This is a genomic window from Arcicella aurantiaca (assembly GCF_003148625.1).
Taxonomy (GTDB): Bacteria; Bacteroidota; Bacteroidia; order Cytophagales; family Spirosomataceae; genus Arcicella; species Arcicella aurantiaca.
The window spans coordinates 1-57,671 of record NZ_QGGO01000025.1 but is presented as its reverse complement, the minus strand read 5'-3'; the positions used below and the strand labels follow the sequence as shown (position 1 = coordinate 57,671).

Annotated in this window: 51 protein-coding genes and 1 tRNA gene (1 of these 52 running past the window's edge); 19 read left to right on the top strand and 33 right to left on the bottom strand. The window is 33.9% G+C overall.

Annotation, left to right across the window (positions count from 1 at the left end; translation table 11 throughout):
• A protein-coding gene (rlmD, locus tag LV89_RS18880; RefSeq protein ID WP_109744479.1) for a 23S rRNA (uracil(1939)-C(5))-methyltransferase RlmD crosses the window boundary here: on the bottom strand, positions 1-806 show its 5' portion. The gene continues 607 nt to the left of window position 1, outside the view; 806 of the gene's 1,413 nt are visible here — the first part of the coding sequence; its start codon is at positions 804-806; its stop codon lies off the left edge, out of view.
• 176 nt (positions 807-982) lie between these two features.
• Between rlmD and LV89_RS18875 the strand changes: the two genes are divergently transcribed.
• Positions 983-1,795 carry an SDR family oxidoreductase gene (locus tag LV89_RS18875; protein WP_109744478.1) on the top strand — a complete coding sequence of 271 codons (813 nt, stop codon included), beginning with the start codon at positions 983-985 and terminating at the stop codon, positions 1,793-1,795.
• A gap of 90 nt (positions 1,796-1,885) precedes the next feature.
• Here the strand turns inward: LV89_RS18875 and LV89_RS18870 are convergent, their stop codons facing one another.
• From LV89_RS18870 to LV89_RS18860, 3 genes are all read right to left on the bottom strand, one after another.
• The gene (locus LV89_RS18870) at positions 1,886-2,119 is read right to left on the bottom strand and encodes a hypothetical protein (RefSeq protein ID WP_229201553.1); all 234 of its coding nucleotides are present in this window, start codon (positions 2,117-2,119) and stop codon (positions 1,886-1,888) included.
• A 94-nt stretch (positions 2,120-2,213) separates the two neighbouring features.
• Positions 2,214-2,657: a peptidylprolyl isomerase gene (locus LV89_RS18865; RefSeq protein WP_109744477.1), complete on the bottom strand. Its 444-nt coding sequence runs from the start codon at positions 2,655-2,657 to the stop codon at positions 2,214-2,216.
• 67 nt (positions 2,658-2,724) lie between these two features.
• Positions 2,725-3,042 (bottom strand): Mpo1-like protein, encoded by a 318-nt coding sequence (locus tag LV89_RS18860; protein WP_109744476.1) that lies wholly within the window; start codon positions 3,040-3,042, stop codon positions 2,725-2,727.
• Between the two features lie 36 nt (positions 3,043-3,078).
• Between LV89_RS18860 and LV89_RS18855 the strand changes: the two genes are divergently transcribed.
• A complete protein-coding gene (locus LV89_RS18855; protein WP_109744475.1) occupies positions 3,079-3,966 on the top strand; it encodes a tetratricopeptide repeat protein in 888 nt (295 codons plus the stop codon).
• Between the two features lie 171 nt (positions 3,967-4,137).
• Positions 4,138-4,704 (top strand): YceI family protein, encoded by a 567-nt coding sequence (locus LV89_RS18850; protein ID WP_109744474.1) that lies wholly within the window; start codon positions 4,138-4,140, stop codon positions 4,702-4,704.
• Between the two features lie 110 nt (positions 4,705-4,814).
• On the opposite strand, the gene menD is transcribed toward LV89_RS18850, so the two are convergent.
• Together menD and LV89_RS18840 are read right to left on the bottom strand one after the other, a co-directional pair.
• Complete coding sequence (gene menD, locus LV89_RS18845; protein WP_109744473.1) at positions 4,815-6,518, bottom strand: 2-succinyl-5-enolpyruvyl-6-hydroxy-3-cyclohexene-1-carboxylic-acid synthase; 1,704 nt, start codon at positions 6,516-6,518, stop codon at positions 4,815-4,817.
• Positions 6,519-6,527: 9 nt separating this feature from the next.
• Positions 6,528-7,565, bottom strand: a complete 1,038-nt coding sequence (locus tag LV89_RS18840; protein WP_229201552.1) for a cation diffusion facilitator family transporter — start codon at positions 7,563-7,565, stop codon at positions 6,528-6,530.
• Between the two features lie 108 nt (positions 7,566-7,673).
• Between LV89_RS18840 and LV89_RS18835 the strand changes: the two genes are divergently transcribed.
• On the top strand, positions 7,674-8,222 hold the full coding sequence (locus tag LV89_RS18835) for an NUDIX domain-containing protein (RefSeq protein WP_109744516.1): 549 nt from the start codon (positions 7,674-7,676) through the stop codon (positions 8,220-8,222).
• A gap of 101 nt (positions 8,223-8,323) precedes the next feature.
• A complete protein-coding gene (locus LV89_RS18830; protein ID WP_109744472.1) occupies positions 8,324-8,935 on the top strand; it encodes a LysE family translocator in 612 nt (203 codons plus the stop codon).
• A 191-nt stretch (positions 8,936-9,126) separates the two neighbouring features.
• Here the strand turns inward: LV89_RS18830 and LV89_RS18825 are convergent, their stop codons facing one another.
• Both LV89_RS18825 and surE read right to left on the bottom strand, forming a co-directional pair.
• Positions 9,127-10,671 carry a GH3 family acyl-acid amido synthetase gene (locus LV89_RS18825; RefSeq protein ID WP_109744471.1) on the bottom strand — a complete coding sequence of 515 codons (1,545 nt, stop codon included), beginning with the start codon at positions 10,669-10,671 and terminating at the stop codon, positions 9,127-9,129.
• 51 nt (positions 10,672-10,722) lie between these two features.
• Positions 10,723-11,490 carry a 5'/3'-nucleotidase SurE gene (surE, locus tag LV89_RS18820; protein WP_109744470.1) on the bottom strand — a complete coding sequence of 256 codons (768 nt, stop codon included), beginning with the start codon at positions 11,488-11,490 and terminating at the stop codon, positions 10,723-10,725.
• An 87-nt stretch (positions 11,491-11,577) separates the two neighbouring features.
• Between surE and LV89_RS18815 the strand changes: the two genes are divergently transcribed.
• Positions 11,578-12,153 (top strand): 1-acyl-sn-glycerol-3-phosphate acyltransferase, encoded by a 576-nt coding sequence (locus tag LV89_RS18815; protein ID WP_109744469.1) that lies wholly within the window; start codon positions 11,578-11,580, stop codon positions 12,151-12,153.
• A gap of 1 nt (position 12,154) precedes the next feature.
• Here the strand turns inward: LV89_RS18815 and LV89_RS18810 are convergent, their stop codons facing one another.
• Together LV89_RS18810 and trhO are read right to left on the bottom strand one after the other, a co-directional pair.
• On the bottom strand, positions 12,155-13,012 hold the full coding sequence (locus LV89_RS18810) for a nucleoside phosphorylase (RefSeq protein WP_109744468.1): 858 nt from the start codon (positions 13,010-13,012) through the stop codon (positions 12,155-12,157).
• Between the two features lie 218 nt (positions 13,013-13,230).
• Positions 13,231-14,199: an oxygen-dependent tRNA uridine(34) hydroxylase TrhO gene (gene trhO, locus LV89_RS18805; RefSeq protein ID WP_109744467.1), complete on the bottom strand. Its 969-nt coding sequence runs from the start codon at positions 14,197-14,199 to the stop codon at positions 13,231-13,233.
• 231 nt (positions 14,200-14,430) lie between these two features.
• On the opposite strand from trhO, the gene LV89_RS18800 reads away from it, so the two are divergent.
• Positions 14,431-15,069 carry a deoxynucleoside kinase gene (locus tag LV89_RS18800; RefSeq protein ID WP_109744466.1) on the top strand — a complete coding sequence of 213 codons (639 nt, stop codon included), beginning with the start codon at positions 14,431-14,433 and terminating at the stop codon, positions 15,067-15,069.
• 46 nt (positions 15,070-15,115) lie between these two features.
• On the opposite strand, the gene LV89_RS18795 is transcribed toward LV89_RS18800, so the two are convergent.
• A tRNA-Leu gene (locus LV89_RS18795) sits at positions 15,116-15,199 on the bottom strand.
• Positions 15,200-15,327: 128 nt separating this feature from the next.
• On the opposite strand from LV89_RS18795, the gene LV89_RS18790 reads away from it, so the two are divergent.
• Positions 15,328-15,729, top strand: a complete 402-nt coding sequence (locus LV89_RS18790) for a DUF3127 domain-containing protein (protein WP_109744465.1) — start codon at positions 15,328-15,330, stop codon at positions 15,727-15,729.
• A gap of 68 nt (positions 15,730-15,797) precedes the next feature.
• Here LV89_RS18790 and LV89_RS18785 read toward each other — a convergent pair whose 3' ends face one another.
• The 4 genes from LV89_RS18785 to LV89_RS18770 all read right to left on the bottom strand — a co-directional run bounded on the left by LV89_RS18785 (position 15,798) and on the right by LV89_RS18770 (position 20,249).
• The gene (locus tag LV89_RS18785) at positions 15,798-17,117 is read right to left on the bottom strand and encodes an ABC1 kinase family protein (protein WP_109744464.1); all 1,320 of its coding nucleotides are present in this window, start codon (positions 17,115-17,117) and stop codon (positions 15,798-15,800) included.
• 83 nt (positions 17,118-17,200) lie between these two features.
• Entirely contained in the window at positions 17,201-17,833 is a 633-nt protein-coding gene (locus tag LV89_RS18780) for a TetR family transcriptional regulator C-terminal domain-containing protein (RefSeq protein WP_109744463.1), read from the bottom strand.
• Between the two features lie 124 nt (positions 17,834-17,957).
• On the bottom strand, positions 17,958-19,241 hold the full coding sequence (locus LV89_RS18775; protein WP_109744462.1) for a M43 family zinc metalloprotease: 1,284 nt from the start codon (positions 19,239-19,241) through the stop codon (positions 17,958-17,960).
• Positions 19,242-19,277: 36 nt separating this feature from the next.
• Positions 19,278-20,249 carry a PhoH family protein gene (locus LV89_RS18770; protein ID WP_109744515.1) on the bottom strand — a complete coding sequence of 324 codons (972 nt, stop codon included), beginning with the start codon at positions 20,247-20,249 and terminating at the stop codon, positions 19,278-19,280.
• Between the two features lie 290 nt (positions 20,250-20,539).
• Here LV89_RS18770 and dnaB point away from each other — a divergent pair, with 290 nt between their 5' ends.
• Positions 20,540-22,156, top strand: coding sequence for a replicative DNA helicase (dnaB, locus tag LV89_RS18765; protein ID WP_109744461.1), 1,617 nt, complete (start codon positions 20,540-20,542; stop codon positions 22,154-22,156).
• Positions 22,157-22,379: 223 nt separating this feature from the next.
• Here the strand turns inward: dnaB and LV89_RS18760 are convergent, their stop codons facing one another.
• The 4 genes from LV89_RS18760 to LV89_RS18745 form a co-directional block, all read right to left on the bottom strand.
• The gene (locus LV89_RS18760) at positions 22,380-23,345 is read right to left on the bottom strand and encodes a hypothetical protein (RefSeq protein WP_109744460.1); all 966 of its coding nucleotides are present in this window, start codon (positions 23,343-23,345) and stop codon (positions 22,380-22,382) included.
• A gap of 39 nt (positions 23,346-23,384) precedes the next feature.
• A complete protein-coding gene (locus LV89_RS18755) occupies positions 23,385-24,452 on the bottom strand; it encodes an HU domain-containing protein (protein ID WP_109744459.1) in 1,068 nt (355 codons plus the stop codon).
• Between the two features lie 41 nt (positions 24,453-24,493).
• Entirely contained in the window at positions 24,494-26,239 is a 1,746-nt protein-coding gene (locus LV89_RS18750; protein WP_109744458.1) for a TonB-dependent receptor, read from the bottom strand.
• Between the two features lie 62 nt (positions 26,240-26,301).
• Positions 26,302-29,322: a tetratricopeptide repeat protein gene (locus LV89_RS18745; protein ID WP_109744457.1), complete on the bottom strand. Its 3,021-nt coding sequence runs from the start codon at positions 29,320-29,322 to the stop codon at positions 26,302-26,304.
• A 251-nt stretch (positions 29,323-29,573) separates the two neighbouring features.
• Between LV89_RS18745 and LV89_RS18740 the strand changes: the two genes are divergently transcribed.
• Positions 29,574-31,370, top strand: coding sequence for a M61 family metallopeptidase (locus LV89_RS18740; RefSeq protein WP_229201551.1), 1,797 nt, complete (start codon positions 29,574-29,576; stop codon positions 31,368-31,370).
• A 63-nt stretch (positions 31,371-31,433) separates the two neighbouring features.
• Here LV89_RS18740 and LV89_RS18735 read toward each other — a convergent pair whose 3' ends face one another.
• Entirely contained in the window at positions 31,434-32,159 is a 726-nt protein-coding gene (locus tag LV89_RS18735; RefSeq protein WP_109744455.1) for a DUF4197 domain-containing protein, read from the bottom strand.
• A 237-nt stretch (positions 32,160-32,396) separates the two neighbouring features.
• On the opposite strand from LV89_RS18735, the gene LV89_RS18730 reads away from it, so the two are divergent.
• The gene (locus LV89_RS18730) at positions 32,397-33,635 is read left to right on the top strand and encodes a competence/damage-inducible protein A (RefSeq protein WP_109744514.1); all 1,239 of its coding nucleotides are present in this window, start codon (positions 32,397-32,399) and stop codon (positions 33,633-33,635) included.
• Entirely contained in the window at positions 33,626-34,912 is a 1,287-nt protein-coding gene (locus LV89_RS18725; protein ID WP_109744454.1) for a dihydrolipoamide acetyltransferase family protein, read from the top strand. Before LV89_RS18730 ends, LV89_RS18725 begins: the two co-directional genes overlap by 10 nt.
• A gap of 412 nt (positions 34,913-35,324) precedes the next feature.
• Here LV89_RS18725 and LV89_RS18720 read toward each other — a convergent pair whose 3' ends face one another.
• The 5 genes from LV89_RS18720 to LV89_RS18700 form a co-directional block, all read right to left on the bottom strand.
• On the bottom strand, positions 35,325-36,089 hold the full coding sequence (locus LV89_RS18720; RefSeq protein ID WP_109744453.1) for an acyl-CoA desaturase: 765 nt from the start codon (positions 36,087-36,089) through the stop codon (positions 35,325-35,327).
• A 91-nt stretch (positions 36,090-36,180) separates the two neighbouring features.
• Positions 36,181-36,924, bottom strand: a complete 744-nt coding sequence (locus tag LV89_RS18715) for a DUF4159 domain-containing protein (protein ID WP_109744452.1) — start codon at positions 36,922-36,924, stop codon at positions 36,181-36,183.
• Positions 36,921-37,625 carry a 16S rRNA (uracil(1498)-N(3))-methyltransferase gene (locus tag LV89_RS18710; RefSeq protein ID WP_109744451.1) on the bottom strand — a complete coding sequence of 235 codons (705 nt, stop codon included), beginning with the start codon at positions 37,623-37,625 and terminating at the stop codon, positions 36,921-36,923. The genes LV89_RS18715 and LV89_RS18710 overlap by 4 nt, the downstream gene beginning before the upstream one ends.
• A 118-nt stretch (positions 37,626-37,743) precedes the next feature.
• Positions 37,744-38,943 carry a vWA domain-containing protein gene (locus LV89_RS18705; protein WP_109744450.1) on the bottom strand — a complete coding sequence of 400 codons (1,200 nt, stop codon included), beginning with the start codon at positions 38,941-38,943 and terminating at the stop codon, positions 37,744-37,746.
• Positions 38,944-38,957: 14 nt separating this feature from the next.
• Positions 38,958-39,473 carry a hypothetical protein gene (locus tag LV89_RS18700; RefSeq protein WP_109744449.1) on the bottom strand — a complete coding sequence of 172 codons (516 nt, stop codon included), beginning with the start codon at positions 39,471-39,473 and terminating at the stop codon, positions 38,958-38,960.
• Between the two features lie 93 nt (positions 39,474-39,566).
• Between LV89_RS18700 and LV89_RS18695 the strand changes: the two genes are divergently transcribed.
• Entirely contained in the window at positions 39,567-40,472 is a 906-nt protein-coding gene (locus LV89_RS18695; RefSeq protein WP_146199208.1) for an Rpn family recombination-promoting nuclease/putative transposase, read from the top strand.
• Positions 40,473-40,513: 41 nt separating this feature from the next.
• Here LV89_RS18695 and LV89_RS18690 read toward each other — a convergent pair whose 3' ends face one another.
• The 3 genes from LV89_RS18690 to LV89_RS18680 form a co-directional block, all read right to left on the bottom strand.
• Positions 40,514-41,356, bottom strand: coding sequence for an AAA family ATPase (locus tag LV89_RS18690; protein ID WP_109744447.1), 843 nt, complete (start codon positions 41,354-41,356; stop codon positions 40,514-40,516).
• 85 nt (positions 41,357-41,441) lie between these two features.
• The gene (locus LV89_RS18685) at positions 41,442-42,005 is read right to left on the bottom strand and encodes a hypothetical protein (RefSeq protein WP_109744513.1); all 564 of its coding nucleotides are present in this window, start codon (positions 42,003-42,005) and stop codon (positions 41,442-41,444) included.
• An 82-nt stretch (positions 42,006-42,087) separates the two neighbouring features.
• Positions 42,088-44,292 (bottom strand): glutamine synthetase III family protein, encoded by a 2,205-nt coding sequence (locus LV89_RS18680; protein WP_109744446.1) that lies wholly within the window; start codon positions 44,290-44,292, stop codon positions 42,088-42,090.
• 459 nt (positions 44,293-44,751) lie between these two features.
• Between LV89_RS18680 and LV89_RS18675 the strand changes: the two genes are divergently transcribed.
• Entirely contained in the window at positions 44,752-45,777 is a 1,026-nt protein-coding gene (locus LV89_RS18675; protein ID WP_109744445.1) for a glutamine synthetase beta-grasp domain-containing protein, read from the top strand.
• Positions 45,778-45,860: 83 nt separating this feature from the next.
• Positions 45,861-47,186: a tRNA (N(6)-L-threonylcarbamoyladenosine(37)-C(2))-methylthiotransferase MtaB gene (mtaB, locus tag LV89_RS18670; protein WP_109744444.1), complete on the top strand. Its 1,326-nt coding sequence runs from the start codon at positions 45,861-45,863 to the stop codon at positions 47,184-47,186.
• A gap of 235 nt (positions 47,187-47,421) precedes the next feature.
• Here the strand turns inward: mtaB and dnaE are convergent, their stop codons facing one another.
• The 4 genes from dnaE to LV89_RS18650 all read right to left on the bottom strand — a co-directional run bounded on the left by dnaE (position 47,422) and on the right by LV89_RS18650 (position 53,666).
• Complete coding sequence (dnaE, locus tag LV89_RS18665) at positions 47,422-51,009, bottom strand: DNA polymerase III subunit alpha (RefSeq protein ID WP_109744443.1); 3,588 nt, start codon at positions 51,007-51,009, stop codon at positions 47,422-47,424.
• A gap of 73 nt (positions 51,010-51,082) precedes the next feature.
• Positions 51,083-51,898 carry a hypothetical protein gene (locus LV89_RS18660; RefSeq protein WP_109744442.1) on the bottom strand — a complete coding sequence of 272 codons (816 nt, stop codon included), beginning with the start codon at positions 51,896-51,898 and terminating at the stop codon, positions 51,083-51,085.
• Between the two features lie 116 nt (positions 51,899-52,014).
• The gene (locus LV89_RS18655) at positions 52,015-52,950 is read right to left on the bottom strand and encodes an SGBP N-terminal domain-containing protein (RefSeq protein WP_109744441.1); all 936 of its coding nucleotides are present in this window, start codon (positions 52,948-52,950) and stop codon (positions 52,015-52,017) included.
• 32 nt (positions 52,951-52,982) lie between these two features.
• Entirely contained in the window at positions 52,983-53,666 is a 684-nt protein-coding gene (locus tag LV89_RS18650; protein WP_109744440.1) for a DUF2461 domain-containing protein, read from the bottom strand.
• Positions 53,667-53,837: 171 nt separating this feature from the next.
• Between LV89_RS18650 and trpS the strand changes: the two genes are divergently transcribed.
• From trpS to LV89_RS18635, 3 genes are read left to right on the top strand one after another with little or no spacing between them, the layout of a single operon-like run.
• Positions 53,838-54,809 (top strand): tryptophan--tRNA ligase, encoded by a 972-nt coding sequence (trpS, locus tag LV89_RS18645; RefSeq protein WP_109744439.1) that lies wholly within the window; start codon positions 53,838-53,840, stop codon positions 54,807-54,809.
• Between the two features lie 53 nt (positions 54,810-54,862).
• Positions 54,863-55,423, top strand: coding sequence for a phosphatase PAP2 family protein (locus LV89_RS18640; RefSeq protein ID WP_109744438.1), 561 nt, complete (start codon positions 54,863-54,865; stop codon positions 55,421-55,423).
• Positions 55,424-55,452: 29 nt separating this feature from the next.
• Entirely contained in the window at positions 55,453-55,854 is a 402-nt protein-coding gene (locus LV89_RS18635; RefSeq protein WP_109744437.1) for a DUF2147 domain-containing protein, read from the top strand.
• Positions 55,855-55,912: 58 nt separating this feature from the next.
• Here the strand turns inward: LV89_RS18635 and LV89_RS18630 are convergent, their stop codons facing one another.
• The gene (locus LV89_RS18630) at positions 55,913-56,929 is read right to left on the bottom strand and encodes an acyl-CoA reductase (RefSeq protein ID WP_109744436.1); all 1,017 of its coding nucleotides are present in this window, start codon (positions 56,927-56,929) and stop codon (positions 55,913-55,915) included.
• 194 nt (positions 56,930-57,123) lie between these two features.
• Between LV89_RS18630 and LV89_RS18625 the strand changes: the two genes are divergently transcribed.
• The gene (locus LV89_RS18625; protein ID WP_109744435.1) at positions 57,124-57,471 is read left to right on the top strand and encodes a 4Fe-4S dicluster domain-containing protein; all 348 of its coding nucleotides are present in this window, start codon (positions 57,124-57,126) and stop codon (positions 57,469-57,471) included.
• Positions 57,472-57,671: the final 200 nt, after the last annotated feature.

Below are 57,671 nucleotides of genomic sequence, written 5' to 3'. Positions count from 1 at the left end.
GTGTCATTTCCTTTAGTATTCACAACATAGTTTAATGAAGTAATTTCTGGAAATTTTTCAGCCAAATAATTCATTACTAAGTCAATATCTTCTGGTTGACAATAAGCAAATTGTACAATTACCATTAAATCTCCTGTATTGGCAGTTCTGATAACGACGTTTCGCATTGCTCCCTTTTCTTGACGAATTTGCTCGTAATAATCAAGGTTGTTTGCTTGTGTAAAATCTCTCAGAGCCAACCTGATAGCATTTGAAGGGTCTGGTTGTAAATAACAATGGTCAATGTCTAAGATTTTGTCATAACGTCTTGGAATATGAAAACCCAAAGCATTTCTTGAAAAATCTTGACCTGAATCTATTTGTTCTTGCGTTAACCAACGATTTTGAGAAAAAGTATATTCTAATTTATTTCTGTAATAGAAAGTCTCGGCAGAAGGGAAAATTGGTTTAATTTCAGGCAAATCAACTTTGGCAATTCTTTCTAAAGCGTCTGTAACTTGCTTAGTTTTGAATTGCAATTGTACCTGATAGTCAATGTGTTGCCATTTACAACCTCCGCAAGTTCCGAAATGAGAACAAATCGTTTGTGTTCTAAATTTTGACTGTGGACGAATATTAAAAGCAACCGCCTCCATAAAACTTGATTTGGATTTCATCACTCGTAAATCCGCATAATCACCTGGGGCAACTGGACCTTCTATAAATACAACTTTGTCATTAATTCTGCTTAAACATTTTGCTTCTGAGGCAAAATCTTCAATTAAAATATTTTCAAAAATGATATTCTCTTTTCTTCTCTTTTTCATTCTATTGGGTAAAACGAACAGCTTTGTTCGATGAAATATAATAAATAAGCGGAACAAACCGCAGTAACATAAAAGCACAAAAGTACGTAGTAAGAAAATTATTATTGACAAAAAGGCATGAATTTTCGGAAAATGAAGGAATTTTGTAAAATATTCAACCACCATAAAACTCTTTTATGAAAGATAAAGTCGTAATTATCACGGGAGCATCCTCAGGTATCGGAAAAGCCTTAGCATTTTCATTTGGCAATGAAGGGGCAAAAATCGTAATCACAGGTAGAAAAGAAGCCCCTTTGTTAGAGGTAAGTCAAGAACTTTCAAAATTAGGTATCGAAAATTTAGCCATTGTTTCAGACGTAAGTATCGAATCTGACAACGCTGATATGGTTCAAAAAACGATTGATAAATTCGGAAAAATTGATATTCTGATAAATAATGCAGGTATTTCAATGCGTGCTATGTTTGAAGACTGTGACCTTAATGTTATCAAAACATTGATGGATATTAATTTCTACGGAACTGTTTACGCTACCAAATACGCCTTACCGTACATCAAAGCTACAAAAGGCTCGATTGTAGGCGTTTCTTCAATTGCGGGTTATAGAGGCTTGCCTGTACGTTCTGGCTATTCAGCGTCTAAATTTGCGATGAATGGCTTTTTAGAGGCTTTACGCACTGAACTTTTACATACAGGTGTTCATGTATTGACTGCTTGCCCCGGATTTACGGCATCAAATATTAGAGTTGCATCTTTGGGAGCAGACGGAAGTTCGAAAGGGGATTCGATGAGAGACGAAGGCAAAATGATGGCGTCGGAAGAAGTAGCTGATAGAATTTTGAAGGCAGTGAAAAATCGTGACAGAGGAATGATTTTGACTTTACAAGGAAAAATGGCAGTTTTAATCAATAAGCTATTCCCTAAATTAGCTGACAAATTAGTTTATAATGCTTTGGCGAAGGAAAAAGATTCTCCTTTGGCTAAACAGTAAAAATTTGAACTATGATTTTTACGATTTAAAGTTGTTGGATAAACGGTATTCCTTAAATCTTGCAATCGTAAAAATCATAGTTTAGACAAATTACAATAACTCCCCAATATCCTCATACATTTCGTGAAAACGTTTTATTACTTTTTTAATAAATACGTCGTCAATTATTTCTTTAACAGTATCTTCTGAAGCGTCCATTTCTGAAATTTTGTAAACTTGCTCTAAATCAGCCGTTTCAAATTTCACAAAAAACTTTGCGTTCCATTTGTATAAAGAAATCTTCATGTCAGGACTTGAGCCTGTCAGTTCACCGATAAAATACATGCTTTTAGAAATTGGGGGTTAGGATTTAGGGGTTCAAATCTCAAAAGAAAGTATGTATTAATTTCTTTTGAGATTTGAACCCCTGACAATTATTTTACGCAACTTCTTCAATAATCGTAATTTTCTGAATATGGTCACCTTCACGGATAGCATCAATTACTTCCAAACCTTCAACAACTTTTCCGAAACAAGTATGACGACGGTCAAGGTGAGCTGTTTGAGTACGGCTATGACAAATAAAGAATTGAGAACCACCAGTGTTTGGTCCACGATGAGCCATTGACAATACACCACGGTCGTGGTATTGATTATTTCCAGTTAATTCACAAGGAATTGAATAACCCGGACCACCAGCACCAGTCCCAGTTGGGTCACCACCTTGAATTACGAAATTTGGAATAACTCTGTGAAAAGTCAAACCATCATAATATCCTTTTTTAGATAAATCTACAAAGTTTTTTACGTGAATTGGAGCATCTTGCTCATAAAATTCAATCACCATTAGACCTCTATCGGTCAGCATTTCAGCTTTAATCATTTTTGTATTGTATTTAAAATCTCAATATTTTCTACAAAATTAGGAACAAAAGCCCTCTTGTCATAGTTCAAATTTTGACTTTCCCTCTCAGAATATCAAAAAACATGATAAAATCACTGGCAAGACTATAAAAAGGATGCTTGAAAGTAGCAGGTTTATTTTTCTCAAAAAAGAAATGTCCAACCCAAGCAAAACCGTACCCAACCAATGGAATAAACCATAAATATTGAAACGTGGAAGTCGTTAACGCAAAAATCAAAATGAGAATTATGAAACCTGTTCCAATAAAATGGAGTAATTTTGATGTCGAATTTTGATGTTCTGTTAAGTAATATGGATAAAACTCCTTTAAACTCTCAAAATTTGTAGTTTTGAAATCTTTCATTTTTATAATTATTTAAAGATTAAACTTGTATATTTCGTGAAAATAGCAAAATATTTATTCATTTTCAATATTGTAGTTTTTCTTGGCTCGTGCGGGACAGATAAAACAGAAGAATCTATAAAATTCTTTAAAAGAGGTAATTATAAACTCAAGGATAAAGAATACCAAGAAGCAATTCATTGGTTTGATGAGTCAATTAAGCAAAATCCCAAATTTGCAGATGCCTATAACAACAGAGGATTAGCAAATCAAAAATTTGATAAACTGGACGATGCTTTGAAAGATTTCGACAAAGCGATTGAGTTAGATAAAAAATATTGGGAAGCATACTATAACCGTTCTGAAGCACTTGCACAGAGAGGCGATTTTCAAAACGCATTGACTGATTTAGAAAAAATTGCTATTCCATTTAAAGATTCTTCGTTTTATTACGTTAGTAGAGGAAATATTAAAACACAATTGCAAAATTTGTCTGGTGCAACTGCGGATTTTGAAAAAGCAATTCAGCTAAATCCTAAAAATGCAGAGGCTTATACCAATCATGGCGTAATTTATTTTGAAAATAAAGAGTATAATTTAGCAAAAAAAGACTTTTTAAAAGCAATTGAGATAAATTCTGCACAAGATTTTGCTCTAAACAACGTTGCATATATTCTTGCTGAGGAAAAAAAGTTTGAAGAGGCTCTAAAATATGTTGATGCAGCTTTAAAAATAAACCCTACACAACCCTACTACATTAATAACAAAGGAATGATTTTGTTAAATTTAGGGAAATTAGATATTGCCAAAGAATTAATCGAAAAATCAATTCGACTTGATGATAAAAACTATTTAGCATATCAGAATTTAGGACATTATTTTGAATTGAAAGGAGACAAATCAAAAGCAAACGAGAATTTTGAGAAAGCAAAAAACTTAGAGTAAAAGTGAAATGGCGATTAGTGGGAATCATTGAAAAATTAGCCGAGTTGTCGAAAAGAAAGTCCAAATTGTCTATTAAGATTGTTCGATTCGACACATATCTACTTAATTTGTAGGGTAATTCATAAAAATGAATTTTAAACTCTTATTCTCACAATCAAACCAAATCCGGAAATGAAAAAAATCGCTATTTTATCATTGGTAATGTTGGCTTCATTATCATCTTTTGCTCAAAAATGGAATGTAGATAAATCACATTCAAAAATCGGTTTTACCGTTACCCATTTGCTTATTTCAGAAGTTGATGGTAATTTTAAGAAATTTGATGCAACAATCACTTCATCGAAAGATGATTTTTCTGATGCAGTATTTGACCTTACAGCAGACATTAGCAGTATTTCTACAGATAATGAAATGCGTGATGGTCATTTGAAAAAGCCAGATATGTTTGATGCTGAAAAGTTTCCTACTTTCACTTTCAAAAGTACTTCTATTAAGAAAATTGACGCTAAAAAATTCAAATTAGATGGAAATTTAACTTTGAAAGGCGTTACAAAACCCGTTTCATTTGATTTAACATTAAGTGGTATCGGTAAAAATATGAGAACTCAAAAGCCTATCGCTGGCTTTAAATTGACAGGAACAATCAAACGTACAGACTTTGGCGTTGGTGGAATGCCAGATTCAGTTGTAAGTGAAAATATCGAGGTTAGAGCAGTTGGTGAATTCGGTAAAGAATAACTAAAACTTCATCCATACAAACAAGTAGAAACACAGCTTTAAATTGTGTTTTTAATTGAAGAAATGAGAAAGACCTGCTGTTTTACGGCAGGTCTCTTCTTTTGTCTTAACTAAAAATTGGTCTTAAACTCTTTGAATACTTCTGTATTAATCTTCGAATTAGTTTCTATTTCTAAGATTTTCGATTTCCCTTCAATGTCTAAAAACAAAACTGATTGATTTATTAACTCACTGTAATTAATCACTTTAAGATATTCTACCTCAGCATCAAGTGCAGTATTTTGAGCATTCATCGTTTGGAGAGTTTCAAAATAATCGTTCAATTCTGGTTGCTTACTTGGCCCATCAATCATTCTGAAAATACCTCCACCATGATTATTCAATAAAATTATTCTCAGATTTTTAGGTAAATATCGATTCCAAAGACCATTTCTATCATAGAAAAACGCCACATCGCCCACTAATAAAAATACCAATTTATCGGTACTCAAAGCTGCACCAACAGCTGTACTCACACAACCATCAATGCCACTTGTACCACGATTAGCAAAAACTTCTATATTCTTTTTAGGATTAACTCCTATGTAATTGGCATATCGAACAGACATTGAGTTTGCTAAATGTAATTGACAATTAGCAGGTAAAGCATCCATTAAATATTTTATAGCAAAGAATTCATTAAAATTTTGAGGTTCATTTTGAAAGAAACGTTCAAGATAAATATTTGCTTTCTGTTCAAGATTAAACCATTCTTTTTTAAAACTTTCATTTCTTTCTTCTTCACCATTTCTAAATTGTTCGAAATCTAAATCTTCGTAAAGTTTTGTAAAAAAATCGATTGGTTGTAGAGGAATAATTTTTGTAACAGATTGAAACGTATCAATTAAATGGTCGCCAATCTGTAAATGCCAATGTTCAATTGCCTTATTTTTTCTCAAAAATGTCTTTAATCCTTTCGAAATAAATGATTTCCCATAAGTAATTAATAAATCAGGTTTAAGGTTTTCAGCATCAACTTTTAGAAATAAATCATGTTTTGAAATTGCCTCAAACCCCATGTTTGAAATAGAATCACCAATACAAACTATTTGAAATTCGTCCTGAAGTTTATTTAAAACTGATGCTAAATTATCATTTTTGTCGGACTGCCCTCCTGCAATTAGAATATTATCATAGTCTTGAAATTGCGTTAAAAGTTGATGCCAACTTTCTTTAGATAAAGTTCTTTCACTCCTAACAATTTCAATTACTCTTGAATTTACATTAAAACTAATCTCCTCATTTTCAGCAGGATAGAATGGCTCACGTAAAGGAATATTAATGTGAACAGGGCCACAAGGTTCTATATTAGCAAGATTTACGGCATCATTAATTGTTCTTTCTATTTGCCAAACTGCATCAGAATGTGAATAATCCGCACCAATTTCAAAGCTTTTTTTAACGTGTTTTCCAAAAATATCCGTTTGATAAATCGTTTGCCCATCATTTTGATGAATCCATTCTTTGGGACGGTCGGCAGTTAAAATAATCAATGGTATTTCTTGAAAAAAAGCCTCAGCAACGGCTGGTGCATAATTGTAAGCCGCAGAACCAGAAGTACAACATATTGCCACAGGTTCTTTAAGGTTTTGAGCCATACCTAAGGCAATAAATGCCGCAGAACGTTCGTCAGAAATAGATTTTGTTTCAATATCGGGATGACGTACCAAGGCAATCGTTAGCGGTGCATTTCTCGAACCCGGAGAAATAATCGCATTTTTAACGCCTTTTTTAGCTAAAATATTGATGAAATTGACAATGGGTTGAAGTAGCATAAGTAAGGTTTATACATTTTCAAGAAAATGTTTTTGATTTAACGACAAATTAACCTTATTCCAGTCAATATCAACTGTTTTAGGTACTTGTCGGATTGGGCAATTTTCAATTTTACAATAATGACAACATTCTGGCAAACATGGGTCGGTATGAATGAAAATTTCAACGGCGGAATTAAAACTTTCGCCAATAATATCTTCAAATTCATGAACTACATCATGCACCTTTTCAAGATTCCAATAACGTGGCAATGTCAAATGTGCATCAATATGAATATCAGCACCATATTCTTGAATTCTTAGATTGTGCATATCAATCCAATCATTTTTTTGATTAGATTTTAATATATCGACCACTTTTTCTAAGACTTCCTCATTGGTTTCATCCATCAAACCTCCAATTGATTTTCTAATGATTTTTATGCCATTCCAAGCCATAAAAACGGCAAAGATGATAGAGGCAACACCATCAATCCAAACAATATTTGTGAGGTAAACCAAAATTACGGCAGCCACTAAAATTAAGCCACTCACAGCGTCCAATTTCAAATGTTTTCCATCTGCAATAAGCGTTGGGGATTTTTTCACAACACCCTCTATTTCAATAAAATACCCTAAAATATAATTTATAACTGTGCCTAATGAAATTATGGACAATCCAATTTTCAAATCTTTAAAAAGCGTTGGATGAATAAGACTTTCAGTGGCATGAAAAACAATAAAAACACTGGCTAATACGATTAAAACACCCTCCAAACCTGCCGAGAAAAATTCAATTTTCCCATGCCCATACGGATGATTCAAATCTTTGGGTTGTGATGCTAAATAAATGGCATAAAACGCAAATGCACTTGCCACAACATTAATAATAGATTCCAAAGCATCTGTTAAAATTGCACTTGAATAGGTGGCATAATACGCTATAAATTTGGCAATCATTAATAGGGTACTCACTACAAATGACAAAAAAATCCATTTGTATTTTAGGTAAGTATTTATCAATGGGTTTGCGTTTGAAACTTCAACCATATTTCCAATTTTAAACATTTGTATAAATTTTGTGTAAAATCAATAGATGAGGCGTACTTCAAAAGTGAAGCACAAAGTTACGAAATTCAAATTTTAATATTCATACCTTCTGTTTACCTTTGCAAAATGAATATTTACGAAAATCCGTGGAAAAAAGTTTCTTCTCGTGAGGTTTATGACAACCCGTGGGTAAATGTAAGACATGAGGAGGTGATTAAACCAAATGGTCAGGCAGGAATTTATGGGGTTGCTCATTTCAAAACAAAGGCAGCCGCAGTTCTTCCTTTAGATGAAAATAATAATACTTGGCTTGTAGGGCAATATCGCTATACTCTGGAGGAATATTCTTGGGAAATTCCAATGGGAGGCGGAAAATTGGATGGCGATAGCTTAGATGCAGCCAAAAGAGAGTTGAAAGAAGAAACAGGAATGACTGCCCAAAAATGGACAGATTTGGGTAAATTACATACTTCTAATTCCGTTACAGACGAATTTGGTTTTATGTACTTAGCCGAAGAATTAACTTTTGGAGAAGCTGAACCTGATGATACTGAAATATTAGTTCTCAAAAAAGTAAGTTTACAAGAAGCCGTTAGAATGGTTATGGATTCAGAGATTACTGATTCTTTGAGCATAGCGACAATTCTAAAAGTTGCTCGTTTAAAAGGTATATAAATTTACGAAGGATTTAAGATTTAGTCGAAAAACACTACTTTTCAACAAGTCTGATTTTCGATTTTAAGAAATGCCTAAATCCCAACCCCTAATCTCTACTTATGTTTCAAGCAATATTTTTTGGATTTCTTTACGGTTTCATTTTATGCTTCACGTTTGGCCCTGCATTTTTCAGATTAATACAAACCAGTATTGACAATGGCTTCAAAAGGGGAGTTTTAATTGCTTTGGGCGTAACCATAGCGGATTCGATATTAATGTTCTTTGCCGTTTTTGGAACAAGTTTACTACCTGATTTAAAGCATTTTGATGATGTAATTTCGATTGTCGGAGCGAGTTTATTATTTATTCTTGGTTTTATTAGTTTGTTCAAACAACAATCTCAATTAGTGTATCCAACCTCAAAATTTGGGTCATTTCTTTATTATTTCACTTCTGGATTATTTTTAAATCTGCTCAATCCTTCCAATTATGTGGCTGTTTTTGCCACTTCAGCCTATTTAGTTGCCAAAGGTTTAACATTAAATGAACGAATCGCTTTTTTTCTTTTCAGTTTAATTGCAACGATGATTGCCGAATCATTAATTGCTTTTTATGCACAAAAAATGAAACGATTATTAACCAAAAAAGTCCTGAGACGAATCAATCAAGTTGCTGGCTTAATTTTCATCGGTTCAGGACTTATGATACTTTGGAAACAATTCGGGAATTAATTATCGAAACTATAATTGGTTTGTCACATGACAAACGATAGCCCACAGATGAAACGGATTGTACTGATTTTCGCTGATTTTTCTTTATTTTATCTGACTGTGAGTCCCAGACTGTGTCCCCCAGTGTAAATCTGTAAAATCAGCTCAATCTGTGGTCTAAATTTATCTGCGACAAATAGTTGACAATTCCGTTAATTATTTGCTAAATAATTTTCCCACTCTTGTATTTGTACTGTATTTTTCAGAACTCTTGGAAATTTGTTTTGTCCGCCAGTTTTTCCTTTCGATTCCATAAATTGGTAAAAGGTTTTTGTTTTCAAAACCTCCATTTTTACTTCTCTGAGAGCGTGTTTTCTCTCTACGGGATAATCGTCGTTGATTTCACAAAGCGTTTCATCAATAAAACTCATTAAGCCATTTGTGTCAACAACATCGTCAGTACCAACATACCAATGATGCCCAAATGTGCCATCCATTTTCTTTCCAACCACTGTAAATTCTCTAATATCAATATCGAATTTTTTACAAGCCAACTCGATTGCTTTATTCATATTATCAACTGAAAGATGTTCTCCGCAAAGACTTAAAAAGTGTTTTGTTCTTCCTGTTATTACAATTTCGGCTTTCTTTTTATTGGTAAATTTGATAGTGTCACCAATTAAATAACGCCACGCACCCGATACCGTAGAAATTAAAAGAGCATACTCCACTCCTTCTTCCACTTCGTCAATCATCAGTGTTTCTGGTTTTTCAATCATTACACCATCATCATCGAAATTATCCTCATTAAAAGGTATAAATTCAAAGAAAATGCCATTGTTTAACACCAAAGCCATGTCTGTATCGGGTGCAGTTTGATACGCCATGAAACCTTCTGATGCCAAATAGGTTTCAATATAGATGATTGGGCGACCCAAAAGTTTTTCAAAACCTTGTTTATAAGGTTCAAAACTTACTCCTCCGTGACAAAAAATCTCTAAATTTGGCCAAACTTCATGGATATTTTTAACATTATATTCCTTGATAATTTTTTCCATTAAAATCTGAATCCACGCAGGAACACCAACGATAAATCCAATATCCCAATCTTTAGCTTTTTTGGTAATTTTATCTAATTTTTCACTCCAGTCTTTTGTTTCGGCAATTTTTTTTCCCGGTTTATAAAATCTTTCAAACCAAAAAGGGATTTTACCAGCCGTAATCCCACTTAAATCACCTTCAAAATAATCTCCTTTATCTTGCAATTTGGTACTTCCACCCAACATCAAATATCCTTTTTCAAATAGTTTTGAAGGAAGGTTTTTGTACGCAGAAAGAGCCAAAATTTGGCGAATTGAAGTTCTGTGAATTGCCTTTACCATATCTTTGGTAACAGGAATATGTTTGGAAGCAGCCTCCGATGTGCCTGAACTTAGGGCAAAATACTTGATACTACCAACCCACGAAACATTCTTTTCACCTTCAAGGGTTTTATGCCACCAATCTTTATACATCTTATTGTAGTCATAAACGGGGACTTGCTTTTTGTATTTCGTATAAAATTCTTTATCGCTCGAATACAAGGCTGCATTCATAATATCTTCAAAACCAAAGGCTTCTCCGAATTGTGTAAAACGTCCTTTATTTAATAACTTGACCAACGTTTTTCGTTGAATTTTTGCCAAATTTGACTTCGGTCGTTTCATTAAGCCCGAAAGTCCAATTCCTCTTTTTACAATATTTCCAACTATTGCCATGGCGTGGTTTAATAATTTAATATTCTTTTCACTAATCTTTTATAAATGATTCTAAAACCAAGATTTCATTTTTTCAACTGCCTGATAATCAGTCAAGTCAAATTTCACAGGAACAATTGCTACATAATTTTCTTTCAAAGCATCTTCGTCAGTTCCTCCGCCGTTATCTTCATTTTGCAAGAAACCGTCCATCCAATAATAAGCTCTTCCGTAAGGGTCTTTACGTTCTTCAAATGATTCACGGAAAAGAGCATCCGTTTGACGGCAAATCTTAACACCTTTGATGGGTTCTTCAGACAACTTTGGAAAATTAACGTTCAAGGCAACGCCCTGAGGAAGTCCATTTTCAAGGACTTTCAAGGATATATTTTTGACATACTCCTTCGTATGAGAGAAATCAGCTTCTGCACCAAAATCACACAAAGAAAAACCGACAGCGGGAATACCTTCAATGGCTGCTTCAATAGCTGCGGACATTGTTCCACTATAAATTACCGCTATGGAAGAATTTGAACCATGATTTATACCCGAAACGACTAAATCAATTTTTCTTCCTTTTAAAACGAAATGTTTACCAAATTTTACGCAATCAGCGGGCGTACCACTACATTTGTAGGCTTCGACGTTTGGTAAAAAATCTTTGACTTTTGAAACTCGTAAAGGACGGTCGAGCGTGATGGCGTGTCCCATACCTGACTGGTGTGTATCTGGGGCAATTACAACAACTTCACCAATCTCAGACATCACTTCTGCTAATGTTTTGATACCTTTTGCAGCAATCGAATCGTCGTTGGCAATAAGGATTAAGGGTTTTTGCATTATATTTTAGATAAATAAATGGTTTAACTTGAAACCGAAATCAAATATAGGTAGATTTGTTTTTGAGACCAATTAACCATCCTTTTTATGTTAAAAATCATTAGTCGTTTCTTATTAACAATTTCTGGTTGGAAAATAGTAGATTCAACGCCCAAAGGTGTGATAAACTACCATAAGGCTGTCATGATTGCTGCTCCTCACACCTCTAATTGGGACTACTTCTATTGCATGATTATTTTACTAAGGGTTGGACTTCCATTCAAATACTTAGCCAAAGATTCTCTTTTCAAATTTCCTTTAGGTTTAATCATTCGTGGTTTGGGAGGTATTCCTGTTATTCGTTCTCAAAAAAATAATTTGGTCAACGATATGGGAGAAATGATAAAAAATAATCCCAAACCAATTCAACTTATCGTACCAGCAGAAGGAACTCGCTCTTATTCAAAAGAATGGAAATCTGGGTTTTATCATATTGCTGTCGCTGCCAATGTTCCAATAATCTTAGGTTTTTTAGATTTCAAGAAAAAAGAAGGAGGTTTCTTAAATGTCTTTTATCCCACAGGAAATTATGAGCAAGATTTATTAGAAATTCAAAAACAATACGCTAATGTCACTCCTAAGTTTCCGAATGATAACTCATTAAAAGATATGACGTTTCAATAGTCTATCGCAACCTTTGTAATACTTGTTTAATCAACGTATCAACTTGTTTTTCTGGATTTGCAGAAAATTCATGCGTTTTTCTACTCGCTAAAATAGCACTGATTGATAAAACTTGATGACCTAATAATTTCCCCATTAAATAATAACCCGCAGTTTCCATTTCGAGGTTTGTCAATTTAATTCCATCTATATCAAAAGCACTCATTTTTTCCATCAGATTTTTAATTTTGGCTTTGTAGCGTAAAACTCTGCCTTGTGGAGCATAAAATCCGGGGCAAGTAACTGTCGTTCCTTGAAGCCAATTTTCAGGAGCATCATCCATAAAATAATTGAACAAATCTGCTCCTGCAGGGTTACAATAAGGCGAAAAATCCAAGCCGAAACTACTTTTCATTTTATCGGTTATATTATTGCCAGACGTTTCATAAAAAAAGCCTAATGCGTCCATTCCGATTCCTAAAGCAGACACAACTACACTATCAATTGGAATGTTGGATTGCAAACTGCCCGAAGTGCCAATTCGTATAATATTGAGTGTTTTATGATAAAAATTTACTTCACGAGTTCTAAAATCTACATTGGCAAGTGCGTCCAATTCATTCATTAAAATCTCTACATTGTCTGTACCGATTCCGCTTGAAATTACCGAAAGTCTTTTTCCAGCAAGATAGCCCGTATGGGTTACAAATTCTCTTTTGTTGACTTTAAGCTCAACTTTGTCAAAATACTTAGAAACCATCGGGACACGCTCTGGGTCACCTACGGTAATAATGGTATCAGCAATTTGTTCTGGACGTAAATTAAGATGGTAAATACTGCCATCAGGGTTGATAATTAGGTCTGTTGGGGAAAGCCTCATGATTTTCTTGTTTATTGATGAGATTAAATTTATTAATGTTTAGTAGAAAGAAAATAAAGTCATAAGTTAAACATTTGATGCACAACTTATGACTTCTCTAATTATAAGTAATAGTTAAAATTAAAAAAATATTTAAGATTCCATAAACCATTGATAATCAATCTCATGGCAATGCTAAATCCTAACACCTAAATCCCAACACCTACTTATTATCAAAATTAATACACAACTTTTGTTCTTTGGCGACTCTTAAATCCAAATTCAGCGGTATAATTATCTGATTGTTTTGAATAATATCCCTCTGGATTATATGGACGCTTTCTTGGATGTTCTTTACATTCATTAGAACAGGCTCCGTCCATCTCCTTCAAACAACTTGGGCAAATCGCTAAATGCTCGTTACACTCAGGATTAGCACAATTTATCATGTGGTCAGAATTGGTATCACAAATATGACATTTTGAAATCACTTCAGGATTCACCGAATTTACTTCTGTGGTTACTCTATTATCAAAAACATAACATTTCCCTTCAAAATCTTCTCCACCTTCTTCAAGTCCATATTTAATAATTCCACCATGCAATTGATAAACATTTTCGAAGCCTTGGTCAAGCAAATAAGCAGAAGCCTTTTCACATTTGATTCCACCTGTACAGTACGTAATGATTTTCTTTTTCTTCAAATGCTCAATCTCACTTATATGCTCTGGCAATTCTCTCAATGTCTCCATATCAAATGTAATTGCCCCCTTAAAACGACCGACTGAATGTTCATAATTAGACCTCATATCTACCAAAACAACGTCTGGGTCGTTTTTATACATATTTTTGAAATCAGCAGGTTCAAGATGCGTACCTGTTCTTTCTAAAGGATTTACGGGTAAATCAGAGTTAACAATTTCCTCTTTTACTCTTACATGAAGTTTATTGAAGGCGTGTTTCTGGTGAGATTCAACCTTAAAATCAAAGTTTGTACCAGCAAAAATTGGGTCGTTCTCAAGCCAATTCATGTACTTGTCGCAATCTTCTTTCAGACCAGAAACGGTGCCGTTTAGTCCTTCAGAAGCTACAATAATCCTACCCAAAAGATTATTTTCTAAACAAAATAAGTGGTGTTTTTCACGGTACGCCTCCGCATCAGGAATGGGCGTGTAATTATAATAAAGAATTACACTATACTGATTCATCTTCAACATGAGTTACAGTTTTTTTAGTGAAACAAAAACAATCGGAGTATTTCAAATTGTTTTGTAAAGTTACGAAAGCATTGATTCATTTAAAACAATATGATTCTTCTTCTGCGTTAATTGCTTGAAAATCATACAATTCAAAAATTAATTATTTGCTTTGTAATTTCTTAGCTAATTTTTAATGAAATTTGCAAAATAGAAACCCTAATTATCATCACAAAATAAATCATGCACATTGCAATTACGGGAAATATTGGAGCTGGCAAAACAACTTTAGCTGCCAAATTAGCTGAACATTTTGGCTGGGAAGTTTTATACGAAGCGGTTGAAGGAAATCCATATCTTCCACCCTTCTATGATGATATGCCTCGCTGGGCTTTTCATTTGCAAATGTACTTTTTAAAAAGTCGTTACGAACAGGTTTTACAGATACAAAAATCTAATAGAAGAATTATCCAAGACAGAACTATTTATGAAGATGCTTACATTTTTGCGATGAATCTGTATAAATCTGGAATTATGTCTGCTAATGATTATACAACCTATCGTGGAATTTTTGATTTAATGATGAAGTCGGTTAAAGCTCCTGACCTAACGATTTATTTAAAAGCAAGTTTGCCAAAATTGGTTTCACAAATCAAAAAAAGAGGTAGAGATTTTGAAGCTAATATTTCAGAAAAATATCTTGAAGATTTGAATGAACATTATTCAGAATTTACGGAAAATTATAAGGAAGGTAAAATTTTAGTGGTAGAAGTAGATAGTCTTGATTTTGTAAATAATCCCAAAGACTTAGCTTTTATCATTAGTAAAGTTGACAAAGCACTTTTATACGAAAAGCCTCCTCAGCTAAATTTTACAGAATAGAATACAAACAAAAAAGTCCCTTCAAAATTAATTGAAAGGACTTTCGTGACGACGGGGAGACTCGAACTCCCATAGGATTACTCCCACTACCACCTCAAAGTAGCGTGTCTACCAATTCCACCACGTCGCCATTTGATAGCACAAAATTAGATAAAATTTAGTTATTTGCAAAGGTTTTAAGTATGCGGAAACGTTATTAAATCATTTTATGTTTTAAGAGTCTGATAATCAATATAATTATAAAAAATAAAAATAAAAATGGCTTTAGAATTCGAAGGAAATTTGATTAAAGTATTACCCGAAGTAACGGGTCAAGGGAAAAATGGGGTTTGGGTTAAGCAAGATTTCGTATTAGAAACAGAAGAACAATATCCTAAAAAAGCTTGTTTTACAGCTTGGGGAGATAAAGCATCGGACTTGAAAACTTATTCTTTAGGAGAAAAATTAAGAATTTCATTCAGTGTAGAATCACGTGAATATAACGAACGTTGGTACACAGACTTGAAAGCATATAGAATTGAAAGTGCGAGTGGAGCTTCAAGTTCTCCTGCGGCAGCATCTGCTTCTCAGGGTTTTAGTGCAGCACCAGCACCAAGAACAGCTCCTCCTGTGGCAGATTTGCCATCTTTTAGCTCTGACGACCAAGATTTACCTTTTTAAAATAGGTTTTAAGACTTAGTAAACAATAACGTCGGCGAAATTTTGAATCACGCCGACGTTATTGTTTTTTATGCTCCAACGGCACAAAGCCATTCTGGGCGAGTTGTTACAACTTTTGCTCTCAATTCATTTAAAATTGAATATAAACCAAAATATGTTCTATTGATATAAAGCCCATGCTGAGAACCTCTGGCTACTTTAGCATTTTTCAGTTCATCTAAATTCTGTAATTTTTCTGCGTACTGATAAACACTTTCAAAATAATTATCATCGGCAAAATCAAATTCGTCAGTTGCGAAAGGTTTGCCTAACAAATAAATCATTTCTTTGAAAAGTTTTGTAAAAAATTCAGCTTCTTGTTCAGAATCAACGGCAGTGATAAAATCTAAGGTTTTGAAAATCTCAACGGTTCTTTCGTGGTCTTCTAAAGTATCAAAATTGATTAAGGCAAAATAATTATCGTAAAAAAATGCTGGAATTACTTTTATACATCCAAAATCAATAACGCCTAACGTCCCATCTTGACGCATCAAGAAATTGCCTGGGTGTGGGTCTGCATGAACTTGTTTGAGCGTATGAATTTGAAAATCATAAAAGTCCCATAGCAACTGACCAATACTGTTTCGTACCTCCTGCGAAGGATTTGTATTTAAGAACTCGTTTAGATGTAGTCCTTCCAACCAGTCCATCGTTAGAATTTTATCGCAAGAAAATTCGGGATAATATTTAGGGAAAAACAAACCTTTAATATGAGAGCAAGCTTCTGAGATTTCGACAGAACGCTTCAATTCAAGATTATAATCCGTTTCTTCAATCAATTTCTCTGCCACTTCTCCCATGTATCTATCCACATCTTTGTCATTTAGCCCAAACATAGCAATGGCAATCGGACGAATCATTTTTAAATCACTTCCAATACTTTCTGACACTCCCGGATATTGAACTTTAACGGCAAATTCTTTTCCATCTTTTGTGGCTTTATGAACCTGTCCGATTGAAGCAGCATTAGCGGCATTCATACCAAAAGTATCAAACATTTCTTGGGGCGATTTTCCAAAATACTTTTTAAAAGTCTTAACAACCAAAGGTCCAGAAAGTGGAGGAGCAGAATATTGAGACATCGCAAATTTTTCACGATAGGCTCTTGGTAACATTCCTTTATCCATGCTCAACATCTGAGTAACTTTCAAGGCCGAACCTTTCATTTCACTTAATGAAGAATAAATATCGGAAGCATTGTCTTGGTGTAATTCATCTTTTGTAGTTTCTGAATCAATTATTTTTTTAACGTTATATTTCAAATAATTACCACCAATTTTGACTCCAGTTTTAACAAATTGAGTAGCTCTGGCTACTTTTGAAGTAGGTATCGAGTTTTGTTCTTTCATTACTTTATTTGAAAAAGGTGTTAGTTTTAGAGTATTGGCGTATGGAAAAATAAATTCTAATACCCAAAAACTAACAGCTACTTTTATCTATTTTGATACATAAATTTGGCAAAATCAATCACTGAATCAAGTGCTGACGAACTAATTAAATCAAATGAAGTATTTACAGATTTCTCAATCATGGCATCGGTCTGTTCAAAACCTTTTGATTTATCTTTAACCCAAAAATCAAGTACTATTAAAAATTGAAGCCAAAAGGCATCAGGATAACGTTCATCTAAATATTTACGTGGCTGAACTTCTCTGCTTTCTTTTCCTTCCATCACTAAATCACGAGTATATTCCTTGAAAGCAACTTTTAAATCTGTCATAAAAACAGGCGTTTTCAACTTTCTTTTATCAATAAGTTTCCATGTTTGCGAGACATAACTCCTATTTTCTTTCAAGACTTCAATCCAAGTATAATAAAAGGCTAAAAGTTTCTCACGAACGCTATAAGTTCCATAAACAGAATCAGCTTCAATTTTGGATATTGTCTCCTTAAAAAAACCAAGCCAAATATCACTTTCTAAAAGCTCAAATGAATTAAAATAGTCATAAAACTCTATTTCTTTCATTTTCAGCTTTTTTGTAAATGAAAAAATTGAGGCAGGTGCAGTTCCGTTTTCCAAAAAGAACTCAATGTAGGAATGTTTAATTTTATCTACTTTTTCCATGTTTGTAAAAGGATTTGTTGTAATAAGATAACACGTGTCAGAAAAACTTTGTTTCTCAAAAGAGACATTATTATCAAATTAGACATAAAAAAACTGCTTCCATTTATTAGAAGCAGTTTGAATTTTATTTTTGAACGACAATTTTTTGAGTAGCTATTTCCGAACCTGCTAATACTTTAACAATGTACTCGCCACTTTTTAGATAATCATTTTTAATTGAGAAGAAATTACTTTTTTGATTAGCAAAACTCTCTTGATAAATCAGCGTTCCTAAAAAATCATAAACGACTATACTAACATCTTTTTGCCCTGTGAATTGTGTTTTTATAAATGAGTTATTTTTGGAAGGATTCGGCTCAACATTTATCGTTAAGTTATTTGTTTCGGCGAGTGTTTCTAAACTTGCTAATAATCTTTTTCTTTTTAAACTTAACTCTAAGGCTAATCTTGTACGAGTTTTTTGGTCATTAGTAAAAATATTCATGCAACGGTCTGGAGAATAATCCATATAGTTTTCAATCATATTGGTACGTTTTACACCGTTACAAGTTGAACTAACAGACACACAGGTCGTATTCAAATTCAAGGCTTCAATCTGTGGCGTGTCATCGCAAAAATCATTTCCACAAGGTTCATCGGCGGTTGTATGCAATAAACCTAACCAATGCCCAACTTCATGGGTAGTTGTTCTTCCTAAATTATAAGTCTGACTTAATGTACCACAACAAGTTCCAAAATTTCGATAATCAATAATAACACCGTCAAAAATATTCTGACCTGCAATATCACTGGCAGTAGCTTCTAAACCTTGTAATTGACTATCATAAGGAAAAGCTGAATAACCAATTGTTCTGCCGTTGCTTCTCACCACCCAAATATTCAGATAACGTTCATAATTCCAATGAATTAAATTTGCTATACTCTGATTTTCAGTAAATAAATCAAAACTTTGCTGAGTAGTATAAGTTCGTGTTATACCCGTTGAAGGATTTCCATTAGGGTCGGTTGTAGCCAAAACAAACTCAATTTCCATATCAGCACCAACGGGATTTGTATTATATCCATTTGTGCCTGACTTTCTTCTATAATCATCATTTAGCACTTGAATCTGAGAATTGATTTGTTGGTCTGAAATATTAACATTATTTGCTCCACCAATTACAGATGCTGAGTTGTTATGAATAACATGAACAACCACAGGAATTTTATAAACCTTTGCCTGAATACGTGAATTAGCGTTTTTTTCTTCTTTCTGACGTTCTCTTAACTGAAATTCAAATTCAGCTTTTTGTCTTAACCAAACTGGATTTTTAGCCTTATTTTTTTCATTCAAGCCGAATCCACAACGTTCTTGAGCAAAACTAAATGTTGCGACAAAAAGAAAAATCAGTACAAATATTTTTTTCATAATTCCAATATACTCCGAAGTTTAAAAATCAATTAATCAATGAGCAGCTTTTTCAGCTTCTGATTTTTCATAAGCCATAATAATATCCCGTACTAAACGGTGACGAACCACATCTTTTCCATCTAATTCAACAAATGCAATTCCTTTAATACCGTCTAAAATACGGTTTGCCTCTGCCAAGCCCGATTTAACCTTCGTCGGTAAATCTATTTGCGTTTTATCACCCGTAATAATTACTTTAGACTGAATTCCCATACGAGTCAAAAACATTTTCATCTGCATTGGCGTCGTATTTTGGGCTTCATCCAATAAAATAAACGCATTATTCAAAGTTCTACCACGCATATACGCTAAAGGAGCAATTTCAATAACACGATTTTCAATAAAATATTTAAGTTTTTCGGGTTGAATCATATCATCCAAAGCATCATAAATTGGACGTAAATACGGGTCAATTTTTTCCTTTAAATCTCCCGGTAAAAACCCTAAATTTTCGCCTGCTTCTACGGCTGGTCGGGTAATTATTATCTTCTTAACTTCCTTATTTTTAAGAGCTTTTACGGCAATGGCAACCGCTGTATAAGTTTTACCTGTTCCTGCTGGTCCGATTGCAAAAACAATATCGTTTTTGGCAGCCGCTTCAACCATTTTTTGTTGATTTGGCGTTTTAACTTTAATTACAACACCCTTTGTACCGTACAACAAAACATCTTCCTCTTCTTTTAAATGTACTTGAGGTTCTTCTTCTGGGTGTTTTTCGAGAGTTAAATAAGAACGTACTTGCTCAGTAGTTATTTTACCATATTTTTGAAAATGCTGAACTAAAGAATCAAGAATTTCATTTATTCTGACGATTTCTGGCAATGAGCCTCTAATCGTAATTTCGTTTCCTCTTGAAATAATTTTACTTTGTGGAAATGCGGCAGCAACTTCTTTAATATTGCTGTTTTCTACGCCAAGAAAGCCGACTAACTCAACGTCTTCTAAGGTTATAATTTTTTCTGTCAAAATTTGGTCTTTTAATAGTTGGAGCAATTGTATTTAATAGCAAACAATTGGTTTTTATTTAAAACGAATAAATCTATCATTTTATATCATTCAAAATGAATTTATTCAATTTATAAATCTACTAAAAAAAGAGTTGTATTGTTTTAGAAATACAAGATAAAAATATTCCTTATTGCTTTTGTTTTGAAATTCAGTGAATTAGCTTGAAATGAAAATTTGTCCAATCGGAAATCTGAATTTATTTTTGTAAAATTGTATAAAAAACTGCTTCTGAGTGTAAGCTATCTTCAATGGAACAAGCAAATCAAAATAATAATAACTTCAAAAAAAATGGTACTTATGCAGGTGGACGCATAACTGCTCAAAATCGTTGGCTTGACACAGGTTTAGGAAAAATTCCCCCTCAAGCAACTGATTTAGAGGAAGCAGTTTTGGGTGCATTGATGTTGGAACGTGATGCCTTAACTGATGTCATTGATATTCTTAAAGTTGAATCATTTTATAAAGAAGCCCACCAAAGAATCTATGGGGCTATTACTCAGCTTTTTGCTAATTCAGAACCAATTGACCTTTTAACAGTTAAAAATCAATTAGTTACAACAGGTGAGCTTGAGATGGCTGGCGGTATTCAATATTTAGCTGAACTTACACAAAGAGTGAATTCGGCTGCCAATATTGAGTTTCACGCACGTATTGTGGTTGAACACGCCCTAAAAAGACAACTTATTCATGTTTCTGCCGAAATCCAAAAAATGGCTTATGAAGACACTACTGATGTTTTCATGCTTTTGGATAAAATTGAACAAGAATTATTTAGAATTTCAGAAGCGAACATCCGTAAAAATTATGCCGACATGGGGCAAATTATGCGTGCGGCTTTAGTTGAATTAGAATCTAAGAAAAACCAAAAAGAAGGTCTAACAGGTGTTCCAACGGGTTTTACCGCTTTAGATAGAGTAACTTCAGGTTTCCAAAAAACAGAATTAATCATTATTGCGGCTCGTCCGGGTATGGGTAAAACTGCGATGATTCTTTCGGCTTGTAGAAATGCTGCCGTTGACCACGGACAAGCCGTAGCTTTCTTTTCTCTTGAGATGTCATCAGTTCAGTTGGTAAATCGTTTGATTTCTGCTGAAGCTGAATTGGAGTCTGAAAAATTAAGAAAAGGGAATTTACTACCGCACGAATGGGCTCAGTTGCACGCAAAAATCGGTAGATTGACCAATGCTCCTATCTTTATTGATGATACTCCTGCCCTTTCTATCTTAGAATTAAGAGCAAAAGCAAGACGTTTGAAAGCACAACACGATGTACAAATGATTGTGATTGACTATCTTCAATTGATGTCAGGAGATTCGGGCGGAAAAGGTTCTGGTAACCGTGAACAAGAAATTGCGAATATTTCACGTTCATTAAAGCAATTAGCGAAGGAATTAGATGTTCCTGTAATTGCACTTTCACAGTTGAGCCGTGCGGTTGAAACTCGTGGTGGAGATAAAAAACCTCAGCTTTCCGATTTACGTGAATCGGGGTCTATTGAGCAGGATGCCGATATGGTAATGTTTATTTACCGTCCAGAATATTATGGTATTACCCAAGACGAAGCAGGAAATTCAGTAACAGGTATGGGAGAGTTAATACTTGCCAAAAACCGTGCGGGGTCTTTAGATACTGTTCAATTAAGATTTATCGGTAAATACACAAAATATTGCGATTTAGATTCTACCGATTATAGTGGAGGTGGTTATGGTGGTGATGCTCTACAATCTTTTGCTCAGGTTGAAGATACTGCAAATACCTTTGAAAGTGGAGCAAAAACAATGGGAAGTAGAATTAATAATTTACCGCCTCCTCCTCAACAAAACCCATTTGGCAGTACAGCACCAAATCAAGATGTACCGTTTTAGTGATTGGTTAATACTAAGCGAAAAGCGAATGAAGATAATAAAAAAGGCAAATCTTTCGATTTGCCTTTTTTATTATCACTATTTGTCTCAGACAAATTTAGACCACAAATTGTACTGATTTTATAGATTTACACAGAGATGAAATAAAGAAAAATCAGCGAAAATCAGTATAATCCGTTTCATCTGTGGGCTATCGTTTGTCTTGTAACAAACCCTTTTTGTTTTATCTTGGGTTCAATCTAAAACTAACCGTTCCTGTTGAAATATCAGGTTTGTCTCCACCAGAAGTTGGTTTAAACTTTGTTCTTTGTACGGCTCTTTTATATTGTTGTGCTACCGCAGGACTGACTGTACTTTCTATTTGTTGAACATCAACTACATCTCCATCGGCATCAACTTTTATTCTAAATCTAATGATTCCTGTTTCGTCAGAATCATCATTAACAGCAGGCTTACTTGTCCAAGTCCAACCTGTCATACTCAATGAACTTCCTCCGCCATTTGTTCCACCTGTTCCACCATTTCCATCTCCAACAGGTCTTTTTTCATAAGTACCACCTTTTACTACATTTCCATCTGGTTGTCCTTGATTTCCTTTTCCTCCACCTGTTCCGTCAGCAGCACCACCGGGATTAGGATTTGAGCCTGTTGTTCCGTTTGAATTTGATTTGCCTTTTTTAGTAGGAAACAATCCATCTGAATTCACTTTGGGTTCTGGAGCAGGTTTTGCAACAGGAGGAGCTTCAACAGGTTTAGCCGATGGTTTTGGGGTAACTTTTGCAGGAGGAGTTTCTTTTACTACTACTGGACTTTTTACCTTACTTGCTACAACTGGTGTTTCTTTTACAGGCTTTGGTTTTACGGGTTTTGCTTTGACAACTTCTGGAACTACTACGGGTTTATTAACTACCTTTTTGATTTCCTTCGTTTCAGCAGCTTTTGAATCTACTTCATTTTTCAGAGGACTTGCATGGTTTTTTGTAAATACATTACCGCTTCCTTTTTTATCAGTTCCAAAATTCACGATAAAACCGCCACCTCCTACTAATTCTTCTTTTTTATTTTCAGTAGCTGTCCAAATCGTAATATACCAAAATAGGAACAACATGACTGCATTGAAAGTAAAGGTTGTAAAAAAGGCAATCTGTCTATTTTTACTTTCTTCGGCTTCTAAATTATGATGATTCATAGAAATAAGGATTTTCAATTAGAGTTGCCAACACAAAAGCTATTTCTTGTAAATCCAAGTTGATTGACTTGTAGCGTTGTTCACTTTAAGAGCTTCAGATTCAGCTTCGAATTCATTTGCAAAACCACCCGCAGAAACTTTTATTAATTTTTCACTATGTTTTGGGAAAATCAATTTTGCATCTTCAAAACCTTTATTTTTTAAAGCATTTAAAAGTTTTTGTGCATTTTTCTTACTTCCAAAACTTCCTGTAATAACAAAAAAACGTTTTTCAGATTCAATTATTGTTTTCTTAGTTTCGATAACTGGCTCTGGAGTAACTTCTGTTCCTTCAAAAGGTTTTGCTTTGATAGTCGCATCAATATTGGGAGCAACTACTTCTGTTTTCTGTACAACGGGTTTAGCCTCTACTTTTACAATACTTTGAGATTGAAAAGGATTTAATGAGCTCAAATTTGCCTTTGGATTATCATACAGATAAAGAGCAGAAACTAAAATTGCCGTTCCAAATAAACCATAAATTGCAGGCAAAACTCTACTAAATTTACCTTTTCTCTTGGCATTCACCGCTTCATCTTCCATGACTTCAGCCATTGGTTCTCTGTCTTTCGAGGCAAAAACTTGCTGAATTGTTGTATTTGAAGCAACTGGTGGCGTATGAACAACTTGTAATTCTTGATTTGAAGCATCTAACTTTTTCAAGAAAACGGTTTCCATTCCAAAACTTTCACTAAAAAAATTATTGGAAGTTTTTGGCTGAAATTGAATCTTACTTTCTTCGTTCTGACTGAAAGTCCCTAAACCTTCAATTGTGTAATTTTTATCGTAACTGATGTATCTTTTTGTCTCTTCTACAAAAGCTCTCACTTTTTGGGTAGCTTGCTCACGAGAAATTCCTTCTTGAGTAGCAATATAATTTGACAACAAACCATCGTCATTTTTCAATAACGAATTAAAAGCAAGCCATTTTTGAGGAGGTGTAAAAAAACGATTAGTAAGGTCAACTTTAGCACAATCAAAGTTGGTTACAAATCCACCAAAGTCTGGAATCACTACACAGTCTTGCTCAAAAAGAAGTTCTTTAATATGGTTCTGAACGGTTGTCATAATTTTAAGTATTTAATAAATAACCCTTATTTAACACGAATTTAGAAAGAATATGACAAACCTCCAAGAAAATTTACTCCCTGTGTTGGATAGTATAAATACCTTTGATAGTTTTTATTGAAGACATTGTTAGCTGAAATAAAAACATCAAAATGCTCGGTAATCAAGTAAGTAAATTTAAAGTTAAGGTCAATGATTGGGTCTAATTTTACTTCTTTGTTGGTCAAGAAATTATTGCCTTTCATTCCTGTCAAGAAATACAAATCAGAACTAACCAATAGCTTCTGCTTGATAGTGAAGGTGTTATTCCAAGTAGCGGTGAAACTTGGACGATGCCAAGCGTTTTTCAAATTTCCTAAACCACTAAAAATATTGACATCAAATTTCAAATTTGAACGGAACATTTCTGGAATTTGATAGCTTGCTTGTGCCGTAAAATTGGTCACTTTTACTGTGGTTGAATCATCTGAATAAAGAGCTTCAAATCTTGTACTATCAGTTCGAGAATTATTAAAAACATAAAAATCTTTATAATTCGCATAGCTTAATTTTGCTTCAACATCTAAACCATTTTGTAATGACGCTTTTCCTCCAACATAAAAATCATTTGTTTTACGAGTATTTCTTAATTCTGTAAAACGGTTTAACCATTGATTTTCGAGAAGAAATGATGTCAAGTTATTCGCATAAACATCGCCTTCATATCCTGCAAAAACTTTGATACCTTGCATTGGCTGAACATCAAGTTTTATGATTGGATAAACATAGCTATTGTTGAATGTATTTTTCTCACGGTCGTTAATAACATTTAAACCTGCCGTGACAGTAAACTTATCCGTTTTGTATTGAAAAGTAGGTTTCAATTTATACAAATTGCGGTACAACGTTAAAGAATCTTGACGTTGAGCTAAAACCAAAGTACCATCAACGATTGCCGATAATTGTTCTGTTACAGGAAAAACTGCACTTCCAGAGCCTTTCCAAACTAATTCGTTTGCTTTTAAATGTGTAAAAAGATAGGACAAATTAGATTTGAATTCGTAATCAACTTTTGAGTCTTTATTAGAATTACTGATTACACCGTTGAAATTAAATTTATTCCAAGAATTATAAATTTGAGATTCAGGAAAATCATAGTTTTTAGGGGTAAAACCATAAAAATCAAAACCTCTTCTCTCCCATCCTAAAGCTCCTTCCAATTTGACGGCATCAAAAGAGGTACGACTATGAACTTTTACGATATTTTGAGAAACGCCAGAGTAATTGGCTCCGACTGGTCCAAGACGAAAATTATTGTGCTTTATATAAATGCCATGATAATTATCTTCTCCCATCGGTATTCCTGCGTGAGCCTCCAAAAAGGTATGCCCATAATTGCCCATACCCACACGAATAATATTACTGTGCTTTGCCGCTTTAGTGTCTTCTTTAGATCCACCATCAGGCATATTTACAGTTGGACTAAACTCAGGAGTTTGTACGGGTAATTTGCGTTCTATAAACTCATAACGGATTGGTTTACGAGCGTTATCATCAGCACTGATTGGTACTTTATCGAAAATTCTATTGGCTTGTGGTAAAACCACTTTTGTATCTTTATAAATTTCAATATCGTCAGTTTTAACCTCGCCTTGTTGCTTTTGAGCAAAGGTTTGCGAAACAGTAAAAAAAGCACCTAATATTGAAAGGGCAAATATTTTATAAGAAGGATTCTGCATAATATGTTTATTTTTCAAAGAAGGATAAGTACATTGACGATTTAAGAATGTATGATTTACGATTGTCATGGATTTGATTATCTAACATTTATGAATTATCAAAATGACACTTTATTTTGTCTCAATACTTACTACTTTTTTTCAATTGCTTTTAATTTGATTTTGGCATCAGTAACGATATTTTTATCAGGGTGATTCTCAATAATTGAATTGAGCGTTGCACGAGCTTGAACCATGTTATCAAGTCCGATAAAGTCGTCTGCTAATAAAAGAAACGCACGTCCTACAATTTTATCGTCAGCATCAGCAAATTCATTTCTAAATTTTGCCATAATTAAATCAGAAGATTCTTTATATTTTTTCTGATTATACAAAATTTGAGTAATTAAAAACTGAGCTTCCGCCCCGAAATCATCTTTTGAAATGGCAATTGTTTGATTAAATGCTTCGATAGCTTTAGGATATTCATTTTTCGCCATGTGAATTTTACCCGTGTAAAGACTCGCTTTGCTTTTCGCTCCCAAAACTACATCGCCCGAATTGGCTACTTCTTTGGCAAAATAAAGCGTTGAATCGGTTTTAGTAGTCTGGTAATAAGATTCCATTAAGCCAATTAAGGCAGTTTGTTGGTCTTTTTTGTCGGAAGCACTTGCTAATAAATTTCTGTAATTGCCGATTGCCGATTTAAAGTTATTTCCCGCAAACTCGATTTCTGCGGCTTTTAAAATAGCTCTGTTAACAGATTTATATTTTCTATCACGAATCACTTGATAATAGTACGAAAGTGCTTGCGGTTTATCACCTAATTTAAAATACGATTCTGCTACCAAATATTTAGCTTCGTAGGCTTCTAAACTATTTGGATATTTACGGATATAGTTGTTCAAGGCAGGAATTGCTTTGTCAAATTTATCGCTGTAATAAAGTCCTTTTGCAGATTCATATTCAAGCCCAACAGTTTGAACATTTGGATTTACTTGTTGATAATCATTTAAGATTTGAGTAAACTCTTCTGGACGACCAACTTCGTTCAATTCTTCTTGAATACCTGCCAATGCGTCTTTACTTTGAGATTCAGTAGGATAGTTTTTAAGAATTGAGCGATAATCTGCAATAGCACCTTCGTGATTTGCCGTATTTTGAAAAGCACCTGCTCGTTTTAATAAAGCGGCTGGAATTAATCTACTTTGTGGTTTGTCGTTAATCAACTTTGTAAAACCTGTAATGGCAGGAATGTATCTTCCAGCAGAAAAGTCAATATTGGCTTCTTGGTAAATAGCATTATCAACATACAACGATTGAGGGAAATCTTTCTGTACCTTTTGAAAAGCACTTTTTGCTCCTGCTTCGTTGCCATTCAAAACCATTACCAAACCTTTTTGAAAAGTAGCATAATCTTTATCCGCTTTATTGGCTGCAATGGCTTGGTCGTAATATTTTAAAGCTTGTTCATAATTCTTGGCAGCAAAAAAAGTATCTCCTAAACGGATTACTGCATCTTGGTAAGCTTGTGAATCTCCCGAAGACTTCATTCTATCGGCATATTCACGGAATAATTGATTCGCTTTTGTGTAATCCTTCGTATTATAATAAGCATACGCCAAAGAATAACGACTTCTACTTTGTAAATCAAACAAATTAGGGGTTGTATTATCTACCGAAGAAATAATACTTTGGTAAATCGGCATGGCTTCGTTATACTTTTTGTCGGCAGATAGAGCTTCGGCTTTCCAAAAATTAGCAGCATATTTTGTTTCGGGATTAACAGGAATAGTTAAAGATTTATCAAAGTATGGAATTGCATCAATATATCTTTCATCGTTGTACATTTTCACGGCTTGATTGAAAGCAATTCTTTGATACGCAGAATTTGTTCGGGTAGAACGTCTTTTCAAGCCTTCTATATATGCAAGAGCAGCTTGATAATTATTTGACGACAAATACGCTTCACTTACTAACTCATTTGCCTCATCTTCGTATTTTGAATCAGGATATTTAGACAAAAATCCTTCAAATGCTTTAATTGCTTCATTTCCACGATTAAGGTCTAACAACACTTTGGCATGGTTAAAGTCTGAATCTTCCGTAACTGATTTGTTGTAATTACTTTTTCTGGCTTGGTCAAATGCACCTAAAGCATAATTGGGGTTATTCGCTTTCAAATAACAAACGCCCAAAATAAAAGCAGCATATTGTCCCAAAGTATCTTTTACAGCGGCAACATTTTTCAGTTGTTCGGTAGCAGGAGAAAATTGGTCTGTTTTGTACAAACTATAACCATAACGATACGCCACAGCAGGCAACATTCCTTGCGACTTATAATTCTTGTAAATGGTATAATAGCTTGCAGCTTTCTCATAATTGGCTTGTTGGAAATACACTTCGGCAGTCAAAAGAGCAACGTCTTCCAATTTTCGCCCTGAGTTTTTTTCACGTAATAAAGGCTCTGTATAAGCTAACATTTCGGCAAATTTGCCTTGTCTGTAATAACTATGAGCTAACCAACCCGGAATTTCACTTCTATAAGTTGCCGATTGTTCTGCTTTTTTGAAATCGGGAATGGCAACATCATACTTTCCTGCACGAAAATTAATTATTCCTGAATAATAAGAAGAAGAAACACCATAATCAGAACTACTACTTTTTATTTCATCAAAAATGGTAAGAGCTTCTGAATATTCTTGTAAAGAAAAATGAGAAATTGCCAAACGATATTGAGCAGCTTCGTCAGACTTTGGGCTTTTTTTCAAATAATCTACCGCACGTGCATAATCACCTTGCTCGAAGAAATAATTACCAATTTCTTTAAATAGATTTCCAGCTACGGGATGCTCAGGATAATTTCTAACGAAACGATTTGCCAATAATTCCGTTTCTGAATATTGTAGATATAAACTACACATGACTACGTAATATTCTGCCCAGACTTTATTGCCATCTTCTTTTTCAAGAATTGCTTTATCAGCATTTAGAAACAGATTAAATTCTGCACGGGCAGCTTCGTAATTTTTAGATTCAAAATGCTCTTGACCGTTTCTAAAATGGATAGAAACTTCCGTATTATTGAGGGTGCTTTGTGCAACAAGCGGCGTGTTGAAAGCAATAGCCAGAAAAAAGAAGCAAATTGATACTAACGACGAGATTTTGTTCATTAGAATTGAGATTTTTAGGGTATTTTTCTTGAGTAAAATTATTATGGGCAGTAGCTCAATCAGAAAAATATTTGTTAAACAAGTAAGGTAATATTAGTTTTGCTTTAACAGTTAGCTCGTGGCTTTCTGCAATTGGCGTTTGATTTTCTAACTCAAAAGCAAAAACAACAATTTTTAAATGAATTGGGCTTTTAGCAAAATAATTATTTAGCCGAAACCCAATGTAAAACGTTCATTACAAACATTAAATTATGAAAAAAATATCATTTTTCGCTATCTATCTGATTTTTAGCCACTTTGCATGGAGTCAAAATTCTTCAAGCCAACCCAAAATAGAGTATTTTCTTTCAATGGAACAACCTCAAACGCACTATTTTGACGTTGTTATTAAATTATCCAATTTTGATGCCAAAACAAAACAACAAGGTTTTGTAGATTTAAAGATGGCAGTTTGGACACCAGGTTCATATCTTGTTCGTGAATATGCGAAAAATGTTGAAAGTGTTTCCGTAACAAGTGGTACTGCAAATTTAAAGTCTGACAAAATTAATAAAAATACTTGGCGTGTCCGTCTTTTAGCGGCTGCAAATGAGGCAACCGTAAAATATAAAGTCTATGCCAATGAATTAACGGTAAGAACTTCGTTCCTTGATGATTCGCATGGATATTTGAATCCTGCCAGTGTATTTATGTACGTAAATGATTGGAGACAAGTTCCGTCAACCATCAATATAAAACCTTATAAAGATTGGAATTCTGTTTCAACTGGCTTAAAATCACTTGGTAACAATACCTTTGAGGCTGAGAATTTAGATATTTTAATCGACTCCCCAATCGAAATTGGAACTCAAAAAGTTCTTTCTTTTGATTTAAAAGGTATTCCTCACAAAATTGCGATGTATGGCGATGTCAAATTTGACGAAACAAAAGTAACTAATGACTTCAAGAAAGTTTGCGAATCTGCCCTGAGTGTGGTTGGCGAACATCCATGTAAAGATTATACATTTTTGATTCACAATGTTGGTCTTGGCGGAGGTGGTTTAGAACACCTAAATTCTACCACTTGCCAAACATCACGCATGACTTATGCAAGTGAAAAAATGTATCAAGGTTTTATGAGTTTAATTGCTCATGAATATTTTCACCTTTGGAATGTAAAGAGAATCAGACCAAAAGCACTTGGCCCATTTGACTATGAAAATGAAAATTATACTCATTTGCTCTGGTTTTCAGAAGGTTGCACAAGTTTTTATGAGAATTATATCTTGCGTAGAGCAAATATGATGACTCCCGACGAATACTTGAAGGCTTATGTTACTGAAATCAACGCTATTGAAAATCAACCGGGAAATAAAGTACAATCGGTAACGGAATCAAGCTGGGATGCCTGGATAAAATATTATCGTCCAAATGAAAATTCTAAAAATAGTACCGTTTCTTATTACGACAAAGGGGCAGTTTTGGGAGGAGTTTTAAACCTTTTAATTTTACAATCAACGAATGGTTCTAAAAATTTAGATGATGTTATGCGACTTTTGTATCAAGAATATTACAAAAAACAAGGACGTGGATTTTCTGATGATGAATTTCAAAAAGCTGTCGAAAATGTTGCAGGAAAATCAATGAATGATTTCTTCCAAAAATATATTTCGGGTACAGAAACAATTCCGTACAATACTTTTCTTGAAGCAGTTGGAATGAAATTAGTTGATAAAAACGCTGAAAATACAAGTCCTGCTTTGGGCGTAGAATGTAAAGTGGGTTTAAAAATATCATCGGTTTTGCGAGACTCTCCTGCTTACAACGATGGACTGAACGTTGGCGATGAAATCTTACAAATTGATGGCTCAAAACCTGAAGATTTAACGAAACTGATTGCTAACAAAAAAGTAGGTGATGTTGTTGAAGTTAAAATTAGAAGAGACGGTTTGGATAAAAAATATAACGTAACCTTACAAAGAAATCCAACTAAAAGCTTCTCAATTGAGCCAATCGAGAATGCGACCAAAGAACAAAAAGATTTATATAAAAAATGGATGTTCTTGTAAAAAAACACAAAATAAAACGGGCAGTGAAATGGTATTCACTGCCCGTTTTATTTTGTGTTTTTCCTATTGAGCACCAAAAACTCGCTTCAAAATATCAGAAACTCTTGCCGCTGGGTTTTCTCTAATTTTTTGTTCTTCCTGAGCAACTAATAAAAATAATCCGTCAACTGCTTTTTGGGTAGCATATTGTTGCAAATCTGGATTGATTTTTTGAGTGAAAGGAATTTTATTGTACGTATTGGCAATATCACCATACAATTTTGTTGCACCCGTTGTATTGATAGCCTCTTGCATAACAGGGGCAAAAGCATTGGTAAGAGCTTGCGATGAAGTTCTTTTCAAATAATTAGTTGCTGCATCTTTATCACCTTTCAAAATCCCTAAAGCATCTTGAATTGTCATTTTTGTGATAGCATCCACAAAAATCGGCACTGCTTTTTCCGCAGCTTTCTCTGCTCCACGATTCAAGGCAGTAATAAATTTATCACATTCTCCTCCGAGTCCAATATCACGCAATTTTTGCTCTACTTTTTGGGCTTCTGGCGGAAACAATAATTTAATAGTTTGATTTCCCAAATATCCATTTAACGCAGACGCTTGTGATGAACTATTTTTGATGCCAACTGTTAAAGCCTCTTTCAAACCACGACCAATTTCTTCTGTTGTTAAAGCTCCTGATGTAGTTCCACTCAAAACATCATTTGCTTGTTTTAAAATATTTCCAAAGTTTTGTGATTGACAACTACTAACGGTTGTCATGAAGGCTGCTGCTAAGATTAATTTTCTCATTTATAGTGATTGTTAAACATTATTTTAGTTGAGACGCAATAATTTAAAAAATGTCATTTGTCAATAAACGTTAAAACGCTTCAAATTGTGTAATTTTGGGCGAAAATAATGAATTTGTCTCATGAATAAAGTATTTGAGATGAAGTATTCTCGAAATTTAGCCGATAAAAGTAACACAGACTTTGGTCTGTAATAAATTTAAGATACAGGTTGAAGCCTGTGTTACCTTTCAAAAAAATGATAAAAGCAGAGATTATTACCATTGGAGATGAGATTCTTTATGGACAAATTACCGATACAAATACCCAATGGATTAGTGCCGAATTAGATAAAATTGGAATCAGAACAGTAAGAAAATCCTCAGTTGGAGATTCCGAAGAAGCTATTTTGGAAATTTTTGAGGAATCATCTAAAAGAGCCGATTTAGTAATTGTAACAGGAGGTTTAGGACCTACGAAAGACGATATTACCAAGAAAACTTTCTGTAAATATTTTAACTCTGAACTTGCCGTTCATCAAGAAGCGTTGGCAGATTTAACAGAATTTTTCAGGAAAAGAGGTCGTGAGGTGACGGGTTTAAATGTGGGTCAAGCAGAATTACCAACTAACGCTACTTTCATCAGAAACACCATGGGAACTGCCGCAGGAATGTGGTTTGAGCAAAATGGTATTGTTTATATTTCTATGCCAGGTGTTCCTTTTGAAATGAAAGGAATGATGACATTAACACTTTTACCTAAATTACAAGAGTATTTTAAAACGCCTGTAATTTTCCACAAGGTTATTAGAACAATTGGTATCGGTGAATCATTTTTAGCAGAAATAATTGAGCCTTGGGAAGATGCTTTACCCGAAAATATAAAGTTGGCGTACTTACCTTCGATGGGAAATGTAAAACTACGTCTGACAGGTTTCGGAGAAGATTTAGCCACAATTGAAGCAGATGTTGAAGAACAATTTCAGAAAGTTTTACCAACCATTCAAGAATTTGTTTACGGTTTTGGGAACGATGAAATTGAAGAAGTTTTAGGTAAAATCTTGACCGAGAAAAAACAGACAGTATCCGTTGCAGAAAGTTGTACAGGAGGCTATTTAGCACATCAATTTACTAAAGTTTCTGGAAGCTCAGCTTATTTTATGGGCGGTATTGTTTCTTATGATAATGCTGTAAAAATAAATCAATTAGGTGTAAATGCTGAAACTTTAAATACATTCGGTGCTGTTTCAGAAGAAACAATCGTAGAAATGGCTCAAAATGTAAGGCAATTATTAGGCACAACGTATGGATTAGCAACAAGTGGAATCGCTGGGCCAAATGGTGGTACGCCAGAAAAACCTGTGGGAACGGTATGGATTGCCATTGCTACGGAAAACGAGACAATTACTCGTAAATTGACATTAGGAGGTTTCCGAGAGCAAAATATTCACATGACAACAATCAACATCCTGAATTTATTAAGAAAATTATGTCTTTAATCGAAATCATTATGCCCAAAATGGGCGAAAGTATCATGGAAGCCACTGTTTTAAAGTGGTTGAAAAATGTAGGCGAAAAAATCGAAGCTGACGAATATTTATTGGAAGTGGCAACCGATAAAATTGACACTGAAGTACCCTCTTCACACACAGGTATTATAAAAGAAATTCTTGTTCCAGAAGGCGAAGTCGCAGAAATAGGTAAACCGATTTGCCTTATTGAAACCGAAGGAAACGCAACGCAAGATTTACCACAGCCTGCCCAAATTTCAACTAAATTAGAGCAAGAAATTGACGAAATAAAAACTCTGACAGGTATAAATATTGACCCAGTTCCAGTAATTGAAACCTCAAACGGTGGCTCAAGGTTTTATTCGCCTTTGGTTTTAAGTATTTGCAAAGAGGAAAATATTTCCACCGCTGAATTAGAAAGTATCAATGGAACAGGTTCAGATGGACGAGTTACCAAAAATGATATTTTCGCTTATTTAGAGAAACGAACTTCTCCAAAATCGGCAAGTCAACCAATTATAGAAACGAAGCCTCAGCCAGTTGTTGTTTCTGGAAATGATGAAATAATTCAGATGGACAGAATGCGTAGAATGATTGCCGACCGTATGGTTGAATCTAAACGTATTGCTCCGCACGTAACGTCATTTGTTGAAACAGATATGACTAATATTGCCATTTGGAGAAATGGTATTAAAGATTCGTTTAAAAAGGAATATGGAGAAAATATCACCTATACTCCTATTTTGGTTGAAGCTATTGTAAAAGCAATTAAAGACTTTCCGCAAATAAATGCTTCTGTTGATGGTGACAAGATTATCGTTAAGAAAAGTATTAATATTGGTATGGCGGTTGCCTTGCCAAGTGGTAATTTAATTGTTCCTGTAATTCACAATGCCGATTCATATAATTTGGTTGGACTTACAAAAAAGATAAACGATTTATCGAAAAGAGCGAGAGAAAATAAGTTAAAACCAGAAGATTTACAAGGCGGAACGTATTCATTCTCGAATATAGGAACTTTTGGAAATATCATGGGAACGCCAATTATTATGCAACCACAAGTAGCAATTATGGCATTCGGAGCTATTCAGAAGAAACCTGCGGTCATAGAAACCCCACAAGGTGATTTATTAGGCATTCGTCAAAAAATGTTTATTTCTCATTCTTACGACCATCGTGTAGTTGACGGTTCATTGGGCGGACAATTTGTCAAACGTGTTTCTGATTATTTAGAAGCCTTTGAAATTGATAGAAAACTTTTGTAGAAAAGCTCTGAAAATAAAAATCCCGAAAGATAACCTTTCGGGATTTTTTATATTAGACTTCCTGCGAAAGTGTTTTAAGTCGTAAAACAACATCTTTTCGGCTACAAATAACGAAAATTTTTCAAGATTGGGCATCCCCCCATTTCTCTGCTATGCTTTCAAAATTCCCGCTATTTTCACTCGAAAATGTACCATTTTTCAATCATAAAACACTTTCGCAGGAAATCTATTGAAACTATTTGGTTTTCATTACCAGTTTTCTAATTCTACTTTGGCACTCTAAATAAATGGGACAAATTTGACTTTGGAGAACTTCCCGAAAGTTCAAAACTTTCGGGAAGTTGAACGGTAAATGTCCAAATTTTTATCTTTTTTTAAAGTGTCAAAGTAGAACTAATCACCTGTAACAATCCTAAAACTCAGCGTTAGCAGGTTTACTCAAATTTGGTTTAATAATTTTTAACCAAGTAAGTAATTTGATAACTGGATAAGTTGGGTCAAATTCATACCATTTTGAAGCGAAATTCATACTGTTCGGCAACTTGTGATGATTGTTTTGGAATAATTCTCCCATCATCAAAAAATCAAAAACTAAAGAATTTTTTGACTTATCATTATTGTCATGATTTTGATAACCATACTTATGTCCAGACCAGTTTACAATTGCACCATGAACAGGTCCCATCAAAAAGTGAATTGGCAATAAAAAGAAAAATGCCCAGTGCATATCAAAATATATAAAAGCGATAACATACATTGTTACATAAGCAATTCCCCAACTCAATCTTGAAATCCAATGGTCTCCAATAATTTCAATCGTTTTTGAGAAAGGATAATTATGGTCAAAACGTTCTTCAATTTTTGTTTTGCTATTAACTAAAGCATTATAAATATCCTTTGTTTTCCACATCATTGTAAACACATTACTTGAAAAATGTGGAGAATGTGGGTCTTTTTCTGTATCACTAAAAGCATGGTGCATACGGTGCAAAATGGCGTAAGCACGTGGACTTAAATATGACGAACCTTGAGAAATGTAAGTAAGAAGATAAAAGAATTTTTCCCAAAATTTATTCATGGTAAACATCTTATGTGCCGAATACCGATGTAAAAAAAACGTTTGGCTAAATAAAGATAAATACCAATGAATAATGAAAGCGGGCAATACTAATTGCATGAGTTATGAATTGTTGTTTAATGTTTTGCAAAATTACACTTTGTCTGAGGAAAAGGTTTATGAATTCCATTAATTCTGACAAATGTCAGTTTTAATCAACCGTCAGAGCGTAAGATAATAGATTTGCTCCCATTTGAAGTGCTTTTTGACGAATAGAATCTGGGTCATTATGCACAGATTGGTCTTCCCAACCATTTCCCAAATCGCATTCAAAGCTATAAAAACAAACTAATCGACCTTGATAAATAAGTCCAAAGCCTTGTGGAGGCTTATTATCGTGTTCATGAATCTTCGGTAAACCACTTGTAAATTTATATTTTTGAGAATAAATCGGGTGATTAAATGGTAATTCTATGAAACTCAATTCTGGAAAAACCTTCTTCATTTCTCTACGAATAAATTTATCCAAACCATAATTGTCATCCACGTGTAAAAAACCACCACTGATTAAATATTTTCTCAAATTAGCAGCTTCTGATTCTGTAAAAACCACATTTCCATGACCAGTTAAATGTACAAATGGATACGTAAAAAGCTCAGGACTTGAAGGCTCCACAATGTCTTCTTCTGGAGAAATATTTGTTCTTAAATTACTGTTACAAAACTTGATAAGATTTCCCAAAGAGGTTTTATTACAATACCAATCTCCTCCACCTCCGTACTTCATTTTGGCTATTTTAAAAGAACTTTGAGCGTTTGTCAGTGAACAGTTAACAATTAACAGTAAACAGAATCCAAAACGCAAAGTTGACTGAGAAAGACCAACTATTTTCTCTAAAAACCAGTTTCTCACAACTGATAACTGATAACTAATTACTGATAACTGTATTTTCATATCTGATTAATAATATTTAATGTATGACAAGCCACTAATCCTGCGGTTTCAGTTCTCAAACGACTTTCTCCCAATGTGACAGGAGCAAAACCTTTTTCGATGGCTTGTTTAATTTCTTCTTCGTTAAAATCTCCTTCTGGTCCTATTAAAATGGCATATTTTCCTTTCGGCTGAGCAATTTGTTGGATTAATTTTCTATCGCCTTCTTCTAAGTGAGCAATCATTTTTTGATTTTCAGAAATGTCTTTTTTCAAAAATTCTTTCCAAGAAATCATTTCGTTGATTTTGGGTAAAAATGCCTTTAAAGATTGCTTCATCGCCCCAACCGCAATTTTTTCAATTCTAACCGTTTTAATTTCTTTTCGTTCAGAATAACGAGTTTGAATAAAAGAAATTTCATTGATGCCAATTTCCACACATTTCTCAACCATCCACTCAATTCTATCTAAGTTTTTGGTCGGAGCAATGATTAAATGGATATAGAAATCTCTAACACCAAAATTGAGTTTTTCTTCAACAATTTTTATCTCACATTTCTTTTCGTGAGGCGTTTTTATTTGACAAGTGAAAAAACCTCCTTTGCCATCAACTACATTGAGCAAATCTCCTGCCGAAAGTCGCAAAACCTTAATGGCATGACGAGATTCTTCTTCGTTAAGTTTGAGTGTTTGCTTTATATTTGGTTCGTAAAAAATATTCATAAATAATCTTTGTACTAAGATTCATTTGATTTTAAAATGTAAGGATTGTATTAAACTGAAGCTGTTAAGAATTACGGTTTTCAGGTCGAAATATCTTAAAATAATTAAATCATAAAAATCATAGTTCATACCTAATTTTACTATTTTTCAGACATTTCATTGCCTGCGTAATTCCCGAAATAGTCAATGGAAACATTCTATTTTCAGACCAATCTCTGATAATTTTAATGCTTTGTGTATATTGCCAATAACTTGAAGTAGTAGGATTTAGCCACACTAAATTGGGAAAATGGTCACTCAATTTTTGTAGCCAAGTCAAGCCCGATTCTTCGTTATAATGCTCAATACTACCACGTGGTGAAGTAATTTCATAGGTTGCCATTGAGGCATCTCCAACTATCACAACTTTCCAATCTTGGTTATATTTATGGAGAATTTCCCAAGTCGAAACTCGTTCTCCCCTCCTTTCATTATCTTTCCAAAGTGTCTCATAAATGCAATTATGAAAATACAAATGCTCCAAATTTTTGAATTGATATTTTGCAGCAGAAAACAATTCCGAACACAATTCAATATAATCATCCATTGAACCGCCGACATCCAAAAGCAACAAAACCTTTACTTTATTCTTTTTGGAGGCTTGCATTTTAATATCCAATAATCCTGCATTTCGTGAGGTTTCTTGAATTGTTCCCTCTAAATCCAGTTCATCTTCAACGCCTTCACGAGTAAGAATACGCAAACGACGCAAAGCCATTTTGATATTTCGAGTGTTTAGTTCAAGGTCATCGTCATAATTTTTAAATTCACGGTCTTCCCAAACTTTTACAGCACTCCTTTGTCCTCCCGATTTATTATTTCCAATTTTTATTCCTTCTGGATTATACCCATTATTACCAAAAGGCGACGTTCCGTTTGTGCCAATCCATTTATTTCCTCCTTCGTGACGCTCTTTTTGTTCTTCAAATAATTCCTTCAAACGCTCTAAAAGTTGCTCAAAACCTCCCATCGCTTCAATTTTAGCCTTTTCTTCTTCCGAAAACTCTCGACTCAAATTTTGTTTCAGCCAATCTTCTGGAATTAAAGCAAACAACTCTGCCCCAATTTTAGAAACATCTTTAAAATACTGTCCGAACAAGACATCAAAGCGGTCTAAAAATATCTCATTTTTCACAAAAACTGTTTTACTCAAGTAATAAAAATCAGTCGTATCATATTCCACAACGTCTTTATCCAACGCCTCCAAGAGCGTCAGATATTCTGTAATGGTGACAGGGAGTTTGTTATTTTTTAAGTATAAGAAGAAGTCGAGGAACATTTGTAATTGGGAACTTAGCTTTTTTTACTTTTGAAAACCCAATACCAAAGGGAATTAAAAAGCAAAATCATGAAAATTTGTTCGATTATTGATATTATTAAAAAACCATTTGTCTTCGTTTTTTGAGTCTGAAGAATAAGTTTATCATTTTCTTGCAAGTACCAAACTTTTACTGAATCATCGATAGAGAGTTTTTCATCTTTAAAATCATAAAAAGTTTGCGTAGGTAAAAAACCATTTTCATTGGAATTATTTTTCAGTAATACTCCATTGTATCCCAAAAATATTTTTCGACTCCCTTTCCTTTTTTCAGAAACTCTTTCTTTTAGGATAAACAAGCAATCTTGTCTTAAAGTAAATCTATTCAGTAATTCAAAATTCTGTTTTACTAAAAAAATAAAGCCAAGACTACACAATGTAAAAAGTATTGGAGTAGTTAATGCAGCCTTCTCTTTACTGTAATAATAACTAATGTGTAGCCCCACAACAATTAAGATTGAAAAAACTATTACAAAATAAAAAGCAAGCATTAGTATAGAATAATTAGGCTAAATTTTTAGAATTCATTTCTTCTTGCAAGATAAAAGATTTAATTGGAAATTTACCGCTTAAATTTCAACCCTATGAATGAAATAAATAAAGCACATGATAAATTTTTCAAGGAAACGTTCTCTCGTTTAGAAGTTGCCGAGAGTTTTATCAAAGAAGTTTTTCCCGAAGAACTCAAAGAAAGATTAAACTTCTCTACCCTAAAGCGAGTAACAGATTCTTACACTGATGAAGAATTAGACGAATATTTAGCCGATGTCGTTTATCAAACAGAATATGCAGGTCAAAAGACTTTAGTAACGCTTTTGTTTGAACATAAGTCATACGTTCAACAATTTCCACATCTTCAACTCTTACAATACATTCTGAATGTTTGGAAAGAAGAACGCAAGCAGAAAAAGAAATTATCGGTCGTGATTCCCATTATTATTCATCATGGTAGCGGAAAATGGAAGTACAAATCGATGAAAAGCTATTTCAAAGGATTGCATCCGACTTTGGAAAAGTTCGTTCCTGATTTTGATTATCTCTTGTTTACACTTGATAAAATTGAGGATTATCAAATCGCTAATTTTCAAAACATTTTATTGAGTATGACTACTATGTTATTGAAACACAGCCATGATACCGAAGAAGAGTTTTTAAAATTAAGTTCTTTCTGGGCAGAAAAATTGAATCGTTTGGATGCTGATAAACAAATTGAATTCATCAAAACAGTGTTTGTCTATATAGAAACCGCATTGAACTTGACAGAAGAAAATTTAACGCCTATATTTACAGAAGTTTCTGAAAATGTAAACATTATTGCTATGACTATTGCAGACAGAATTAGAACTGAAGAAAGAGAAAATAACTCGTTCAAGCATATCAAAGGTCTTTTTAAAAAAGGGTTTGATGCTGCATTTATTGCGGATACTTTTGAAATGCCTTTAAAAAAAGTAGAAGAAATCATTCAAAAAATTATGATTTCGTCCAAATAATATAAGAAGAGTCTCTTGAAGTTCAAGAGACTCTTCTTATATTAATAAGGGCGTTTAGTCTTATTTCTCAAAGCCTCATACAAACCTGAATCTTGCTCATTTTTCAATAAAGCTCCAATGAAAGGAGGAATTTCTGTATTCCTTTGAAAATCTTCTAACAAATCTGCTGAAACTTTACCCACTAAAAGTAATTTTATCCAATCAATTAATTCCGAAGTTGACGGTTTTTTCTTCAAGGCTTTTATATCTCTAATACCATAAAATATTGACATTGAATTGGTTATCAATTTTTCTTCTAAGTCTGGATAATGAACATCAACGATTTGTTTCATCGTCTCTCTGTCAGGAAAAGAAATATAATGGAAGAAACAACGACGAAGAAAGGCATCGGGCAATTCCTTTTCGTTATTGGAAGTGATAATAATAATTGGACGATGTTTGGCTTTAATAGTGCGTTTTAGTTCATAACAATAAAACTCCATTTTGTCCAATTCATTCAATAAGTCATTCGGGAATTCAATGTCAGCTTTATCAATTTCATCAATCAATAAAACAACTTGTTCTTCTGAATCAAAAGCCTCCCAAAGTTTACCTTTTTTGATATAATGTTCAATATCATTGATGTTACCATCACCCAATTGAGAATCTCTCAGACGGGCAACGGCGTCATATTCATACAAACCTTGCTGAGCCGTTGTGGTAGATTTTACATTCCAAGTGAAAAGTGATTTTCCTAAGGCAGCAGCCACTTCATAAGCCAAAAGTGTTTTGCCTGTTCCAGGTTCGCCTTTAATTAATAGCGGTTTTTGTAAAGTTACTGCTGCATTTACAGCTACTTGCAAAGCACGAGTTGCAATATAATTTTCTGTTCCTTGGAAAGACATTGAGAAGGTATTTGGGGTTAGGATTTAGGGGTTAGATGGTTCACAGAAATCTAATTCCTAAAACCTAAATTCTAACCCCTAAAAATTAGTCTTCAAAATCCGTTTTGAAAGAATATAAAGTTGGGTCTAATTTTAGTGTCCCTGCTAAATAATCATTTACAAATTTGGCAACTACAGCATCATCCACTTCTTCAACATTTAAGCAAACATCTAAGCCGATTCCATATTCAAAATTTTCATCAATTTCTAAATGTTCAGCCAACTTCACTTCTTCGTTTTCCTCAATTTCTTCAATCAATTCTGTGATGTATAATTCTACTTCTTCATCCATTTCGTCATTGGCTTCGTAAGTCTCATCACGATTCTCCATCGGCACATACAAAGGATATGTTTTCAATGCTTTTCTTTCAGCAGTTTCGTAAACGATACTGTTAAAATGTAAACGCAAAGAATAAATAACTGCATCAAAAATGGCTTCTTGACCTTTGTAGTTTCCAACAAATTGAACATGGACAAACTCTTCTACGTGGTCGGGTTCATCGTTGAGTTCTTCTTCAAAATATACAAATTTTGCTCCTGCCTCAAGGCACTCTTTTTTTAGTTGTTCGATTTCCTTTGGGTCAAGTCCAGGATTATTTTTTAATGACATCTTATATAAAGTTGATTTAGCTTCAAAGATATAAAAAATTGACGAAAAAGCCCCCATTGGTTAATGGAGGCTTAAAGTTTGACTATCTAATCAATAACATTTCACGATATTTTGGTAAAGGCCACTCATCATCATCAACGATGAGTTCTAATTTGTCAACACAGTAACGTATTTCTTCAAAATACTCTTTTACTTTAGTGCTGTACAATCTTGCTCTTTCTACTGAATCATCAATGTTATTTGCCTCTTTTCTTGCTTCGGTCATTTCATCAACTAAATTGGTAATTTTTGACGTATAAATTGAAATTTTCTTAATGATTTCAACGGTTGGAGCAAAATATTGTGGGTCAATACCAATCTCTTGTTGACCACGCACGTTATCAACCAATTGAGTTTGATATTTTAAAGAGGTTGAAACAATATGATTAATTGCTAAATCTCCAATTACACGAGATTCAATTTGAATTTTTTTGATATAGTTTTCAATTTCAATTTCAAAACGAGCGTGCATTTCTACTTCATTAAAAATACCATGTTTCGAAAACAATTCAATAGCAGACGGGTCTAAATATTTGGCTAAAGCCTCTGGCGTTGTTTTCAAGTTTGATAAACCACGAGATTCTGCTTCAGCAACCCATTCGTCAGAATATCCATTTCCTTCAAAAAGGATTTTCTTAGATTGTTTTACATATTTTTTAAGCACTTCAACAATTGCCAATTCTTTTTTAACACCTTTTTCAAGATATACATCAACTTCTTCTCTAAACTTAAATAATTGATTGGCAACAATTGTATTCAAAATCGTCATTGGCGTTGCAGAATTTGCAGATGAACCAACAGCACGGAATTCAAATTTATTTCCTGTAAATGCAAAAGGAGAAGTTCTGTTTCTATCTGTATTATCCAAAAGAAGTGCTGGAATTTTATTAATTCCTAAACGTAAATAAACGTTATCTCCCTTTTCTAATTTAATATCATTCATTTCTGAAAGATTCTCCAAATCATTCAAAACTCTTGCCATTTCAGTACCGATAAAAATAGATACAATAGCAGGAGGAGCTTCGTTTGCTCCTAAACGGTGTTCGTTACCCGCAGATGCAATTGATGCTCTTAATAAATCTGCATGGTCATGAACCGCCTTGATAGTATTAACAAAGAATGTTAAGAAACGTAAATTTTCTTTTGGTTTTGTTGAAGGACCTAAAAGGTTTATTCCAGTATCAGTAGCTAAAGCCCAGTTATTGTGTTTTCCAGAACCGTTAATACCTGCAAATGGTTTTTCATGGAATAAAACTCGCATTTTATGTTTTGCGGCTACTTTATTCATCAAATCCATCAATAAAGCATTATGGTCGCAAGCTAAATTTGCTTCTTCAAATGTTGGAGCAACTTCAAATTGTGCTGGAGCTACTTCATTATGGCGAGTACGAACTGGCATTCCTAATTTTAAGGCTTCCAATTCAAAATCTACCATAAAAGCATTTACTCTTGAAGGAATCGAACCAAAATAATGGTCTTCTAATTGTTGTCCTTTGGCTGGTGAATGTCCAAAAACTGTTCTACCCGACATCAATAAATCTGGACGAGCATTATATAATGCTTCATCAATCAAAAAATATTCTTGTTCTGCTCCTAAAGTTGCGGTAACTTTTGAAACCTCTCTACTGAAGTATTCATTCATTACTTTCGTAGCAGCCTTATCAATTAATTCTCCTGATTTCAATAAAGGAGTTTTATAATCTAAAGCCTCGCCTGTGTATGAAACAAAAACCGATGGAATACATAAAGTAGCAGTTCCCGCCAAGTTTTCCATAATAAAAGCAGGAGACGACGGGTCCCAAGCAGTATATCCACGTGCTTCAAAAGTAGAACGAATTCCTCCGTTTGGAAAAGAAGAAGCATCTGGCTCTTGTTGTACTAAAGCTGAACCTTTAAATTTCTCCATTGCTTTTCCTTTATTAGTAATATCAAAAAAGGCATCGTGTTTTTCAGCGGTTGTACCAGTAAGCGGTTGAAACCAGTGTGTATAATGAGTAGCACCTTTTGTTAATGCCCATGACTTCATTGCTGCGGCAACTTCGTCAGCTGCCTCTCTATCTATCTTTTTCCCATCTTCAATAGCATTCGTGATTTTCAAATAGGCTTCAGGACTTAACAGTGAACGCATCACTTCATCGTTAAATGTATTACTTCCGTAATAATCTGTAACTTTTTCGGTTGGCACTTTCACGACGATAGGTTGTCGTGTCTGAGCCAATTCAAGGGCTTTAAATCTTGCAATAGCCATACTTTATTTATTTTGTTATTTATAGTTTTCAAACTTGATGATAAAAGTAAAAGAAAAATCTATTTATCGTAATTGGAATGCAATTTTTTATTAAAAAATATAATTTTCACACTTTTTTATGTCTCCTTGCTCAGACTTCAAATATTACAATTTTGATTTTAATTTAACATAGCAAGAAATAATTTAACTATTTCAAGAATAGTATATTTTATTCTGCATTTTACTTGTTTTACAATATAATCTATTGTAAATTTGAGTATAGCAAAATTTAATTACTGTCTAATTAAAAAGATTAAACATTGATTAATTAGAATAATTCAAAATCACTATAAAAAGAGTCATTCGTTGAAAAATTTGATAAAAATTTAATATTTCTTGTGTTTTTTCAATTTTCACGTTTACTTTTGTATCAGAAATTCAAAAAAATAACCGAATAAATAAAAATCCAATTACAAAATCATGTCAAAAGCTAAACTTGAATACATTTGGCTCGATGGTTATAAACCAACACAAAGCCTTCGTAGTAAAACTAAAATCGAAAACAATTTTAGTGGAAAATTAGAAGACTGTGATATCTGGTCTTTCGATGGTTCTTCAACTCAACAAGCTCCAGGTGGCTCTTCTGACTGTCAATTGAAACCAGTTTACATTTGTAAGGATCCAGAACGTTCTTTATTAGGAACACCTTCTTACCTTGTAATGTGTGAAGTTTTAGATTCAGATGGTAATCCACACGAATCAAACGGACGTGCTACAATTGAAGATGATGATAACGATTTCTGGTTTGGATTTGAACAAGAGTATTTCTTGTATGATTTGAAAACTAATCTTCCATTAGGCTTCCCTGCAAACGGATATCCAGCACCACAAGGACAATACTATTGTTCAGTTGGAGCGAAAAACGCTTATGGTCGTCATATCATCGAAGAACACTTAGAATACTGTTTACAAGCTGGCTTGAACGTTGAAGGTATCAACGCTGAAGTTGCTGCTGGTCAGTGGGAATTCCAATGTTTTGCTAAAGGTGCAAAACAAGCTGGTGATGAAATCTGGGTTGCAAGATATTTATTAGAAAGAATTTGTGAAAAACACGGTGTTTGGGTTAACTACCACTGTAAGCCACTTGGCGATACTGACTGGAATGGTTCAGGTATGCACGCAAACTTCTCTAACACTGCATTGAGAACTGCTGGTAACAAAGAAACTTATGACATTATTTGTCAAGCTTTCGAACCTTTCGTTAAAGAACACATCGAAGTTTACGGAGCTGATAACCACTTACGTTTAACTGGTAAGCACGAAACACAATCAATCGATCAATTCTCTTACGGAGTTTCTGACCGTGGTGCTTCAATCCGTATTCCTATTGCTGCTGTGCAAAAAGGATGGAAAGGATGGTTGGAAGACCGTCGTCCAAACTCGGCTGCTGACCCTTATAAAGTTGCTGCTCGTATCATCAAAACTGTTAAAACTGCTAAAGTTTAGTTTTTTTGATTCAAAATATAGAAAGCCCGTCTTTGAAGACGGGCTTTTTTTGTTGTGCTTAAATCCTTCCGTATCTTTGCAAAATGAAAAAGGTAGCATTTTATACATTAGGCTGTAAACTTAATTACTCAGAAACTTCAACTATCTCAAGAATGTTTGAATCGAAGGGGTATGAGAAAGTTGAATTCAACCAAAAGCCAGATATTTTTATCGTTAATACCTGTTCGGTAACAGAAAACGCTGATAAAAAGTGTAAGAAAATAGTAAAAGAGGCAAATAAAATTAATCCTGATGGTTATGTAGCAATTATTGGTTGTTATGCACAATTAAAACCACAGGAAATTGCAGATATTGAAGGTGTAGATGCAGTTTTGGGTGCGGCAGAGAAATTTCAATTGATAGATTTATTAGATGGATTCGTAAAAGAACCTTCGAATAAAACGGCTAAAATATATAACCAAAATATTGAAGAAGCGATTGATTATCATACTTCATATTCTTTAAATGACCGTACTCGTACATTTTTGAAAGTACAAGACGGTTGCGATTATCCTTGTGCATATTGTACCATTCCGCTCGCACGTGGAGCAAGTCGTTCTGATAGTATTGAAAATGTATTGAAAGCTGCCAGAGAAATCGCTGAAAGTGGTGTGAAAGAAATTGTGCTGACAGGCGTAAATATAGGTGATTTTGGTTTAAAAAATGGCAAAAGAGAAGAAACGTTCTTTGATTTGGTCAAAGCTCTGGATGAAGTGGAAGGCATTGAAAGATTTAGGATTTCATCAATCGAGCCAAATTTATTGACCGATGAAATTATTGAGTTTGTAGCACAATCGAAACGATTTGTTCCACATTTTCATATTCCTTTACAATCGGGTTCAAATAAGATTTTGGGGTTAATGAAAAGACGTTACAAAAGAGAATTGTACGTTGATAGAGTTAATAAAATAAAAACCTTAATGCCAGATTGTTGCATAGGAGTTGATGTTATTGTAGGTCATGCGGGTGAAACAGAAGATGATTTCATTGAAACTTATAATTTCTTAAATGAATTAAATATCAGCTATTTACACGTTTTTACTTATTCAGAAAGAGAAAATACAACTGCCATAAACATCAAACCAGTTGTACCGATGAACAAAAGGTCTGAAAGGTCAAAAATGTTACATATTCTATCTGATAAAAAACGTCGATATTTTTATGAACAACAAATAGGTAAAACTTTCAGCGTGCTTTTTGAAGAAGATATTGAAAATGGCATGATGCAAGGTTTTACAGAAAATTATGTACGAGTGACTGCAAAATATGACCCGCTATTAATCAATGAAATCAAACAGGTGGCTCTGGTTTCAATAAATGACAATATGATAGTTGAAGTGGAAGAAGCAGAAGTTTTTGAAACGCACTAAAAACGAAAAAAGGCTATCCCAATTGGGTCAGCCTTTTTTTATAACAAAACAAAACCACAAGAATTGACCTGTGGTTCGATAAAGTTAAAACTTAAATTTTAGATAACTATAAGGGTTTACCACTGAAATTAAGATTTCTCGGTAAAATATAGTTAAAAATAAAATATATCCTATCAAATTAGTATATTATTCCATTTTCGTCAATAATAGTTGTAAATAAAATTGAACTCGTCTATCAATTCAATTTATAAACCAAGCCATTGATTTTTAAAATTTCTTCTAAAAATTCATTTGAAGGAGAAATTTTCCCTTTTCTGGACATCATGGTAACCTCAACTCTCTCATCAGGGTCATAAACGGATACGGTCAAACTGCAAGTCCCATGATTTTTTGAAACCGCTTGATTTAATTGATTTATCACCTCCTCATTTATCATTTGTAACCCAAGCGTAATTTTCAATTCTTTAGCAAACTGATTTCTAATTTCGGAAAGTAAACGAACACTGGCAGGTTTAAACTCCCATTCGTCTGGTCGTCCCCATTTATTTTTGATGACGCCTTTAATATACAAGAAACGGTCTGGTGCTATATATTTGGCAAGATTCACGAAATCCTCGCCAAAGAGGGCAAATTCATAATTTCCGCTATAATCTTCTAAAGTAAAAAGCATAAACGGATTTCCATTCTTTGAAAATCTTTCAATGGCTTTGGTAACGATTCCTCCGACCGCAACTTCCTTTCCTCTAAAAATAGGTTCCATCACACGGTCGAGGGTACATGAACAAAAGCTATCTAACTCTAAACGATATTCGTCCAAAGGGTGACCAGAAATATAAATTCCGACCACATCTTTCTCGAATTTCAGTTTTTCCATTTGTCCCCATTTCTCAATATTTGGGATTTTTGGGGTAGCAATTGCTCCTCCTCCACCGTCGCCCATCATTCCAAATAAAGAAGCCTGTGCAGAAGCGGCATCTTCAACTGCTTTATTGGCATAACGGATTAATTTTTCAATAAAATTAGAACCTTCTACATCTTCAAAATAAATGGCACGGTGTAATCCGTTTATTTCTTCAAAACAGTCAAAACCACCTGCATACGCTAAACTTTCAATCGTTTTCTTATTTACAGTTCTAAGATTTACTCTTTTTACAAAATCATAAATATCTTTATAAGGTCCATTTTTATCTCTTTCCTCAATGATACTTTCTACGGCAGCATCGCCCGTTCCTTTGATGGCAGCTAATCCAAAACGAATTTCTCCTTTTTTATTTACGGCAAATGAACGGTAAGATTCATTTACATCTGGCCCTAAAACGGGTAATCCCATTCTACGACATTCTTCCATAAAGAAGGTAATCTTTTCAATCTGTCCAAGCGAGTTAGACATTACCGCCGCCATATATTCAGACGGATAATGTGCTTTTAAATAACCCGTATGATATGCCACAAAGGCGTAGCAAGTTGAGTGAGATTTGTTGAAAGCATATTGTGCAAATGCCTCCCAGTCAGTCCAAACTTTATTTAACTTATCTTCTGGATGTCCTTTTTCCTTCGCTCCTTCCACAAACTTACTTTTCATTTTATCAAGTGTGTAGCGGTCTTTTTTACCCATTGCTTTACGAAGTACGTCGGCATCTCCTTTCGAGAAGCCTGCAATTTTTTGGGATAAAAGCATTACCTGCTCTTGATAAACCGTAATTCCATAAGTATCAGCCAGATATTCTTCCATCTCTGGTAAATCGTAAACAATTTCTTCACGACCATGCTTACGGGCAATAAAGTTTGGAATGTAAGCAATTGGCCCTGGACGGTAAAGTGCGTTCATGGCAATTAAATCCGAAAACTGGTCAGGTTTAAGGTCGAGGAGGTGTTTTTGCATACCGCCCGATTCAAATTGGAAAGTTGCGTTAGTTTCTCCTCTCTGATAAAGTTCATAGGTTTTTTTATCATCTAATGGCAAAGTATCCAAATCAATATCAATACCATGATTTTGCTTAATTAATCGAATAGCTTCTTTGAGAATTGAAAGCGTTTTCAATCCTAAAAAGTCCATTTTAATTACGCCAGCATCCTCAATGATTTTTCCTTCAAATTGTGTAATTAATAGGTTTACCTCTTTTGAAGTAGCTACGGGTAAAATATCCGATAAATCTTTGGGAGCAATGATAATACCTGCCGCATGAATCCCTGTGCCACGTACAGAACCCTCTAAAATTAATGCTTCTTCTAAAACTCTTGAACGCAAAGAACCTTCACGGCGAATATCTCTCAGTTTTTTAATATTTTCGAGGTCTTCCGCCTGTAATCCCTCTTTTTCAGCTAATGAACTCGCTCCTGTCATCGGTGCATTCATTACCCTATTTAAGTTTGTTCCGGGTTTATCAGGCACTAACTTTGCTAATTCGTTAGATTCATTCAAAGGTAAATCCATCACACGAGCAACGTCTTTGATAGACATTTTGGCTGCCATTGTACCATAAGTTACAATGTGAGCCACCTGCTGTTTACCATATTTTTCTACCACATAATCAATTACCTTTTGGCGACCTTCATCGTCAAAGTCGGTATCAATATCGGGCATTGATTTACGGTCTGGATTAAGGAAACGTTCAAAAAGTAAATTATACTTAATAGGGTCAATATTTGTAATACCAATACAATACGCCACCACTGAACCCGCAGCCGAACCACGCCCCGGCCCTACATAAACGCCAATTTCTTTCCCTTTGTTGATAAAATCTTGAACAATAAGAAAGTAGCCTGCAAATCCCATCGTCCGAATTGTGTGCAATTCAAAACCGATTCGCTCTTTAACTTCTGGTAATTCCCAATTATCTCCGTAACGTTTTCTTGCACCTTCCCAAGTAATATGTTCAAGGTAAATATCCTGTGTAGCAAACTCTTTGGGTATTTCATAATTGGGCAACATAATGTCCTGCTTTAATTTCAGGGTATCAATTTTGCCTACAATTTCATTCGTATTATCAATCGCTTCTGGAACATGGCTCCAGAGTTTTGTCATTTCTGCGGTATTCTTGAAATAAAATTCATCATTATAAAAAGCAAAACGTTTTCCTTTGGTTGATGTTCCTGCATCATCGTCAATGTCTTTATACGTTGGTGTTGCTTGTTTTTCACCCGTGTTTATGCAAAGCAAAATATCGTGTGCATTGGCATCTTTTTGGTCAAGATAATGTGCATCATTTGAAGCAATTACTTTTACATTATACTTTTTGGCAAAACGTAACAAAACCTCATTACACTTCAATTGGTCAGGAATTTGGTGATTTTGCACCTCCACATAATAGTCCTCCCCGAACAAATCTAACCACCATTTGAATTCTTTTTCAGCGGCTTCTTCCCCATCTCTTAAAATAGCTTGAGGCACAGCTGCACCCAAACAACAAGTGGTGGCGATAAGACCTTTATGGTACTTTAAAATTAATTCTTTATCAATACGTGGATATTTACCGTAAAGTCCTTCAATGTATCCTAAAGAACACATTTTTACTAAATTAGCATAACCTTCCGCATTTTTAGCGAGCATTAATTGGTGATAACGTTTATCTTTTTGTTCTTTCGAGAATTGACGTTTATGACGGTCTTCAACGACATAAAACTCGCAACCAACAATGGGTTTTACGCCTTCATGTTTACCAGCTTCTGCCACAAATTGGAACGCTCCAAACATATTTCCGTGGTCAGTAATGGCAACCGCAGGCATATTATCAGCTTTTGCTTTGGCAAAAAGTCCAGAAATTTTTGAAGCTCCATCAAGAAGTGAATATTGTGTATGACAGTGTAAGTGGGAAAATTGCATTGAGTAAGGGAATTAATTTTATTACAAAGTAAACAAAAAAAGCGACTGATTAGGTCGCTTGGCGTGTTAAAGATTATTTTCTTTCCATTTTCACATATCTTTGAGCTTCTGGATGATACCAAACCCAAAAATCATTAAAAAGTGGGATTATCTGCTTATTCTGAATCATCATTAGATTTATAGGGTCTGATTCAGTAGTATTTATAAAGTAATTTACAATTTTCTTAGTTTCTGCATCGAATAGAAAAGCATAGGAAGTAGTACCTGTTGCAAAGTAGGTTTGATAACCTGAATCTGCCTGAGAACTTAAAGCCCCAATTAATCCTCCAATTGCTCCAAATCCTACCCAAAAAGCTTGTCTTTGATTATTTTTTTGAACTTGAGCTTGTCTTTTTATTTCATCTTTCTGAGTTCTGGTAAACCCGTTATTGACTATACAAAGTGCATATCTAAGATTATTTGATTTTATGACATTAGCCATAAAATCATAGACCCTCATTCTTTCAAGGAATTCCTTCATTTTAGGTTTGCCATATGAGTTATACGGATTTTGTGATTTTATGAAGGTAAAATAGTATTGAATATCTTTTAAAAAGATATTCATTGAAGTTGAATCTAGCTGTATCTTTTTTGATGGTAAATTTATTAGTCTAAATAAACTATCTAATGACTGCTCTGTAATGTTATTTGTAATTGAATTCGTCTCATTAATTAATTCTTGACTTACTTTTTCATCATCAACTTTTAAAATATTTATAGAGCTAATAATAGGCAAAATCCCAATTGTGTTAATCTCTTTAGCTTTGACATTAACTATTTTATTAGCATTTTGCCCTAAACAAATATTAGAAAATAGATAAGTAATGAGAACATAAACGTAATTTTTCATGATATAAGTATTAATTTTAAAATGTAGTTTTATGGTAAGTAAGGGGTAGATTTAGTATCTTCATAAACATGGTTATCAATTGCTTATGAAAATCCTAAATCCTAATCCCTACTTATTTACTTTGCTGTTATCGTCACTAAATCGGGCAAAGCATAAGATACTCCATCTAAAAGAACAGTTAATGTCCAACGATAGGGAGCAGGAAATGTAGTTTCGATTTTATATTTAATTTCAGTTCCTTCAGCATTCAAAACGGCATCTTTCAATTGAGTTGTGCTACCCAATTGTGGCTGAAATCTAATCTGAACCTTTGTAGCTTTTATGTTATTACCTGTAATAATTAAGTCTTGTCCTCTAATATATGCCAAAACCGTCATTCTATCGATGATAATTTGTGTACCTATTCCTGTAATTTTCAAATCTAAAGTACGATATTTTACTTGTCTTCCATTTACATCAACGGTTATCGAATATAACCCAACTGGAACATCATGCGGAATCTGAACTTTTGCTTGGGTTGTGGTTAAACTCACATTTGACAAATCATACGTTTTACCTGTCAATTTAGAAGTTAAAAAGAATTTTGTAATGGCACCTGTACGAGTCAAATTCTTTCCATAGATAAAGAATGAATCTGTCGTTTTCGCTGAAATCGTTTCAATTCCTGTAATTTCTGGGTCAGTTGTCAGAGCAACCTCAACCGTTACTTCAAAAGCTCTTTTGGTACAATCTGCCGCCGTAACCATATATGTTACAGGTTTAGTAAAATTTTGAGCCACTAATGACTGAGGAAAAGACGTTGCCTGAGAAGAAACAGTAAGTGTAGGAATTAACGCCGTAACTTTTGTACCAACTGGCACACGCACTTTTACTTTTCTGGTAGAAGTATCAATATCTCCATCTGCAACAGGATTAAAATCAAGAAACTTAAAACTTAGTAATTGTTTTTGTGAGCTTTGAGGAACTTTCAATTCTGGTAATTCCGAAGAACAACTTGATAAATAAACTAAAGAAGGCAAAATAAATAAAAATGCGTGTAAATATTTTTTCATAGCAAATTAGTGGAAATGTAAATTTAGTTTTTCTATAAATCAATTTCAGGTTCTTGATGTTCAAAAAATACGTAATTTAAAAAGTCTAAAAAGGGTTTCAATGTTCTACAAACTTCTGTTACTTTTTTTACAAAATCAGGAGAACAAACTTCTTCTTTGGTGAATTTATGCCAATAAAACATTTGTTTTTTACGCAATAATTCAATTTCTGGATGTTCTTTGGAATAGCCTTTTGGGGCAGATTTTACAGCTTCTCCCTCTGCTTCACCAAAAACTCTTACAAAATCTGGATTGTAAATAATATCTTTTAATTCTTTAGCATTATAATCAATTTCTTGACGAAGCTTTGCTAATTGCTCAGGCGTTGGCGAATACATTCCTCCACCTAAAAAAGACTCTCCTTCTTGAATATGTAGATAATAATCCATTTTACCAGACTTTCTACCTCCTTCTGAAAAACTGGCAGAAAGCCATGTTTTATAAGGGTCTTTATTCAGTGAAAATCTTACATCACGAGCAATTCTGTAATTACAATCTTTTACTTGTACGCCCGTCATGTTTTCAAATTCGCCGATAGAAACAATTAACGCTTTGATGGTTTCTTCAAAATTTGCTTTTACAGTATCGTATCTCTTCTTATTGGCATGAAACCACTCACGATTATTATTATTTTTAAGGTCTTGTAAATATTCAAAGGTATTATTGGTAATTGACATGATGAGGTTGATAATTAGACAATTAAAGGATTAATATGGTTGCTTTTAAAATCAAAGATAATGATTTACACAAATATCCTCATGCTTGATTTGATGGATTGGTAGTTTTTTGTGAATTTTGCAGATACAAAACTTATAAAAACTACGAACATTTCGTTCGTGCTTCAAAAAATGCGAATTCTAACAGGCATACAAGCATCAGGCAGACCACACTTAGGCAATATCCTTGGTGCGATAAAACCCGCTATTCAACTTTCGAAAAATCCTAACAATGAATCATTTTTATTCATTGCAGATTTACATACGCTAACTTCTTTGAAAGACGGCAAACAACTACGTGAAAATACGTATGCCATTGCAGCAGCATGGTTAGCTTGCGGATTTGATGCCGATAAAAACTTTTTTTACCGTCAATCAAAATTGGCAGGTTATCATACAGAATTGATGTGGTATTTGAATTGCTTTACTCCATTTCCAATGTTAGCAAATGCTCATAGTTTTAAAGATAAATCTGAAAAATTGGCAGACGTAAACGCAGGACTTTTCACGTATCCTGTTTTACAAGCGGCAGATATTATGTTGTATGATGCTCATTTGGTGCCAGTTGGAAAAGACCAAAGACAACATTTGGAAATGACTCGTGATTTGGGAGGAGCATTTAATCGTCAGTATGGAGAAGACACGCTAATTCTTCCAGAAGCAAAAATTGATGAGTCTGTGATGACAATTCCTGGAATTGATGGACAAAAAATGAGTAAGTCGCTGAATAATTACATTGATATTTTCTTGAATGAGAAGGATTTATTGAAAGTTGTTAAAAAAGTGGTAACTGATGCTACTCCTTTAGAAGACCCAAAAAATCCAGATACGGACAATGTTTTCAAATTGTATTCATTAGTTGCTAATCCAGACGAAATTGCAGAGATGCGTCAGAATTATTTGGCTGGCGGTTACGGTTATGGACACGCAAAAAATGCTCTTCATACAGTTTTAGTTCGTGAGTTTGCGGAGGAAAGAGAGAAATTTGATTATTATATGAATCATATTGAAGAGTTAGAAGAAAAACTACAAGCAGGAGAAGCAAAAGCAGAAGTTATTGCCAAAGCCACAATGGAAAGAGTACGAAACCGTATGAACTTATAATTAGCGAATAACAATTCTGTGATTTTCAATATCTTAAAGTAAAAACTTTGTATATGCGTTTAAATGAACTTGATACACAAGCATTTTTGTGGCTAAATTCTCATCATAATGAAAGTTTTGATAAAATCATGGCTTTTGTTTCGGGCAAAAATGAGTGGATTCCTTTGTATGTACTCATTATAGGAAGTATTATCTGGAAATATCGACAACAAGCTATTGGAATACTTTTATCAATAATTATGAGCGTAGTAATTTCTGATAGAATTTGTTCAGGAATTCTTAAACCATTGGTACAACGCTTAAGACCTTGCCATGAATCTGCCATTCAGCAATTAGTTCATGTTGTGGGCGACTGTGGCGGGCAATTTGGCTTTTGCTCATCTCATGCGGCCAATTCGTTTACCTTAGCAACCAGTCTTTTTCTATTATTTGGTAAGCAAATTCCATCACTCAAATATTTTTATTTATGGGCAATAATTGTTTCATATAGTCGTATTTACGTGGGCGTACATTATCCACTCGATGTACTTACAGGTGCAGGAATTGGCGTTTTAGCAGCAATATTTTGTAATATAGTGTACAATAAATATAAGCATTTTTCATTTTCTAAATAGAAAGTTTTAAAACAATAGCTCTTTGATTTATGAAATTTCCAAAAATATTTTTATTACTTTTTATATTTTCAAGCTTTTTCTCGTTTACTGATGATTCTGAAAAAATCGTTGGAATTTGGTTTACAGAAGGTAAAGGCTCAAAAATTCAGATATATAAAGTTGAGAAAGAATATTTTGGGAAAATCATTTGGATAGCTCCTAATGCTAAAAAAGAAGATTTGAAAGTAAAACCAACTGTCGGTTATCAGATATTTAAAAAATTTACTTACGAAGAGAAAAACCTTTGGACAGGCGGACAGGTTAGCGACCCAAGAAGTGGCATGACCGTTTCTGGCAAAATGACTTTAAAAGATGAGAAAACGTTAAGTGTGAGAGGTTTTGTGGGTTCACCAATGTTTGGGAAAACAGTTATTTTAACTCGTGCAGAGTAATTTGTAACACAGACTTCAGTCTGTGTAAAATCATACAGACTGAAGTCTGTGTTACGAATTACAAACTCAACAGAAACGCCATTGTATCTACGCCATCTGCATAATCCCAGAGTTTAGGTTTTTGGGCATCTCCAAAATTAAAACTTCCTTCAAACCATCCATTTTTTGAAACAACACATTGAATTTTGTCTATTTGAGACGAAATAATATTTTTCAAATCTTCTTGACTTTCATAGTTTTCGTAAAAAACAACAGAAATTGGTGATACCAAGGCATCATTTGGGGTTAATATCAAAAATCCATTATCATAATGATGAATTTGATTTACCAAATAAATTGACTTGTTGTAATCGTAATTGTTTTTGTACTTATTATGATAAAAAATATCCCCTAAAGATTCTATTGAATCGTAAAATTTGGTAAAATCATAATCCGCAGGTACGTACATTTTAGAAATATTCCGACATCCTAATCCAAAATAATCAGTAATATCTCCTCCTAAATTCAAGAAATCCTCTTCTGTTTCCTCTCCGTTCAGAATGGCAACAGAAGTTCTATTCTGACGAATTATATGTGGTTTATTTCTGAAGTAATATTCAAAATATCGAGCAGAATTATCTGAACCTGTGGCAATTAGAGCATCTACTTCATTCATTTTATCCGCTAATCTGATTTCTAAATTTGGCTCAATTTCTAACAATTTTTCAATGAGAGCCAACATCAAATAAGAATCCTGAGAACTTACTTTTGCTACACATACATGACCCGATAAAATAATAGTCAGCAAATCATGAAAACCAACCGCAGGAATATTTCCAGCCATAATAACGCCAACACTATTGATAGTTTTAGGAGTATCAGGAATCTCATAAAGGTCAGTCCATTGCGTTAACAATTCTTCAGTCAAAAAGTATTCAGAGATACTTTTTAGGGCTTTAAAAGTATTTTCAACTGTAAACCAATTATTTTGATGTGAAGCCTTATCCGCCCAAAGTTCAATTTCACTTCGATTATTTTCGTCTCTCAAAAATCGTCCTAATTCAGCAAATGCCTTGATTCTCGCTTGTAATGTCATGTTTTATCAATTTTTCTGCAATTTACTCAAAACTTATCAAATAAATATTTTACAATAGTCTCGTAGGTTTATAGGCTATTCAAAATTTACCTATTAAATTTGCTTAGAATTTGAGTTTTAGCATTCGCTACCAATAATATAATCATAAAAAAGGCAAAACGATATTTACGCTAAAATTCATAAACTTTAATAATATGGCAATTATCATCACAGAAGAATGTATAAACTGCGGGGCTTGTGAACCAGAATGCCCTAATACCGCTATTTATGAAGGTGGCGTAGAATGGACATGGTCAGGCGGTACAAAATTAATTGATGTAGAATTAGAAGACGGTTCCGTAATTGGAGGTAAAGACCCAATGACACCAGTTTCAGATGAATTTTATTACATCGTTACCGATAAATGTACCGAATGTATGGGATTTCATGAAGAGCCACAATGTGCAGCAGTTTGTCCAGTAGATTGTTGTGTCCCAGACCCTGACAATGAAGAAGATGAGGAAACTCTTTTAGCAAAAAAAGCTTGGTTACACAATGAATAGTCTATTCATTTAGCAATAGACTTTGATAAAATATAAAAACGCCCTGATTTGGAAACAAGTCAGGGCGTTTTTTTTCATTGAATTTTAAATTATGTAAATTGGAAATTAAGTAGTTAAGCAAAATTAATCGTGTATTTGCTTCCTACATTTTCAAATATATTTATTATTGCTTTTTTAAGCGTATTTGCATCTTCATAATC

What these genes read in the sequence shown, in the direction of transcription:
- LV89_RS18800 (WP_109744466.1), top strand. Translation starts at nt 14,431, where the DNA reads ATGCACATTGCAATTACGGGAAATATTGGAGCTGGCAAAACAACTTTA.
- LV89_RS18680 (WP_109744446.1), bottom strand. Translation starts at nt 44,292, where the DNA reads ATGGCTATTGCAAGATTTAAAGCCCTTGAATTGGCTCAGACACGACAA.
- dnaE (WP_109744443.1), bottom strand. Translation starts at nt 51,009, where the DNA reads ATGCAATTTTCCCACTTACACTGTCATACACAATATTCACTTCTTGAT.
- LV89_RS18740 (WP_229201551.1), top strand. Translation starts at nt 29,574, where the DNA reads ATGAAAAAAATATCATTTTTCGCTATCTATCTGATTTTTAGCCACTTT.
- LV89_RS18790 (WP_109744465.1), top strand. Translation starts at nt 15,328, where the DNA reads ATGGCTTTAGAATTCGAAGGAAATTTGATTAAAGTATTACCCGAAGTA.
- LV89_RS18875 (WP_109744478.1), top strand. Translation starts at nt 983, where the DNA reads ATGAAAGATAAAGTCGTAATTATCACGGGAGCATCCTCAGGTATCGGA.
- menD (WP_109744473.1), bottom strand. Translation starts at nt 6,518, where the DNA reads ATGCTACTTCAACCCATTGTCAATTTCATCAATATTTTAGCTAAAAAA.
- LV89_RS18710 (WP_109744451.1), bottom strand. Translation starts at nt 37,625, where the DNA reads ATGAATATTTTTTACGAACCAAATATAAAGCAAACACTCAAACTTAAC.
- LV89_RS18835 (WP_109744516.1), top strand. Translation starts at nt 7,674, where the DNA reads ATGAATATTTACGAAAATCCGTGGAAAAAAGTTTCTTCTCGTGAGGTT.
- LV89_RS18720 (WP_109744453.1), bottom strand. Translation starts at nt 36,089, where the DNA reads ATGCAATTAGTATTGCCCGCTTTCATTATTCATTGGTATTTATCTTTA.
- LV89_RS18850 (WP_109744474.1), top strand. Translation starts at nt 4,138, where the DNA reads ATGAAAAAAATCGCTATTTTATCATTGGTAATGTTGGCTTCATTATCA.
- LV89_RS18755 (WP_109744459.1), bottom strand. Translation starts at nt 24,452, where the DNA reads ATGACAACCGTTCAGAACCATATTAAAGAACTTCTTTTTGAGCAAGAC.
- LV89_RS18725 (WP_109744454.1), top strand. Translation starts at nt 33,626, where the DNA reads ATGTCTTTAATCGAAATCATTATGCCCAAAATGGGCGAAAGTATCATG.
- LV89_RS18655 (WP_109744441.1), bottom strand. Translation starts at nt 52,950, where the DNA reads ATGAAAAAATATTTACACGCATTTTTATTTATTTTGCCTTCTTTAGTT.
- LV89_RS18865 (WP_109744477.1), bottom strand. Translation starts at nt 2,657, where the DNA reads ATGATTAAAGCTGAAATGCTGACCGATAGAGGTCTAATGGTGATTGAA.
- LV89_RS18745 (WP_109744457.1), bottom strand. Translation starts at nt 29,322, where the DNA reads ATGAACAAAATCTCGTCGTTAGTATCAATTTGCTTCTTTTTTCTGGCT.
- LV89_RS18830 (WP_109744472.1), top strand. Translation starts at nt 8,324, where the DNA reads ATGTTTCAAGCAATATTTTTTGGATTTCTTTACGGTTTCATTTTATGC.
- LV89_RS18760 (WP_109744460.1), bottom strand. Translation starts at nt 23,345, where the DNA reads ATGAATCATCATAATTTAGAAGCCGAAGAAAGTAAAAATAGACAGATT.
- LV89_RS18700 (WP_109744449.1), bottom strand. Translation starts at nt 39,473, where the DNA reads ATGCTTGCTTTTTATTTTGTAATAGTTTTTTCAATCTTAATTGTTGTG.
- LV89_RS18815 (WP_109744469.1), top strand. Translation starts at nt 11,578, where the DNA reads ATGTTAAAAATCATTAGTCGTTTCTTATTAACAATTTCTGGTTGGAAA.
- LV89_RS18660 (WP_109744442.1), bottom strand. Translation starts at nt 51,898, where the DNA reads ATGAAAAATTACGTTTATGTTCTCATTACTTATCTATTTTCTAATATT.
- LV89_RS18735 (WP_109744455.1), bottom strand. Translation starts at nt 32,159, where the DNA reads ATGAGAAAATTAATCTTAGCAGCAGCCTTCATGACAACCGTTAGTAGT.
- LV89_RS18810 (WP_109744468.1), bottom strand. Translation starts at nt 13,012, where the DNA reads ATGAGGCTTTCCCCAACAGACCTAATTATCAACCCTGATGGCAGTATT.
- LV89_RS18840 (WP_229201552.1), bottom strand. Translation starts at nt 7,565, where the DNA reads ATGTTTAAAATTGGAAATATGGTTGAAGTTTCAAACGCAAACCCATTG.
- LV89_RS18630 (WP_109744436.1), bottom strand. Translation starts at nt 56,929, where the DNA reads ATGACATTACAAGCGAGAATCAAGGCATTTGCTGAATTAGGACGATTT.
- LV89_RS18730 (WP_109744514.1), top strand. Translation starts at nt 32,397, where the DNA reads ATGATAAAAGCAGAGATTATTACCATTGGAGATGAGATTCTTTATGGA.
- LV89_RS18705 (WP_109744450.1), bottom strand. Translation starts at nt 38,943, where the DNA reads ATGTTCCTCGACTTCTTCTTATACTTAAAAAATAACAAACTCCCTGTC.
- dnaB (WP_109744461.1), top strand. Translation starts at nt 20,540, where the DNA reads ATGGAACAAGCAAATCAAAATAATAATAACTTCAAAAAAAATGGTACT.
- LV89_RS18860 (WP_109744476.1), bottom strand. Translation starts at nt 3,042, where the DNA reads ATGAAAGATTTCAAAACTACAAATTTTGAGAGTTTAAAGGAGTTTTAT.
- LV89_RS18775 (WP_109744462.1), bottom strand. Translation starts at nt 19,241, where the DNA reads ATGAAAAAAATATTTGTACTGATTTTTCTTTTTGTCGCAACATTTAGT.
- LV89_RS18685 (WP_109744513.1), bottom strand. Translation starts at nt 42,005, where the DNA reads ATGTCATTAAAAAATAATCCTGGACTTGACCCAAAGGAAATCGAACAA.
- LV89_RS18870 (WP_229201553.1), bottom strand. Translation starts at nt 2,119, where the DNA reads ATGTATTTTATCGGTGAACTGACAGGCTCAAGTCCTGACATGAAGATT.
- LV89_RS18625 (WP_109744435.1), top strand. Translation starts at nt 57,124, where the DNA reads ATGGCAATTATCATCACAGAAGAATGTATAAACTGCGGGGCTTGTGAA.
- LV89_RS18825 (WP_109744471.1), bottom strand. Translation starts at nt 10,671, where the DNA reads ATGGCAATAGTTGGAAATATTGTAAAAAGAGGAATTGGACTTTCGGGC.
- LV89_RS18690 (WP_109744447.1), bottom strand. Translation starts at nt 41,356, where the DNA reads ATGTCTTTCCAAGGAACAGAAAATTATATTGCAACTCGTGCTTTGCAA.
- trpS (WP_109744439.1), top strand. Translation starts at nt 53,838, where the DNA reads ATGCGAATTCTAACAGGCATACAAGCATCAGGCAGACCACACTTAGGC.
- LV89_RS18750 (WP_109744458.1), bottom strand. Translation starts at nt 26,239, where the DNA reads ATGACAATCGTAAATCATACATTCTTAAATCGTCAATGTACTTATCCT.
- LV89_RS18675 (WP_109744445.1), top strand. Translation starts at nt 44,752, where the DNA reads ATGTCAAAAGCTAAACTTGAATACATTTGGCTCGATGGTTATAAACCA.
- trhO (WP_109744467.1), bottom strand. Translation starts at nt 14,199, where the DNA reads ATGAATCAGTATAGTGTAATTCTTTATTATAATTACACGCCCATTCCT.
- LV89_RS18780 (WP_109744463.1), bottom strand. Translation starts at nt 17,833, where the DNA reads ATGGAAAAAGTAGATAAAATTAAACATTCCTACATTGAGTTCTTTTTG.
- LV89_RS18640 (WP_109744438.1), top strand. Translation starts at nt 54,863, where the DNA reads ATGCGTTTAAATGAACTTGATACACAAGCATTTTTGTGGCTAAATTCT.
- mtaB (WP_109744444.1), top strand. Translation starts at nt 45,861, where the DNA reads ATGAAAAAGGTAGCATTTTATACATTAGGCTGTAAACTTAATTACTCA.
- LV89_RS18650 (WP_109744440.1), bottom strand. Translation starts at nt 53,666, where the DNA reads ATGTCAATTACCAATAATACCTTTGAATATTTACAAGACCTTAAAAAT.
- LV89_RS18715 (WP_109744452.1), bottom strand. Translation starts at nt 36,924, where the DNA reads ATGAAAATACAGTTATCAGTAATTAGTTATCAGTTATCAGTTGTGAGA.
- LV89_RS18635 (WP_109744437.1), top strand. Translation starts at nt 55,453, where the DNA reads ATGAAATTTCCAAAAATATTTTTATTACTTTTTATATTTTCAAGCTTT.
- LV89_RS18785 (WP_109744464.1), bottom strand. Translation starts at nt 17,117, where the DNA reads ATGAAAGAACAAAACTCGATACCTACTTCAAAAGTAGCCAGAGCTACT.
- surE (WP_109744470.1), bottom strand. Translation starts at nt 11,490, where the DNA reads ATGCAAAAACCCTTAATCCTTATTGCCAACGACGATTCGATTGCTGCA.
- LV89_RS18695 (WP_146199208.1), top strand. Translation starts at nt 39,567, where the DNA reads ATGAATGAAATAAATAAAGCACATGATAAATTTTTCAAGGAAACGTTC.